The sequence below is a fragment of the Mycobacterium sp. NPDC049093 genome (assembly GCF_040704635.1).
Taxonomy (GTDB): domain Bacteria; phylum Actinomycetota; class Actinomycetes; order Mycobacteriales; family Mycobacteriaceae; genus Mycobacterium.
Map to the genome: position 1 here is coordinate 968268 of NZ_JBEZJS010000001.1, position 55597 is coordinate 1023864.

The following is a 55597-nucleotide window of genomic DNA, read 5'->3' on the forward strand; positions in this document are numbered from 1 at the left end:
ACTCCAACGGCCAGGTGATCTCGATCCGTCGCGCCGACGGTGAGGAGCTCCTCACCATCGTCGCCCAGGACGACGAGTGGAATGTCGACCTGCAGCCGGGCGGCTCCGTGCAGAGCGCGTTCCTCGGTTCGCGACGGGACACCCCGGTGTGGATCAATGCCCTCGACGGTCAGATCGAGCGCGACGACGACGGCACGTACGTCATCCGCATCGACTGACGTTCGACGGTCTTTGCGCTCGTAGTGAGCGCAACCGTGGTGCTGTTACACCCCATCGCCGATGGTGACGGGGTGTCCTCTCTGCGCGTAGTGAAGCTCGGTGCCCACATCGGGGCCCGCATCGACGGAATCGACGTCAACGGCAACCTCGACGTCGCCACGGTGTCCGCGATCAACGATGCCCTTCTTGAACACAAGGTCATCTTCTTCCGCGGCCAACACCACCTCGACGACGACGGCCAGTGGGCGTTCGCGCGGTTGCTCGGCACCCCGACCCGGGCGCATCCGACGGTCACCTCGCGCGGCGACCGGATCCTGCCCATCGACTCGCGGTATGACAAAGCGAACAGCTGGCACACCGATGTGACGTTCGTCGACCGCATCCCGAAGGCCTCGCTGCTGCGGGCGGTCACGCTCCCGGAGTACGGCGGCACCACGACGTGGGCGTCGACCGAGGTCGCCTACGACCGTCTGCCCGAGCCGTTGCGTGCGCTGGTCGAGAACCTGTGGGCCGTGCACACCAACCAGTACGACTACACGGCCGGTGATCAGGCCGACCACGAGGGCCAGGCCGTTATTGCAGACGACCACCGCAAGTACCGCGAAGAGTTCGAGTCCTCGTACTACGAGACCGAGCATCCGGTGGTGCGGGTCCACCCCGAGACGGGCAGACGTGTGCTGTTGCTCGGGCACTTCATCAAACAGTTCGTGGGGCTCAGTCCCACCGAGTCGGCGACCCTCTTCCAACTGCTCCAGAACCGGGTCATCAAGTTGGAGAACACGATTCGATGGAACTGGGAGTTGGGGGACCTGGCGATCTGGGACAATCGGGCCACGCAGCACTACGCCGTGGCCGACTACGACGACCAGTTCCGCCGGCTCAGCCGGATCACCCTGGCCGGCGACATCCCCGTCGATGTCCACGGACGGCACAGCCGGGTGATCGCCGGCGACGCGTCGCGCTACTCCGAGGTCATCACGCCGGTCGCCCTGGCCGGATGACCGGGCCGGCCGGTCAGAGTCGGTCCATCTCCCGCGCCATCAGGCTGTTCTCCAGATAGCTGTAGTGCGACGGGTAATACGGGCGGGCGCGGTGCGCCCGCCAGCGGTCTGTCACCGAGGACACCGCATGCGACATCATCGTGATGACGTTGTGGTGCGCTTGTGTGCCCGCTGCCGCGGCGGTGCTGAACAGCACCTGCTGTTCGGTGATGAGCACCGGCGCGTGCGTGTGTCGGCGCGTCGTGATGTCTGTCGAGGCTTCGCGTCGGACGGCGGAAACCGGATGGAAAACGCTCATGTCGAAACTTCCTCTGAACCGAGCGCCTTACTCTCCAACGCTCTCATGAAAGAAACGTACGACTGACCGCAGTCATTCCTCACGCGTAGTCCACTACCTCAATAAGGGGCATCTGCGGCCGAACGTCCTTTTACAGAGCGGGTTCTCGCGGCGCAGGTATGGACAGGTCGGATGATTTGTAAAGCCCACCACGCGGGTTGCCATCGGACGGTGGCGCAAAGGGGACCTTCCCTGCGCAACTATCCTCGCGCACAGGACAATTCGACGACCCGTCGGCTCCTGTGGCTCACCCACCCGCCCCTGCGAGGCCGCGAACCACGCTGAGATGAGCTGCGCGCGCCGTCCCAGGCGGCACGCAGTCCGGCCGTGCGACTCCATCGAGTCGCCGAACCGTGCCCCGGTAAATCCCGCCCTAATCGCAGTGACGGCGATAGCGTGGGAACTCGTCGTTTCACACCTGGATAGGAGACTGGGCGATGAGATCCGAATCCGCGCCGGGTATCGCCGGAGTAATCCGGTTCCCGCACCGGCTGCTGGCCGCCGTCGTGGCGTTGTCGGTCGGACTGATCGGGGCCGCGATGCTGGCGCCGGCCCGAGCCGCCGCCGAGGGCGAGACCTACGTCGTCGCTACCGACATCACCTTCGCGCCGTTCGAATTCCAGGACGAGCAAGGAAAATTCGTCGGGATCGACATCGATCTCCTGAACGAGATCGCGGCGAACCAGAAGTTCAACGTGACCATCAAGCCGCTCGGCTTCGATGCCGCGCTGCAGGCCGTCCAGGCCAACCAGGCCGACGGCGTGATCGCGGGCATGTCGATCACCGACGAGCGCAAGAAAGTTTTCGACTTCTCCGACCCTTACTTCGAGTCCGGCGTGCAGATGGCGGTGCTGGAGGACAACCAGGACATCAAGTCCTACGCGGACCTCAAGGGCAAACGGGTCGCGGTGAAGAACGGCACCGAGGGTGCGGCGTTCGCCGAGTCGATCAAGGACAAGTACGGCTTCCAGATCGTCTCATTCGCGGATTCGTCGTCGATGTTCGAGGAGGTCAAGACGGGTAACTCCGTCGCGGTCTTCGAGGACTATCCGGTACTCAACTACAACATCCAACGGGGCAACGGGTTCAAGACCGTCACGCAAAAGGAGAAGGGTTCCAGTTACGGCTTCGCGGTCAACAAGGGTCGCAACGCCGAGTTGCTGGCGAAGTTCAACGCGGGCCTGAAGGAACTCAAGGACTCCGGCCGGTACGACCAGATCATCGAGAAATACCTCGGCGAAGGGGCCGGCGAGGCCGACAACTCGTTCATCGGACTGCTCAAGAGCACATTCCCGTTCCTGATGACCGGCCTGAAGATGACGCTGATCCTCACGGTGGTGTCGATCGCCATCGCGCTGGTGCTCGGTATCGTCTTCGGGCTGTTCCGGGTGTCGCGGTCGATCGTGCTGCGGGCAATCGGTACCACCTACGTCGATATTTTCCGAGGCACTCCGCTGCTGGTACAGGCGTTCTTCATCTACTTCGGTGTCCCGCCGGCACTGGGAATCCAGATGACCGCACTGACCGCGGGCATCATCACGCTCTCGCTCAATGCCGGGGCGTACATGACCGAGATCGTCCGCGGCGGGATCCAGTCGGTGGACAAGGGGCAGATGGAGGCGGCCCGCAGCCTGGGCATCGGCTATCTACCGACGATGCGCAAAGTGATTCTCCCGCAGGCTATTCGGACCATGATCCCGTCGTACGTCAATCAGTTCGTCATCACCCTCAAAGACACCTCGATCCTGTCGGTGATCGGCATCGCCGAACTGACCCAGACCGGGCGACTGATCATCGCCCGCAACCTTCAGTCGTTCACCATGTGGCTGATCATCGGCATCATTTACTTCATCGTCATCATGGCGCTCACCAAATTCTCTGACAGGATCGAGAGTCGGCTTGTAGGAGGCAGAGGGAAATGACCCAGCTGGTACCGGAAGCGGCGGCGGCCGAACCCGAGGGCACTGTCAAGATCCGCATCGAGGGCCTCAAGAAGTCATTCGGCGACCTGGTGGTGCTCGACGGGATCGACACCACGATCAGCAAGGGCGAGGTGGTCTGCGTCATCGGACCGTCCGGATCGGGAAAATCCACCTTTCTGCGGTGCCTCAACAAGCTCGAGGACATCACCGCAGGAAAGGTCACGGTCGACGATTTCGATCTCACCGACCGCAGGGTGGACCTCGACAAGGTCCGTCAGCACATCGGCATGGTCTTCCAGCACTTCAACCTCTTCCCGCACATGACCGTGATCGACAACGTCACGCTGGCGCCGCTGTTGACCGGGAAGATGGACAAGGCCACGGCGGAGAAGCGGGCCATCGAGCTCCTGACTCAGGTCGGGCTGGCGGAGAAGGCCCATGTCAAACCCGCCACGTTGTCGGGTGGCCAGAAGCAGCGCGTCGCGATCGCCCGCGCCCTGGCGATGAACCCGTCGATCATGTTGTTCGACGAGGCCACCAGCGCGCTGGACCCCGAGATGGTCGGCGACGTGCTGCAGGTGCTGCGTGATCTGGCCGAGGGCGGCATGACGATGGTGGTGGTGACCCACGAGATGGGTTTCGCCCGCGAGGTGGCCTCCCGGGTGATCTTCATGGCCGACGGCAACATCGTCGAGGACGATTCGCCGGCCGAGGTGTTCGACAACCCGAAACATCCTCGGCTGCAGGAGTTCTTGTCGAAGGTGCTGTAGTTCAGCCCACGAACAACCCGTCGACCAGCGCCCGGGCCACCACGCCGGCGTCGCGCCGGGCCGCGGCCGGATCGTCGGCGGTCGCGATCAGCAGGGCGGCCTCGTCCAGCGCCCCGACGATCATCGACGCCAGGGTCTCGACGGGAAGGTCGGGGAGTTCACCGGCCTCGACGGCGCTACGGATGCCGTCGCGGAGGGCTCCGAGGTAATTGCGGTTGTCGATCTCGCGCATCTGAGCGAATCCCAGCGCGGCGGGCGCCTGCAACACGCTGATCCGGGCCACGGTGGGGTCGAGGCAGCCGTCGAGGAACTCCTCGATGCCTGTCTCGAGTTGGCCGCGGCTGGTGGCCTGGGCCAGCGCTGCCGGGAGCACCCGCTGTGCCAACTGGCCTTCGACGTCCTCGTAGACCGCTCGGAACACCGCCTCCTTGGTGGGGAAGTGGTAGTACAGGGCGTTTCGGGTCACGGCGGCGACCCGCGCGATGTCCCCGGTGGAGACGGCCGCGTAGCCCCGCTCGACGAACAGTGATCGCGCCGCGGCGACGAGCGCCGAGCGGGTGGCCTCGCTGCGTTGTTCGCGGCCGTCGCGTGCGTCTTCACTCACGGGGAAATTTTAACAAGCTGTATGTATTGATGTTCTGCCAATGATGTGTTTGCATACAGTCTGTATTGATTTATGTCCCGATGCTCGCGGCGAGAGGGCAGGTAGATGATCACACTCAGCTCCCGGCGGACGGTCCCGTTGCCCTGCGGCCCGGTCGGCGTGCGCGAATGCGGTGACGGCCGTCCGGTCGTCCTGCTGCACGGACTCGTCGCCAACGGATTGGTCTGGCGTCACGTGGCTGACGGCCTCGGCAACGGAATCCGTTGCATCGCACCCGATCTGGCGCTCGGCTCGCACATCCCGGCGTTGCCCGACGCCGATCTCACCCTACCCGGGCTGGCCCGCACCGTCGTCGACCTGCTCGACGCGCTGGAGATCCCGCAGGCGGTGCTCGTCGGCAACGGCTACGGCGGCGACATCGCCCAGGTGGTCGCCGCGTGTCACCCGCAGCGGGTCGAGGCCCTGGTGCTCGTCGCCACCAACGCTTTCGACTCCGACCCGTGGCCGGTCAAACTGCTGTCCCGGCTCGCCTCGCTGCCCGGTGCCGGACTGTTGCAGTCGACGTTGATCGGTCTGAAGTCCGTGCAGCGTCTCCGGATCACCTACGGCGGTGCGACCAAGCGCCCCATCCCGGCCGACATCATGGCTTCCTACCTGCGGCCGTTGCGCAGTGATCCGTTGGTGCGAAACGATTTCCGGCGTTTCCTCAGTGGGTTGTCGCCGGCATACCTGGCGGAGTACTCACCCCGGCTGGCCGACTACGACCGACCCGCGCTCGTGGTCTGGCCACGCGAGGAACGTTATTTCCCCGCAGAAGGAGCTGCGCGTCTGGCGCAGACGCTGCCGCAGGCCGCACTCAAATTCATCGACGACTCCTATGCCTGGGTGCCAGAGGACAATCCGGCGCCACTGGTGGGTCTGCTCGACGAATTCCTCCGGCGCCTCGACCGCCCGGCGGAATCCGATCAGCCCGCCTCGACCACGTTGGACTGACCCGATTTGCTCACCTCGGGTTCCCCGCTGCGGTAGGTGACCCGGTTGTCGAATCCTGACACCCCGATGGTTTCGACGGATTCGACGGTGATGACGTTCTCGACGCCGGACACGGTCACCGCGATGCAGTGGCCGAGGATCTCGATCTCGTTCTCGATGCCGCTCACGATCACGGTGTTTTCCCGGCACTCGACGGTCCGGTGCTCCTTGATGCCCGAGACGATCACCGTTTCTCCCGCCGGAACCTCAGTGGGTGCAACGGATCCGGGCACTGGCACTCCGTTGATTGTTGTCTGCCGGATTGTCGTCGACTGGCTGTCGGTGACCGTGTCGGTGTCGGCTGCGTCTGTGGTGCGTGTGTCGGTATTGCTGAACATCACAGTGGCCGCGATACCGCCGGCGACCAGGATCACCGTCAGTGCGCCGAACAGGATGAAGAACGGCGTGGCGCCCGAAGTGCGTCGCGGTTGCGGCGGAGCGGGGTAGGGCTCGTAGCCCGGCCACGGAGCCGGGGGTCCCGGGGGCGGTGGCGGGAATGCGTTGGTCCACGGCTGGGTCGGCGGTGGACCGGAAGGGCCCGCGGCTTTACCGATGCCCAACTCGGATGCTTGGGCGGCGTCAGCCAACGGGCGCTCGAGCTCCCGAATGCGAGCCTCGGGGTCGTCCTTCGGATCCATGCGCAGATGCTCGCACATCTGACCGCCGATGCGGACGGAAAGACCGGCTGCAACCAGGTCGATATGTTTGCTTACCGTGCTGGGGGCGAATGTGCTTCCAGGGTGCTGAGCAGGTGGTATCGCCGTGGGCAAAGGTATTGACACATAACCGGTCTGACCGCGTCGGTGAGAGTGAGGCGCTGTCGGTCCCCGCGCGTACGCTTGGTCCCACAGGTGGTTTGCTGCGTAAGAAAAGGATTCTCAGTGCCTCAGACAGGACGATGGACCGGGGATCCGGTCTGGTTGGCCGACGTGCTCCGCGCCGAAGGTATCGACCTCGTCGAGTACCCGGGCTGGCGCACCCGGGGGCACGGTGATTTCAAGGACATCCGCGGGGTGATGGTGCATCACACCGGGTCGGACACTGCCACCGCTGCATCGATTGCCAGTGGGCGCCCAGACCTGCCCGGGCCGTTGTCGCAGTTGCACATCGCGCGCGACGGAACGGTGACGGTTGTGGCACTAGGGGTGGCCTGGCACGCCGGTGTCGGCATGTATCCGTGGTTGCCGACGAACATGGGCAACTGGCACATGATCGGTATCGAGTGCGCCAACAGCGGTACCAGCCCCACGGCGCCGCATCGCAAAAACTGGCCTGATGCACAGTATTTCGCTCTGGTGCGGTGCTGCGCCGCGATCAACCGCCGGTTGGCGCAGAGCGCAGAACGCACCATAGGGCACAAGGAATACGCCGGCCGCGCGCAAGGCAAATGGGATCCGGGCGCCATCGACATGGACATCCTGCGCACCGACATCCAGGCGCAGATCGGCGATGTCGGCAAGCCGGCGCCGACACCTCGACCGCCTGTGCCCGTGGGGCAGTACACCGATGTGCTGCTGTATCGGCCCATGGAGGGTCCGGAGGTCGCCGCATTGCAGCGCCGGCTCAAGTCCGCCTACGCGGCATATGCGGGGGATCTCGAGGTCGACGGTGTCTTCGGACCGCAGACCGAGGCTGCGGTCAAGGAGTTCCAACGGCGCACCCGCGGGCTGAAGGTCGACGGCATCGTCGGCCCGGCCACCGCGGCCGCACTGCGGCTCTGACGCCTGCCGCGCAAACTTTCGCACCCTGCGTTCCCGACGAAGGTGTTGCCTTAGGCTAACCAAACTTCTATGGTTAACCGAATACTTCTCCTTCAAATTAAGGAACCGCTGATGAAGCGCCTGATCTGCCTGGTAGCCAGCGCTGTTGTCGTGCCCTTTTCAGTGGCGACAGCGCCCCTCGCCAGCGCCGAGGACTTCGCCATCACGGCGCCCGTCCCCACGCTGGAGGAACTCAATGCCCAGATCCAGCTACTCGTAGCGAGCCAGGCGCCGGATCACGTCAAGGCCGCACAACTAGAGGGCGGATCACGGGCGGTGATCGTGCCGAAGATGGTCTACCGGATCGGCATCTTTCGCGCCCCGAAAGGCTCGGCGGTGGTGACCGGGCCCGAAACCCACGACGGCAACAGTCACACCGCGGTGATCAACGGCAGCCGCGTCGGTCAGCCCACCCTGCAGATCCCCGCCGAATGGCGCTATATCGACGGGCAATGGAAGCTGGCGAGCAAGTCGATGTGCAACGGCATCTCGACCCTGGGCCTGCCCATTCCGTGCAATTTCCAGTGATCCGGCGATGATCGAGGTCCGCGGGCTGACCAAGGCGTTCGGGAACACGCCGGCGCTGACCGATGTCAGCGCTTCCTTCCCGGCCGGTACGGTCACCGGTCTGCTCGGCCTCAACGGTGCCGGAAAAACCACGCTGCTCCGTGTGATCGCAGGCATGGAGCGGGCCGACAGCGGCACAGTGACGTTGTGCGGGAATCCAATTGACGACTGCGCCGAACCCACGCGGATGCTGGGTGTGCACTTCGACCCGATGGCGATGGATCCGCGACACAGCGCCCAGCGCCATCTGTCGTGGCTGGCGGCGCTGGGCGACGTCGCCCGCGGACATATCGACGACGTGCTGGAGCAGGTTGGGCTGGCCGAACTCCGGCACCGACGCATCGCGCAACTGTCGATGGGCGCACGGCAGCGGCTCGCCATCGCCAGCGCCCTGTTGGCCGAACCGCAGGCGCTGATCTTCGACGAGCCCGTCAATGGCCTGGACGTCCCCGGCATCGTGTGGCTGCGGGAGTTGTTGCGGCAGTTGGCTGCCGAAGGGCGGACCGTGGTGGTGGCCAGCCATCTGCTCGGCGAGGTGGCGTTGACCGCGGACCGGCTGCTGGTGATGGACCGGGGCCGGGTGGCCGCTGTAGGCAGCCTTGACGAGGTCCTGCCTGTCGGTGCCGATCCGCGGCAGCACCTCGAGGCCCTGCTCCTGCGGATGGCCGCGGCGTGAGCGGGGCGGTGCTGCGCAGCATGCGCGCCGAGCTGATCCGCACCGGCGGACGCGGGCCGCTGTGGAGCGTCCTGGTCCCGGCCGCGGTGGTCCTTCCCACCGTGATCACGTTCCTGATCGCCTATGTCGCAGAGCGATTCGCCCGAATCCCGGGCCAGAGCTATGTCCAGCAGGTGTCGACCACGAACGCGGCGTACTGGGTGATCACGGTGACCGTCGTGCTGGCTGCGTTGGCGGCAGCCCACGGCCAGGCCCACGAATTCCGCTACGGAGCACACCAATACGTGCGGTTCGCACTGCCACGTGCATCGGCGGCCCTCGCCGGCAAGTGGTTGTTCTACGGACTGCTCGGGGCCTTGGTGGCGGCAGCCATGGTGGTGCTGGTGCTCGTCGCACTGCCCTGGGTGTCGGGGTCGGTCTACGGGCAGGTCTCGTTGACCGATCCGCACGGTGTGCGTCTGCTGTGGACGGTGCCCGTCTACGCGTTCTTCGCGGCGGGTCTCGGGCTCGGCGTGGGTGCGGTGATCAGAACACCGGCCGCAGCCGTCGGAGTGATCCTGTTGTGGGTGTACGTCATCGAAACTGCCGTCGGCTACCTGCCCGGCGGCTATTCGCTGCAACGGTTCATGCCGTTTCTCAACGGGGTCTTCTCCACCGGGCAGGACATCGTCCTGAACCCGCCATGGGGACCCGACCTGGCCCTGGCGTACACGTGCGCCTTGTTTTCCGTTGTCCCGCTGTGCAGTACGTGGTGCATGGCCCGCAGAGGAGGAATCACGAGATGACCGGCAAGAACGATCTGCCGCTGGCGCAACGGTCCGACGCCGATCTGCCCGGGCACTGGCTGCTGGCCCGGCTCGGCAAGAGGGTGCTCCGCCCCGGAGGGCTGGAGCTGACCACCCGACTGCTCGCTGCCGCCCGAATCAGCGGCGCCGACGTCGTCGAACTCGGGCCCGGGCTGGGCCGGACCGCCACCGACATCGCCGCATGCGGGCCCCGCTCGTACGTCGGCGTCGACGACAGCTCGACCACGTCGGCCCCGCTGCAGAAAGTGGTGGCCGACACCGGCGGCCGATTGGTGGCTGCCGACGCCGCCAGCACCGGACTGGACGCCGGCTCGGCGGATGTGGTTGTCGGCGAGGCCATGCTGACCATGCAGGGCGACAAGGCGAAGCAGGCCATCGTCGACGAGGCCTTCCGGGTCCTGCGCCCCGGTGGGCGCTACGCCATCCACGAACTGGGCCTGATGCCCGACAAACTCGCCGACGAGATCAAGGACGACATCCGCCGCCAGATGGCCCGCGCCATCAAGGTCAACGCCCGGCCGCTGACCGTGGCCGAATGGACCGAGCTGCTGACCGGCGCGGGATTCGAGGTGGTCACTGTCGAACGTGCCCCGATGGCGCTGCTGGAACCGCGCCGGGTGATCGCCGACGAAGGCCTGTTCGGAGCGTTGCGCATCGTCGGCAACGTGCTGACGCACCCGGCCGCCCGCAAGCGGGTCCTCCACATGCGCAAGACCTTCAACCGCTACCGCGATCATCTGACCGCGGTAGCGATCGTCGCCACGGTGCCTGCCGCAGAATCGAAATGACTCCCGCCGCCGTGCCGAATGGGCGGCCCGCCGCCGTGCCCGATAGGCGGCCCGCCGCCGTGCATGATGTGGTCATGCCCCGGCACGGTCAACGCATCGAATCGGATCGGGCAGTCGGCCAGCAGCGGCAGCGGGTTCTCGACTTACTGCGCGCCGCAGACAGCCCGGTGGACGCCCGACAGATCTCCGAGACACTGCAGATCCACGTCACCACCGCCCGGTTTCACCTGAGCACCCTCGAAGACCAGGGCGTCATCCGCCGCGGCGGGGCGACATCCGGGGGTGGGCGCGTCGGACGACCGCGGCTGACCTATGAGATCGCCCCACGACTCGACTACGCCGACATCGTCGCGCTGTTCGCCGCGCACCTCGGCGGTACCCCCGCCGAACGGGAAGCTCGGGCACTGCGCATCGGTGCCGATCTGGCCCGTCGAGTACGCGTGGCGCGCCGGCGCAGTGAGACGTCGATCGCCGACCTGGTGGTGGCCACCCTGGGTGAGCTGGGATTTCAGGTCCGCTCGGTGCTCACCTCGTTCGGTGAGGTGGCCGTGGAGATCTGCACCTGCCCGCTGGCCGAGGTCGCGGTGGATTCCCCCGAGGTCGTGCGTGGCATCCAGCAGGGCCTGATCCAGGAAGTGATCGACTTGAACGCCGAGGTCATCGGCGGTCGGTACGCGGCGTCGGTGCGGCCCGACGCCCGGCACGGGTCGTGCGAAGTGAGCCTCGTCCTTCGGCCGGTGTCGGGGTAGTTGCTGCCGACAGCGAACTGCCGATTCGGCATGACTCATCTTTCACAGCAGTAACACATATCGGCCGTCACTGCAGGCTGCCCGGTGTTGACGCTCTGGAAAGTTTGCTGGCGTGTCGCAGTGTGATCTACCGCTCACTTTTGCCGGCGATGGTAAGAATTGCTATTGACGGTCCCGCTGCTCGTGAAATGCGCCACGTCTAACCCAGCCTGCGAAGTCCCTGGTAACAGGGTTTTAATCAAATGCGACCAAAAGGTAACGAGTCGATAACGAAGAATTTCCTAAGCACATTCTGAGAGAGAATTGGCCTGTGCGACTTATTCGCTGTGAAGTCGTCCGGGACCTGTCGGTTTCGTCGCTAGACTCAAATGCAACCGCGCCACTCCCGGCGCAGATCAACCTGGAATCTAGAGCCGGTGACATCCTTGCCGGCGGAGGTGCCGATAACGATGGCAAACAACTTCCTGCGCGCGCTGGTCGCAGCGCTGCGCGCTGGCCACGATAATCGCGCCACCGACGATTCGACTGCTCGCAGCGTCGCATTCGACGGTGCACTGGACGACATCGACGTGGCCGGTCTGGCCGCGGTCGGACGCGGGCCGATCGGCGACATCGCCATCGATCCCGAGCGTGACACCGTGGTGGTCACCAACACCGGCGCGCAGAGCCTGACCGTGATCAACCCTCACACCATGGGTGTTGTGGGTTCGGTCCGCCTCGCCGGAGACCCGTTCGCCGTCGTCGTCGCGGATGACCGCGCCTACGTCAGCGTCGCCACCCCCGGGCACGACGCGATCGTGGCGGTCGACACGATCACCGGTGCGGTGCTCAACGAGTACCCGCTGGCCTTCAGCGTCACCGCCCTGTCCATCAGCCCTGACGGCAAGCGGGTGTTCGCCGGCCGCGCGGGCCACGAGCGCATCGACATCGCGGTCATCGACACCACCGCCGAGCGCGTCGGCACCATCGACATCGCCACCGGTGCGGGTGTCAACCTCGACGCCCTGCAGATCGACTCGACCGGCAAGCGCCTGTACGTCGCCACCTCGGACTTCCGCGGCAGCCGGTTGGTCGTCGTCAACACCGAGACCGCTCAGGCGCAGGCCACGGTCTGGATCGGTGCTCCGATCCGTGACATCGCGATCGGCGACGGCGTTGCCTACGTGCTCACCTCCGACCTGGCGCATCGCGGTGTGGTGCACACCGTGGACCTGTCCGCGGGGACCGTGGTGGACGCTGTCGAGATCGGCGGGGCACCGACCCAGCTGGTGCTGAACCCTGATGCCACCCGCGCGTACGTGGTCGACTACGACCGTGTCATCGTCTGGTGCACGTTGACCAGCGAGATTCAAGGCAGCATCGACGTGCACGAACAGCCTGCGGCGGTTGCCTTGCAGGACAACGGCACCCGGCTCTACATCGCCGACTACGCCGGCCAGGTCAACGTCTTCGACGTCGCCGAATCGCTGTACTCGCAGCTGGTGTCGACGGATGCAGTCGAGATGCACCAACTGCCCGCGCTGGCGCCGGCCGGCGTCTGATTCAACGCCACCTGTAGCGGGTGCGCGGCCGCCCGGCCTTGCCGTACTCCGTGGCGCGGGTGACGGTACCTTCGTCGGCCAGGCGCTCGAGATAGCGCCACGCCGTCACCCGTGACACTCCGACCCGCTTGGCCGCCTCGTCGGCGGTCAGGCCGTCGGGTTCGTCGCGCACAGCCGCGGCAATCCCTTCTGTGGTCTGCGGCGCCGCACCCTTTGCCGAAGATCGGGCAGATTCGCTTGAGGCAACACGCAATTCGGCCAAAGCCCGGTCGACCTCGGCCTGGCTGGCGGCATCGGTTCCCGACGGCAGCGCCGAACGGTATCGGCCGTAGCGCTCCAGCCGATCGCGAAAGGCCGCGAAGGTGAACGGTTTGAGCAGGTACGCCAGGGCGCCATGGGCCACTGCGGCGCGGACCATCTCCAGATCACGCTCGGAGGTGATCGCGATGATGTCGGGTGCCGGTCGCAACCCGGAAAGCCCGGATGCCAACGAGATTCCGCTGGCGTCAGGCAATCCGAGATCCAGCAGAACCAGGTCCACCGGATGCTCGGAGGCCGCGGCTCCGGCTGCCGCGCGCATCGCGTCGCGGGCGGTGTGCGCCACCGCTGCCACCGAAAACCCTTCCAGGCGGCCGAGATAGGTCTGGTGGGCCTCGGCGATCAACGGATCGTCCTCGACGATGAGCACATTGATCATGGGCTGTACCCTCGGCTGTTCGCGCAAGCGCTCATCGCGGCACCGTTGCCGTGACCACGGAGCCGTACGTGACGTCGGTGTGCAGCGTCCCGCCGTGCCGTTTGACCGTCTGCGCCACCAGAGCCAGGCCCAGGCCGTGGCCGGAGGCATCGGATTTCGTCGAATATCCGCGCTGCATAGCCCTTTCGAAGGTGTCCGGATCCATCCCGGGTCCGCTGTCGGCGACCCGGATCAACAACTCGCGATCGTCCTGGCTCACCGTGACCTCGATCCACGGATCCTCACGGTCACACGCATCCATGGCATTGTCGATCAGGTTACCCAGCACCGTCACCATCTCTTGTCCGGAGAGCACGGTGTCGGCGGACAACTGGGTGTCCTCCGTGACGGTCAGTGCGATCCCACGTTCGTCCGCCTGGGCCGTCTTGCCGAGAAGTAGTGCCACCAGAGCCGGTTCACCCACGGCCTGCGACAACCGGTCCACCAGGCGTTGGGACAACTCCAACTCGCTGGTGGCGAACCGGACGGCGTCCTCGGGCCGGCCCATCTCCACCATGGTGACCACCGTGTGCAGCTTGTTCGCCGACTCGTGCGCCTGTGCCCGCAACGAGTCGGTCAGGACCTGCAGCGAGCTGAGTTCACCCAGGGCACCCTGTAGTTCGGTGCGATCACGGATCGTGACGACCTCGGATCCGGAACCGGCGACGCGGGCCCGGTTGACCACGAGCACCCGGTCCCCGGTGACATGCAACTCGTCGCGCACCCCAGGGGCGGTGCTGCGCAGAAATTCCGGCAGGTCCTGTGTCCGCACCGGCCCAGGCCCGAGCCCCAGCAGTCGGCGGGCCTCGTCGTTCACCAGCGCCACACCGTCACGATCGAGCACGATGAGCCCCTCGGACACCGAATGCAGGATCGCGTCGTGGTGGTCGTACATGACCCGCAACTCGTCGGGTCGCAGCCCCCGCGTCTGACGCAGCAGCCTGCGCCGGATGGCCCACACCCCGACCAGCGAAATCCCCAGCGCGGCAGCGGTTACCGCAACGATCACCGGGATCTGCGCACGCCAGCGCTGCCCCAGGGTCTGCTGGGTGATACCCGCCGACACCAGACCCACGATGCGGCCGTCGCGACCACGCACCGGTGCGATCGCGCGCACCGACGGGCCCAGCGTCCCGGTGTAGACCTCGCTGAAGGTGTCGCCGCGCAGCGCCGGCTCGACCGTGCCCAGGTAATGGCCGCCGATCTGGCTGGGATCGGTGTGGGTGAACCGGATGCCGTCCGGCGTCATGATCGTGATGAACGCGATGCCCGTCGCGGTACGCACCGCCTCGGTTACCGGCTGCAAAACCTGTGTCGCAGTGCCGGATTCGATGGCCGCGGCAGTCGACGGCGAATCGGCCAGGGCCGTGGCGATACCGATCACCTGTTGCCGGGCCGCATCCTCACCATCGCGGCGGGCATCGAGGAGGGCCAGCGCCGTGCCTGCCAGCACCACCACTGCGACCACGAGGACCTGCAGGGCGATGGCCTGCCCCGCCAATGAGCGCGGCCAGACCCGCCCCGACAGTCGTCGCCACCAACGCGTCACCGCACCTCCGATTGTGAAGGCAACAATCTTCCCAAATAGTGGCGCGGATATCCGCTGGTAGCGAGTTCGCGCCGGCAATTCTGCGACCTTCGCGACCGTCAATTCGGGGCTGCTGTTCGCGGGCGCGGAGTCGTAGAATCTGACCATGAGCAGGGGTCGAGGGTAGATCCAAGGGAGACCTGCGATGAGCGTGATTCATCGCTTGACGACCATCATCATGGCCGCGGTTGCGTCACTGGCAGTGGTGACGGCGATTTCCCCGGCGGTCGGTAACGCGACCGAGTGCGGGGTGGGCACCGTCTTCGACCCACCGTCGAACACCTGCGTGGCGGCGCCGTTGCCGCCGCCTCCGCCACCCCCGCCGCCGGCGTGGAACGGCGATATCACGCCCTACTTCTCGGTCGGCATCTGCGCACCGATCCCATTCGTCTCGCTCTGCACAGGCATCTGAGCAATCGATCGTCGATCCGGTCCCCGAAGCCGCTCGCGTAGGGGGCCGGATCGCTGCGTGAACGTAATGAACTAAAACGTGACGTGGCTCACCCTATGGTCGAAGGTGCTTGTTACAGCGCATTCGAAGTCAACTGGAGGTGGCACCGATGACCGTGTCCGTAGACCCGCAATCAGAGCCGGCGTCCCCGCAGCGTCGCGACCGCACCCACTGGCTCTACATTGCGGTGATCGCGGCCGTCGTCGTCGGCGTGGTGGTCGGTCTCGTCGCACCCGAGGTCGGTAAGAGCGTCGGTGTTCTCGGCACCATGTTCGTCAGCCTGATCAAGATGATGATCGGCCCCATCATCTTCTGCACGATCGTGTTGGGCATCGGCTCGGTGCGCAAGGCCGCCACCGTCGGGAAGGTCGGAGGTCTGGCCTTCGGCTACTTCCTGGTGATGTCCACGATCGCGTTGACCATCGGGCTGGTGGTCGGCAACCTGATCCACCCGGGCAGCGGCATGCACCTGTCGGAGAGCTCGGCAGGCAAGGGCGCCGAGCTCGCGGAGAAAGCGCACGAGGCCGGTGGGTTGATGGACTTCGTCCAGGGCATCATCCCCGAGACGCTGTTCTCCTCACTGACGGCCGGAAGCGTGCTGCAGGCCCTGTTCGTGGCGCTGCTGGTCGGATTCGCGCTGCAGGGCATGGGCAGCGCCGGCGAGCCGATCCTGCGCGGCATCGAGCACCTGCAGAAGCTCGTGTTCAAGGTGCTGATCATGATCCTGTGGCTCGCGCCGATCGGTGCCTTCGGCGCGATCGCCAACGTCGTCGGGCAGACCGGCTGGACCGCCGTCACCCAGCTGCTGACCCTGATGCTGGGCTTCTACGTGACCTGCGTGCTGTTCGTCTTCGGCGTGCTCGGTGTATTACTGCGTGCCGTGTCGGGCGTGTCCATCTTCAAGCTGGTGCGATACCTCGCCCGCGAATACCTGCTGATCTTCTCGACGTCGTCGTCGGAGTCGGCGCTGCCGCGGCTCATCGCCAAGATGGAACACCTGGGCGTCGACCGCAGCACCGTCGGTGTCGTTGTGCCGACCGGATATTCGTTCAACCTCGACGGCACCGCGATCTACCTGACCATGGCGGCGCTGTTCATCGCCGACGCACTGAGCGCCCCGATGTCCGTCGGGCAGCAGATCGGCCTGCTGGTGTTCATGATCGTCGCGTCGAAGGGAGCCGCCGGGGTGACCGGCGCCGGATTGGCCACGCTGGCCGGCGGCCTGCAGGCCCATCGCCCCGATCTGCTCGACGGGGTCGGACTGATCGTCGGCATCGACCGGTTCATGTCCGAAGCCCGCGCCGTGACCAACTTCTCCGGCAATGCCGTGGCCACCCTGCTCGTCGGCTCGTGGACGCACACCGTGGACAAGACCAAGGTCGACGCGGTGCTGCGCGGGGACGACCCGTTCGACGAGCTCACCATGGTCGACGACCACTCCACAGCCGTCGCCGAACCCGCGCGCGTCTAGGCCCACGACAAAAGGCCCGGCCGGGACATCCGGCCGGGCCTTTCGCGTTGAACCGGTGCCGAGCCTGGCCCGTAACAACGGGCAGGACATCACCGAAAAGGTGTATGCGAGAAGAAAGAAGACACGACCATGCGAGCATCAATCATCATGCTCGCCGCGTCGGGGGCGGCAGTAAGTACGATTCTGGCGCCGGCAGTGCCGGCACATGCCGATTCCGCGGTCGAGACCATCGGACTGCTGGAAGCCGAAGGCTTCTACGTCAACATCGACCGGCTGGGTAGCGCCCCACTCGATCAGTGCACCGTCACGAGCATCCGCAACCCGCAGACCCAGACCAGGCTGATCCGGGTCGAACGGTTCGGCAAGAACGGCGCGAAGGATTTCGACCTTGTACCCCTGGTGGTGCGCCGAACCATCACGGTGTCACTGGACTGTTCCAGGTGAGCGTCAGCGCTGGCAGTTGAGCGACACCGACACGGTCCGGCTGGTGACCGACGGCACGAGGATCCGATCACCGCCCAGTCCCGGCCCGACGTAGGGCACCAACTGGCTGACCTGCTGTGGGTTGCGCACGCTGGTGACCGTGCACTGGTCCAGTGGCGCGGTCCCGATCTTGTCGATGGTGACGGTGTAGCCCTCCGACTGCAGGCGGTTGATCGTCTCCTGGGCCGTCTCCTCGGCCGAGGCCACCGCGGACGACGCGCCCGTCACGCCCAACACAGCCAGCCCGACTGCCGCCAGCAGCGACTTCGTGCGCATCGGACCCGTCCTTCCGTCGTTGTCCGTCCATCTTCCCCTAAGTACATCGTTCGGGAAATTCGAATCGTTCCCGCCGGCACCGATGAAAGACCGCATACCATCGCGCCCGTGAAGAGCACGATGCAGAACTGGCCGTTGACGATCACCGCGATCCTGCGGCACGCCTGCGGGGTCAACGGCGACCGGACCGTGACCACCGCATGCGGCGAGGGCCGCTATCGCACGATCAACTACCGCGAGCTGGGCGGACAGGCGGCCCAACTGGCGCATGCCCTGCGTGGGCTCGGGATCGACGGGGACCAGCGCGTCGGCACCTTCATGTGGAACAACACCGAGCACCTTGCCGCCTACCTCGCCGTGCCCGCGATGGGCGCTGTCCTGCACACCCTGAACATCCGGTTGTCGGCCGAGCAGATCGCCTACATCGCCAACGAGGCGGCCGATCAGGTCGTCATCGCCGACGCCTCCGTGGTGCCCCTGCTCGCCCCCGTGCTGCCACTACTGGAGACCGTGCACACCGTGGTCGTGGTGGGTGAGGGCGACGTGGAGGCGTTGAAGGGCGTGACGGTCGTGCGCTGGGACGATCTGCTGGCCGGGCAGCCAGAAGAATTCGACTGGCCGGAGATCGACGAAAACTCCGCGGCGGCAATGTGTTACACGAGCGGCACGACCGGAAATCCGAAAGGCGTGGTGTACAGCCACCGGTCGAGCTACCTGCATGCGCTGAACACCTGCACCGCCAATGCGCTCGACGTCAGCTGCGGTGACACCGTGCTGCCCATCGTCCCGATGTTCCACGCCAACGCGTGGGGCCTGCCGTATGCGGCGCTGATGGCCGGCGCCAACGTGGTGATGCCCGACAGGTTCATGGACGGTGCCTCGCTGATCAACCTGATCGAAACGCAGCGCCCGACGCTGGCCGGGGCCGTGCCCACCATCTGGAACGACGTCATGCACTGTCTGGAAAAGAATCCCGGACATGACATTTCGTCGCTGCGGCTGGTCGCCTGCGGTGGTTCGGCCGTGCCGCTCTCCCTGATGAAGACCTTCCAGGAGACCTACGGCGTGCACATCCAGCAGGCGTGGGGGATGACCGAGACCTCGCCACTGGCCACGGTGGCCAAGCCGCTGCCCGGGGTGTCCGAGGAGCGGCAGTGGGAGATGCGGGTCAGCCAGGGCAGGCCGATGTGCGGTGTGGAGGTGCGCGTCGTCGACGACGAGGGTGCCGCGCTGCCCAGCGACGGTTCCGCAGTCGGCGAACTGGAGGTACGCGGCCCGTGGATCACCGGGGCCTACTACCTGGGCCGTGACGCCGAGAAGTTCGACACCGGCTGGCTGCGCACCGGAGACGTCGGCGTGATCGATCCGCAGGGCTACGTGACGCTGACCGACCGCGCCAAGGACGTCATCAAGTCCGGCGGCGAGTGGATCTCCTCGGTGGAGTTGGAGAACCATCTCATCGCCCACCCCGCGGTGCTCGAGGCGGCCGTGGTCGGGGTGCCCGACGAGCGCTGGCAGGAACGCCCGCTGGCCGTCGTGGTCTTGAACGAGGGCGCTTCAGCGGAAGCGGCTGAACTGCGGGAGTTCCTGGCGGACAAGGTGGTTCGCTGGTGGCTGCCCGAGCGGTGGACGTTCATCGAGCAGGTGCCACGCACCAGCGTCGGCAAGTACGACAAGAAGACGATCCGGGCCCGGCACGCCGACGGAGCGTACGAGGTGGTCACGCTCTAGTTCGCCGTTGGTCCGCCGTCCCCGCCATCGTCACGGCCCGCCGTTGTCCGTCCACGCCATCGTCACGCTGGAGTGGCTCTCGCGCCCGAGCGTCACGCTGGAGTGACCACACGCGCTGGGCCGCGTTCGCTTTGTCGCACCAGAGCAGCTATCGACGTCGACTGCCACTCCAGCGTGACAACGGGTGGCAGGCGGCGGGGCAGGACCCGCTAGGCCCGCACGGCGATGGTCGACAGCAGGTCGGCGAGCCGGTCCGGTCGGTCGACCATCGAGAACGTGCGGGCGCCGTCGATGACCTCGAGGCGGGCCCCCGGGATGATCTTGGCGAGGCGTTCACCGTCGCCGAGTTCGAAGAACACGTCGTCGGCCGACCATGCGATGAGCGTCGGCTTGTCGAATTCGGGCAGCCGTGCGGCCACCTCGATGGTGACCTCGGTGCGCAACGAGCGGGTGAACTGCCGGAGGTCCTCGGCGATCGCCGGATTCGACAGCGCGGTACGCACCCACTCGTGGGTGAGCGCGTCGATGTTCGAGTGCGCCAGCCCGGCGTATGCCCGCTTGCGCACGGCCGGGATCCGCACGGCCTGGGTGCCGACCCTGAACAGTGCCTTGGATTTCGCCGCCGCGATGAGTGGTTTGAGGATCGGCGGCGGAAAGTGTTCGAACGCATCGCAACTCGTCAGCACGAGGGCGCCGATCCGCTCCGGATGATGCACGGCGACCAGTTGGGTGACCACGCCGCCGGTGTCATTGCCGACCAGCACGACGTCGTCTAGATCCAGTGCGGCCAGGGTGTCGGCTACGATGTTCGCCACGCCGCGGATGCTCCGGTCGGCGCCCGGCCGCAGCGGTTCGGGATGCGCGCCGAGCGGCCAGGTCGGGACGATACAGCGGAGGCCCTGCGAGGCGAGGCGTGCGCTCACCTGCCGCCACAACTGACCGCCCATCATGTACCCGTGTACGAAGACGACCGGCCTACCGTCCTTGGGGCCGAATTCCTCGTAATGGATGGTTCCGGCGTTAATCTCAATGGTCGACATGGATGACTCCCAGCTCGATACACATTTACAAACAGCGTGTCCGTAACTTACCAACAGGGTGTATGGAAAACAAGAGACGTACCCAGGAAGAGCGCTCCGCGGCGACCCGCGAGGCGCTGATCGCTGCCGCCAGGAGACTGTGGGGCGAACGTGGGTATGCCGAGGTGGGCACGCCGGAGATCGCCACTGCCGCCGGGGTTACCCGTGGCGCGATGTACCACCAATTCGCCGACAAGGCAGCGCTTTTCCTCGCGGTGGTGGAGGTGGTGGAGCAGGATGTGATGGGCCGGCTGGCAGCCGAGGTGGCCGCATCGGGTGCGACGACGCCGGCCGATGCGATCCGGGCCGCAGTCGACGGCTGGCTGGAGGTATCCGGTGATCCTGAGGTGCGGCAGTTGGTCTTGCTCGACGCCCCGAGTGTGCTCGGTTGGGCGGGCTTCCGCGACGTCGCCCAGCGCTACAGCCTCGGGATGACCGAGCAGCTCCTCGCCGAGGCGATCAAGGCGGGCCAGCTTGCGAAACAGCCGGTGCGGGCGCTGGCTCATGTGCTGATCGGTGCGCTCGACGAGGCGGCCATGGCCATCGCCACCGCTGAGGATCCGAAGAAGGCCCGCCGCGAGATCAGGCAGGTGTTACGCCGCCTGGTCGATGCGATGTTGTCGGGCTAGTTTTCCCCGCGCTGCCGGCTTTGTCACGCCAGAGTGGCTGTCGGCTTCGGGAGCCACTCTGGCGTGACAGAGGGGAGTCGGGCCGCTCTGAATTGTCACGCTAGCGTGACGCTCGAGCTCGAGAGCCACTCCAGCGTGACAAACCGCGACCGGCGCGGAGACCCGGCGCGGGGAAGCGCCCGGGGAAGGGTTAGCGCTCGGCGCGCTGGTAGGCCGTCACGACGGCCGCGCCGCCGAGGCCGATGTTGTGCTGCAGGGCGGCGGTGACGCCGTCGACCTGACGCTTGTCCGCAGTGCCGCGCAACTGCCAGGTCAGCTCGGAGCACTGGGCCAGGCCGGTCGCGCCCAGTGGGTGGCCCTTGGAGATCAGCCCGCCGGACGGGTTGACCACCCAGCGACCGCCGTAGGTGGTGTCGTTGTTGTCGATCAGCCGCGGGGCCTCGCCCTCACCGCACAGGCCCAGGGCTTCGTACAGGAGCAGCTCGTTGGCGGAGAAGCAGTCGTGCAGCTCGATGACCTGGAAGTCCTCGGGTCCGAGGCCGGACTGTGCGTAGACCTGTTGGGCCGCTTGAACGTTCATGTCGTAGCCGATGATGTTGGCGGCGCTGCCATCGAACGTCGAGGCGAAGTCGGTGGTCATCGCCTGCCCGACGATCTCGACGGCCTGCGAGGCCAGTCCGTGCTTGTCGACGAACGCCTCACTGGCCACGATCGCCGCACCCGACCCGTCAGAGGTGGGGGAGCACTGAAGCTTGGTCAGCGGATCGGAGATCATCTTGGCGCCCAGGATGTCGTCGAGGGTGTATTCGTCCTGGAACTGTGCATACGGGTTGTTCACCGAATGCTTGTGGTTCTTGTAGCCGATCTTCGCGAAATGCTCGGCCGTGGTGCCGTACTTTTTCATGTGCTCGCGGCCGGCCGCGCCGAACATCCACGGTGCGACGGGGAAGGCGAACTCGTCGATCTCGGCCAGCGCCTTGACGTGCTTGCCCAGCGGAGACTCGCGGTCCTGTGCACCCGCCTGAAGTGAACCGGGCTGCATCTTCTCGAAGCCCAGCGCCATGGTGCAATCGGCCAGGCCACCGCGAATCGCCTGTGCGGCAAGGTAAAGCGCGGTCGAGCCAGTGGAACAGTTGTTGTTGACGTTGACGATCGGGATGCCGGTCATGCCGAGCTCGTAGAGCGCGCGCTGGCCCGAGGTGGAGTCACCCGAGCAGTACCCGACGTAGCCCTGCTGCACCTGGTCGTAGGAGATGCCGGCATCCTCGAGCGCCTTCGTGCCCGACTCGCGCGCCATGTCGGGGTAATCCCAACCTTCACGCCGGCCGGGCTTCTCGAACTTCGTCATCCCCACACCGACGACAAACACTTTGTTAGCCATGCAACGGAACATACTTCATGGCGAAACGCGGTCAACCGTCTTCAACTGGAGTTGCCGCAGCCGCACCACCAGCGCCGCGCCGGCCAGCACAGAGAACAACCCGAGCTGCCACCAGTTCGCCGGGTTGCCGCCGTCGCGGTCCAGGAAATGATTGACCGCGTGCAGGGTGTTGGCCACCAGGAAACCCGTCAGCACCACGGCGATCACATCGCGCCACCACAGCGCGAACAGCATCGTCACCGCGATCCCGATCTGGAAGACGCCGGCATCGTGCAGGAAGTGGACGTGGTTGGGCCAGTTCGCCCACTGGGCGAACGACGCCGGGTCGATGCGCATCCACACCCCGGTCACCAGCATGCTCAACGCCGCGAGGACCACGACGACCTGAATGAATTTCATCTGCATATCCATCAGACGGCACAGCCCGCCGGGATGTGACAGTCACGTTTGGCCGGGCTGTCTCGTCCACGGAACATGACCTACCTCGCGGACCATTCCCTGCTGCTGACCGTGCCGGCATTTCTCCCCGCGGTCCTGGTGGTGCTCGTCGTCTCGTACGTCGCGCGGCGGGAACGTACTTCCGCTGACGACGAGGGTGGTGTAGACCAGTAGAACGTGTTCTAGTTTCGCCGAGGAGGGGTCTTGACGCTCAAAGTCGTGCAGTGGGCAACCGGTGGCGTCGGCGTGGCCGCCATCAAGGGCGTGCTGGAACACCCTGACCTGAAGTTGGTCGGTTGTTGGGTGCACTCGGACGCCAAGAACGGCAAGGACGTCGGCGAGCTCATCGGCACCGATCCGATCGGGGTCACCGCGACCAACAGCGCCGAAGAGATCCTGGCACTCGACGCGGACGCGGTGATCTACTCGCCGCTGATCCCCAACCCCGACGAGGTCGCCGCGCTGCTGCGTTCGGGCAAGAACGTGATCACCCCGGTCGGCTGGCTGTACCCGAGCGAGAAGCAGGCCGCACCGATGCGGGCCGCGGCACTGGAAGGCAATGCCACGCTGCACGGCACCGGCATCGCGCCCGGCGGGATCAGCGAGAAGTTCCCGCTGGTGTTCTCCGCGATGGCGACCGGAGTGAACTTCGTTCGCGCCGAAGAGTTCTCCGACCTGCGCACCTATGACGCGCCCGACGTGGTGCGCCATGTCATGGGATTCGGCGGTACCCCCGACACTGCTCTGAGCGGGCCGATGCAGAAGATGCTCGACGGCGGCTTCATCCAGGCCGTCAAGATGGTCGTCGACCACATCGGGTTCAAGATCGATCCACGGATCCGCGCCACGCAGGAGATCGCCGTGGCCACCGCACCCATCGACTCGCCGATCGGCGTGATCGAACCCGGCCAGGTGGCCGGCCGCAAGTTCCACTGGGAGGCCCTCGTCGACGGCGAACCCGTCGTGCGGGTCACCGTGAACTGGCTGATGGGGGAGGAAAACCTCGACCCCGCATGGAATTTCGGTCCGGCCGGACAGCGCTACGAGATGGAGGTCCGCGGCAACCCGGACTTCACGGTCATCATCAAGGGGTTCCAGTCCGAGGCCGGTGAGGAGGGCCCCGAGTCCGGGGTCGTCGCGACTGCCGCGCACTGCGTCAACTCGGTGCCTGCGGTGTGTGCCGCCAAACCTGGTTTGGTGACCTACCCGGATCTGCCGCTGATCAGCGGGAAGGCCGCGCCCACGCTCGCCGGCTGAAGCTCAGGGCCGCACCAGGATCCGGATCGGATTGCCCTCCTGGCGCTCCAGCTTGTCGATGCCGAGGGCAATATCCTCCAGCGACACGATCTCGCTGATCGAGCGGGATAGGTCGAGGCGGCCGAGTGACACCAGCGTCGCCAACGTGGAGATGTCGACGTTCTGATAGCCCAGGTGGCCGAGCACCTGTTTCTGGGTCAGGCCGAACAACGACGTCGGACCGATTGTCGGCTCCTGGGCACTCATCCCGACCGCGACCAGTCGACCGCCGACGGTCAGTTGGCTCAGCGCCTGCTCGAACGTCGACTTGAGTCCCACGGCGTCGAACGCCACGTCCAGACCCCGGCCGCCGGTGACGTCGGCGATCTTCTCGCCCAGCCGCTCGTCGGCGGCGTCGAACGCGTAATCGGCGCCGAGTTCCAGCGCGCGCTCCAGCACCTCGGGCTTGATGTCGATGGCCACCACCGGCACCGCGCCCACCAACCGCGCCAGCTGCGCGATGTGCGTACCGACACCACCCAGTCCCCACACCCCGACTGACTCGCCGATCCCGACCTTGCCGGTGCGCACCACCGCGCCATACGGCGTCGACACCGCGTCGGCGAGGATCGCGGCCTGCTCCAGCGGCACGTTGTCCGGAACCCGCGTCAGCCCGACCGCCTGCGCCAGCGTGTATTCGGCCCACGCCCCGTCATAAGCGAAGGCCATCAACCGGATTCGCATGCAATTGGCGATATCGCCGCGCCCGCAGTTCGGACATTCCATGCAGGGCCGGCCCGCCGCCACGATGACGCGGTCGCCCTCGGCCCAACCGGTCACGCCGGGGCCGAGGCGGGCGATGGTGCCCGACGCCTCGTGGCCCTGCGTCACCACCGGGGCCTGCGCGGGGAAGGTGCCGTTGATCAGGCTCAGGTCGGAATGGCAGATCCCGCAGAACGCCACCTTGACCAGAACCTCGCCCGGCCCCGGTTCCGGGATCGGAACATCCTCCACCACAACTCTTTTGGTGTCGGCGTAGAAGCGCTCGGCCCGCATGGTCGGCCCAAGATCGGATGTCATGGCGTCCCCTTCTTCTGCCCGGCTACTATCGGAAATCATGGCACTTCATCGGGTGGGCTGAGGGCATGTGCCGATTGTTCGGTCTGCACGCCGGGCGCCGGCTCGTGCCGGCCACCTTCTGGCTGCTGGACGCGCCAGACAACCTTGCCGAGCAGAGCAGGCGCAACCCCGACGGGACCGGCCTGGGCGTATTCGGGGCCGACGGCATCGCAACCCTGCACAAGGAGCCCGTCGCGGCCTGGCGGGATTCCGAATTCACCACGGAGGCACACGATGTCACCGCTACGACGTTCATCGCGCACGTCCGTTACGCATCGACCGGGGCGCTCGACGTGGCCAATACCCATCCCTTTCTCCAGGATGGCCGGATCTTCGCGCACAACGGCGTCGTCGAGGGCTTGCCGGCCCTCGACGAGCGGTTGAAAGAACTCGGTGCCGCAGACCTGGTCAAGGGCCAGACCGACTCCGAACGCGTCTTCGCGCTCATCACCGCGGCCGTCCGGGCGAATGACGGTGACGTCGGCGCGGGCGTCGTCGAGGCCATCGGGTGGCTGGCCGACAACGTGCCGATCTACGCCGTCAATCTCCTGCTCAGCACGGCCACCGACATGTGGGCCCTGCGCTACCCGGACACCCACGACCTGTACGTGCTCGACCGCAGACACCCGGACAAAAGGCGCCTGCGCCTGCGCAGCCGGCGGATCCGCGCCGAATCCGAGCAACTGACCTCCCAGCCGTCAGTGGTGTTCGCCAGCGAACCGATGGACGGCGAGGACTGGCAGCTCATCACCCCCGGTGAGCTGGTGCACGTCGACGCGGACCTCAAGATCAACCGTCAGCAGGCATTTCCGGGCCCGCCGCGCCACCTGCTGCACCGCGACGACCTGTCCGCGAAGGCGGCCGCGTCGCAGCACGCGTAGCTGCCCCTCGAGGAGCCCTGGCACACTCGACTGTCGTGACTTCCAAACGCGCACTGGTCCTCGCCGGTGGCGGTATCGCAGGCATCGCCTGGGAAACCGGCATCCTGCAGGGCATCGCCGACGAATCCCCCGAAACAGCCGATGCGCTGCTGGCCGCCGACGTGCTGGTCGGAACGTCGGCGGGTTCGACGGTGTCCGCGCAGATCGGCAGCGGGCTGCCTCTGGAGGCGCTTTTCGAGCGCCAGGTCGGCGCCGAATCGGCCGAACTCGATCCCGGCGTGAGCATCGAGACAGTCACCGACCTGTTCGTCAAGGCGGTGTTGACCCCCAACACCACCAAGGCGCAGAAGCTGCAGCAGATCGGCGCCGTGGCACTGAGCGCCGCGACGGTGGATCCGGCGGTGCGGCGCAAGGTCATCGAAGCGCGTCTGCCGTCGCATGACTGGCCCTCTCGGGTGCTGCGGATCTCGGCCGTCGACATCGACACCGGCGAACTGGTGACGCTGGACCGGGACTCGGGTGTGTCGCTGGTCGACGCGGTGGAGGCCAGTTGCGCGGTGCCCGCGGTGTGGCCGATCGTGTCGATCGCCGGCCGCCGGTTCATGGACGGCGGCATCGGCAGTGCGGTCAACATGGTGCTGGCCGCCGACTGCGACACCGTGGTGGCCCTGGTGCCGCAGGGCCGCTCGACACCTTCGCCCTTCGGGACCGGCGCCGCGCAGGAGATTGACGGCTTCGACGGCCGGTCGCTCGGCATCTTCGCCGACGACGAGTCCCTGGTCGCCTTCGGGGAGAACCCGCTGGACCCCGCCTGTCGGGTGCCCTCGGCGCAGGCTGGACGGACACAGGGACGGCGGGTGGCGGCTGAGGTCGCGAAGTTCCTGAAAGGCTGACTCAGACGTCGAGCGCGCGGGCGGCCAGCTGCCGGCCGATGTCGATGACCTCGGCGGCGCGGTGGAAGTCGAGGCTACGACAGACCGTGCGTGGCACCTCGATCAGCAGATCGGGCGGATAGGCCGCGAGCGTGTGGCGTGCCAGCGCGGCCTGCGCGATATCGATGGTGCGGTTCATCACCTCGAAGCTGCCCAGCCGGGGAACCTCGGGCACATCGGGTTCCTCGGGCTCGTCCGGCTCGGTACCGGCTTCCGCCTGTTCCCCTTCCGGTTCAGCCGATGCGCTCGAGCGACTCGGCACCACGGTGTCCATCAATGCCGTGGTGCTTCGCAGCATCCTGTTGAGCCATTCAGTGGTGGACCGGGACTTGGAGCCGGAATCTGGCTCAGGGTCGGGCTCCGCGCCCGCGGACTCGCTGCCGGCGAGGCTGACCGCGATGGTGAGATCGGCGTTGACAGCGGCGATCGGTGCCATCGGTAGCGGGTCGAGGATGCCGCCGTCACCGAGCAGACGACCGTCGAGAACGTGCGGGGCGATCACCCCCGGGATGGCGATCGATGCCCGGATCGCCTCGTCGACCGGGCCTCTCTGCAGCCAAACCGATTTGCCGGCGATCAGATCGGTCGCGACCGATGTATAGGGGATGGGTAGGTCTTCGATGGTCACCTCGCCGAGGATGTCGCGCACGGCGTCGAGGATCTTTCCGGCGCGCAGGATGCCGGCCGCGCTGATCGACGGGTCGAGCAGCCGCAACACCGCTCGCTGTGTCAGAGTCCGTGCCCAGTCGGCGAAATCGTCGAGCTTGCCGGCCGCGTGCAGCCCGCCCACCAGCGCACCCATCGATGACCCGGACACCCCGACGACCTCGTAACCGCGGTCGGACAGTTCGTTGATCACTCCGATGTGCGCATAGCCACGAGCTCCGCCACTACCGAGGGCCAGAGCAACACGCATACCTCCATTCTGAAGCACCTGAGAGGCATGGTCACCAACCCGACCCGGATCGGCGGCCCCGCTACCAAGAGTCTTAGAACATGGTTTGAGACGAGTTCTGGATGCGGCGTGCGCAGGCGATGCCAATTAACATCGATACGAGGACATTTCGGCCCGGCCGCCTGTGCCGTCCGTGTGGTAGGCGGCGATCTACGGCTGCCATGGTTGCACAGTCAGGCATTCAAAAATGTGCAGATCGGCACTGCTGGGCCAGCCCCCGGATGCCTACCGTTCTGGCATCAGGTCAACCGACAACAGGAGAAGGCGTGACGACGATCGAACACACCGCGGCCGACCCCGCCCAGCTGGCCACCCCCGGAAATCCGTTTGACGACGCGCGTGCTCAGTTACACGACGCTGTCACGATCCTCGGCTACGACACCGGGACGTACGAGCTGCTGGCCAACCCGCGGCGTGAGCTCACCGTGGCCGTACCGCTGCATCGGGACTCCGGTGAGATGGAGCTCCTCATCGGACATCGGGTGCAACACAACGTCTCTCGCGGACCGGCGAAAGGCGGATTGCGCTATTCCCCCGATGTGACACTCGACGAAGTCCGGGCCCTGGCGATGTGGATGACGTGGAAGTGTGCGCTGCTCGATGTGCCCTACGGCGGCGCGAAAGGCGGTATCCGCATCGATCCGCGTCAGTACAGCCGCTCGGAACTGGAGCGGGTCACCCGTCGCTACACCAGTGAGATCAGTCCGCTGATCGGGCCGGATCATGACATCCCCGCGCCCGATGTCGGCACCGACGAGCAGACCATGGCCTGGATGATGGACACCTATTCCGTCCAGAAGGGGCACACCGTGCTCGGTGTCAGCACCGGAAAGCCGGTGAGCCTCGGCGGTTCTCTGGGCCGCGCCACGGCGACGTCGCGCGGGGTCGTTCATGTCGCGCTGGCTGCGCTGCGGTCCCGAGGCATCCGCGTCGACGACGCCACCGCCGCGGTACAGGGCTTCGGGAAGGTCGGCCGGCACGCAGCGCGTTTCCTGGCGGATGCGGGGATGCGCGTGGTCGCCGTATCCGACCAGTACGGCGCCGTCAGAGCGGATTCCGGCCTCGACATCGGGACCTTGGCGAGTCATGTCGACGCCACCGGTTCGGTGATCGGCTTTGCGGATGCGGATGCGACCAGCAACGAGGATCTGCTCGGCGCCGACGTCGACCTGCTGGTTCCGGCGGCGATCGAAGGGGTGATCCACGCGGGTAACGCAGCGCAGATCAAGGCCTCCATCGTGGTCGAAGGCGCCAACGGCCCGACGACACCCGAGGCCGACCGCCTACTCAATGAGGCTGGAACACTGGTGGTTCCGGATATCCTGGCCAACGCCGGCGGCGTCATCGTGTCGTATTTTGAGTGGGTGCAAGCCAATCAGGCCTATTGGTGGGGTGCCGACGAAGTCGAGGCCCGGCTGGCCGAACGCATGCTGACCGCTTGGGAGCACGTCAGCGCCCATGCCGAGAAACTGCGCCTACCGCTGCGAGCGGCTGCGACCTGCCTGGCCGTCGAACGCGTTGCCGAGGCCGGACAACTCCGCGGCCTCTACCCGTAGCGGCAATCACGGTGCAGTTGGCACGTAGTCGAGAGCCGCGCCCGCGGGCACCGGCGGCTCGATACGGGTCGACTCGAGATACCGCTCGACAATGTCGTTCAGGTGGTAGGCAGCCCAGGTATGTAGGTGGGGCAGCGGGATCGGCTCGCGCTCATGTGGGTCGGTCAACAGATTCGTCAACCGTGGGGTTGCGAGCGGCGTGGGGGGATCGAATATGTGAGTCTGTGCCACGAGGCTCAGTTTGAAGTTCCGCCACTTCGCGCCGTACAGCGTCGGTCCCATCCAGTACGGGAAACCATCGCGGTTGGAGTGCGGTTGCTGTCCGGTGAGCCAATCGATTTGGTCGACGCCGTCGACGATCCGGTCCGTCGGCTCCGAGGTGCCGGCGGCCCTCACAATGGTGGTGAACCAGTCGCAGACATGCATGATGTCGTCGCTCGCTGTGCCTGCAGGGATCTGACCAGGCCAGCGTGCGATGCACGGGGTGCGTAGGTTCCCTTCTCCGCCTGCGAAATACGATCCTCGCCAGTAGCCTGGGCTCCCTCGCCACAGCAGAGCATCCTCGGGACCATTGTCACCGGCGAAGACCACCAGGGTGTTGTCGTCGACGCCGAGTTCACCGAGTAGATCCAGCAGGCGGCCGAAATCGGAATCGAGCTCGACCAGGGCGTCCGCCCACTCACCGTGACCGGACACACCCTCGAACTCCTTCCGGGGAATCACCGGCAGGTGCATCAACGAGTGATTGAAGTACACAAAGAACGGTTGCCCGTCGTCGACGTCATGACGGATGAACGCTTCGGCACGGTCCAGGTATGTAAGGTCGCAGTCTCGGCGCACATCAAGAGTCAACTGTTCGCCCTCCGTGACGTCGGCGTCACCCGCGGTGATCTCGAGCATCCGACTGACCATGTCCCGCTCGGGGTCGTAGAGCGGGTCGGTCGGCCAGAGCGCCTCGTCATAGGTGCGAGGCGGCCCGACCCATTCCTGAAACCCCTTGTCCGTGGGCCAACGTCCCGGACCTTCGCCGACGTGCCATTTGCCGTAGGCGGCGCAGGCGTAGCCGGCATCGCTCAACACGTCACCGAGCGTGCGTTCCCAGGCGACCAACCCCCAGCCGCCCGCTTTTCCCAGCGGCACGGAATGGGTTCCGGACCGTATCGCGTGGCGACCGGTGAGTAACGCCGACCGCGTCGGCGTGCACTGAGACTCGGGGGCGTAGTTCGTCAAACGGAAGCCCTGTTGGGCGAACGCGTCTATGCGTGGCGTCGTGGCACCGCGGAACGGTCCGCCGCTGAAACAGCTCAGCTCACCGAAACCGAGGTTGTCGACGTGGAAGAACACAACATTTGGCGGCATCGAACTCTCCTATCCGGCGTCGTCGACGGTGTCGTGGTAGCGGCCCTGCGCTTCGACGTCCTGCCACCATGGCCAGCGCTTCGCCATCTGGTGCAGGTCATCGCGCAAGCCCACGTAGCGGACCTCCACGCCGACGAGTTCGGTTTCCAGGTCCCGTAATCCGTCCAAGATCGTGGATGTCAGCCACGGCAACCGGGACAGATCGAGCACGATGACATCCGGCCGCGGATCGCACGCGTCGACCTCTGCGACAACCTCATCGATGTTGGCCCGCAAATTGGCTGTGTACAGGCCGAGCTCGAACCGAAGAGTCAGAGGCTCCCCGGAGATCTGTACCACGTGCGCTCGATTGGCCTCCCGCAGTACGAAATACAGGGTGAGCAACACGCCGACGGCGACGGCAGGCAGGAGTCCGACGGTCAGGCCGAACACTCCGACGATCGCGGCCAGGCTGAACTCCAGCTTGTCGAACCGGTATAACCGCTGCAGGGCGCCGATATCGATGAGACCCAGCACGGCGACCAGCACCATCGCTCCGAGCGTGGCCTGCGGCAGCTCCGAGAGCACCGGTGCCAGGAATACTGCGACCAGCACGGCCAGCCCGGCCGTCACCAGGCCACAGACCTGTGACCTGGCGCCGGTGCGTAGGTTCATCCCGGTCTGGGAGAACCCACCGGCCGGCGGCAGCGTGTGGAAGAACGAACTCACCAGGGCAGCAATACCGTTGGCGGACAGTTCGCGGTCGGCATCGATCTGTGGTTCGTCAGGGCGGCGGACACCGCGGGCAACCGCGACGGTTTCCAGGAAGGCCATCATGGCGATGGCCAGCGCGCCGGGGATCAGGTGCCCGATGTGGTCGAGCGCGGGCAGCGCCGGCATCGGGATACCGTGCGGTACCTCGGGGATCAATGCCACGCCCATCGACGGCAGGCCGCCGAACGCGGCCAGCGCGATTCCGAGGGCCACCACGATCAGTGGACCGGGTACCAGCGGCGCGAACTTCCCGATCAACAGCAGCACGGTGATGGTGACGACGGCCAGCAGCACTGTGGGCAGGTTCGCCTGCCCGATCTGGCGCAGCGCCGACCACAGGATGTGGAAGAAGCCGGTGGCGTGCGGATTATCTTCCACACCAATGAGTTTGGGTATCTGGGCGGCGGCAACCGTCAGGCCGACGCCGGCCTTGAGTCCCAGTAGCGTCGCCTCGTTGACGTTCTCGATGATCGCGCCGAGTCGCAACACCCGCGCGGCCAGCAGGAACACGCCGACCAACAGTGTCAGCGTGATCAAATGCGACGGCGCGTCCGGCGAACCGGCCGCGATCCCCGCGCCGATCATGGTCGACGCGCTCAGCGTGGCGATGGTCGACGTGGTGGTGACGCTCGTGGTCCGCGACCCGCCGATGAACGCGTACACCACCAACGGCAACATGCACGTGTACAGGCCGAACTGCACCGGCATGTGGGCCACGGTGGCGTAGGCCATGGCCTGCGGAATGATCACGGCTCCGGCGGCCAGTCCGGCCACCACGTCGGCGCGCAGCCATTCGCGCTGATACGGAAGGATTCCCGGCACGCGCACATCCGCAGTATCGCCCACGGTGGACTCATTCGTGGGAGGGTTGAACCCGTGGGTGCGCCAACCTTCGCTCGGAAACTGGGCCGTCCCAAGCCCCGTGACGTCATCGCGGGCCTGGTAACAGGTCTGTTCTCCATTCCGGAAGGCATGGCCTACGCCAGCATCGGCGGTTTCAACCCCGTCACCGGCATCTACGCGGGTGTCATGCCCGGCATCGTCGGGTCACTGTTCGCCCGCACGGTGCTGATGGTGACGACGTTGACCAGCGCGATCGCCCTGACGTCGCGCAGCGTCCTCAAAGAGGCCGGGCTCGACCCAGCAGACCCGGCAAATGTCGCTGCACTGGCCCTCGTGGTCGGCGTCGTGATGCTGCTATTCGGTCTCCTGCGATTCGGCTCGATCATGAACTTCGTCTCCAACGCCGTGATGACGGGCTTCTCCACCGGAATTGCCCTTCAGATCATCGCCGGCGTCCTCGGCGACTCGACGGGGTACAAGCCGCAGAGCGGCAACACCATCGGCAAGTTCATCGACTCGCTCGCGCACATCGGCCTATGGCACCCGGCGGCGCTTGGCGTAGCGCTGGGCACCGTGGCGGTGTGGGCAGTGTTCCACTTCATCAAGCCGCTCGAATCCTTCGCGACGTTGCTCGCGCTCGTGGTGGTCACCGCGGTGGTGGCCGTCGCGCACATCGACGTCGAAACCGTCGGCGACATCGCGTCGATCGCGAATGCGCTTCCGCCCGTGACCGTTCCGAACTTCGCCGCCATGCCAGAACTGATCGTCGGCGGCGTGGCAGTGGCGCTCGTCGCGCTGGCCCAGGCCGCCGGAATCTCGGCGGCAGTGCCCAACCCGGACGGCAGCCGCACCAACATGAACGGGGACTTCCTGGCCCAGGGCGCGGCGAACGTGGCGGGCGGCATGTTCGGCGCGCTGCCTGCCGGCGGCTCACTCTCGCGCACCGGGGTGGCGACGTCGGCGGGCGCCCAGACCCGGTGGGCCGGCATCTTCGCCGGGTTGTGGCTTGCGGTGCTGGTGCTGGTCGCCGGTTCGGCCGCCGAGATCATCCCGATGCCGGTGATCGGCGGGCTGATCCTGGTGATCGGCGCCGAACTGGTGGTCGGCCGGCTGCCCGACATCAAGCTGGTGCTGCGGGTCGCGCCACTGTCCGCGGTGGCGATGCTGGTGACATTCGCGGCCACCACACAGCTGCCACTGCACACCGCGATCCTGATCGGCGTGATCACCTCGCTGGTGCTCTACTGCGCCAAAGCCGCCGAGAGCGCGCAGCTGATGGCGCTGACCCCGGACCCGGACGGTGGCTGGCAGCAGGCACCGGTCCCCGAGCAGTGCGCGAGCAACGACGTCACCGTGCTGCACTACGCCGGGGTCGGGCTCTTCGCCGAGGTGGCCCGCATCGACGAAACCTGGCCGCGCGCCGAGGGCACCACCAATGCCGTCGTGGTGCTCAGCCTGCGATCGCTGCCCGATGTGCCGTCGTCGGTGACGATCAAGGCACTGCGTCGGTGGGCAGGCCAGCTGACCGCCAACAACGGCAGGCTGATCATCGCCGGCGTCAACCCAGGGACCGCGGAGGTATTGCTGCGCGGTGGGCTGGACGACCTCCTTGGCACCGACGGCGTCGTTCCGGCATCCGACCGGATCTTCGGGGCGCTCGACATCGCCGTCGAGCGCGGCCGGGCCTGGGTGGCTGCCCAGGGTGGTCCGGGGGATTTACCGCAGCGTGATTCGAACTGACGGCGCTTAGCTGCAGAGCTCGTCGGCCGCTGCCTGCGCCGCGACGATCACCGCGGCCTGACGGCCCGGCTCCAGCTCGGGCCACGCCACGTTGTAGGTGCCGGGACCAGGTGCGGCTCCCGGAGCCTGCAGGCTTGCCAGGTAGGGCTCGATCTGTGCCTTGAGGTCCCCGCCCTTGCCCTCCATCCAGATCTTGGCGGCGTGACAGGCCTGGAAATACTCCTCTTCGGTGGACTGGGCGTCGGCGCCGACCGCCGTCGTGACCCCGCCCGGGGACGTCGCGATCTCGCCGGGCTTGACCTTCGGGGCCGCTGCCTCGGTGGTTGCGGTGGCTTGCGACGACGGTGCCGCCGACTCCCCGGACTTGTCCTTGTCGGCCTCTGTCGAGCATCCGATGAGCAGGCTCAGACCGGCGGCTGCGACGGTTCCGGCGGTCAAGCGGGTGGTCCACGTGTAACGGCGCATCCCGCCAATCTATGCAACACTGGCGGCCATGACGGAAGGGACCGGATTCCAGGAGTGTTGTCGGGCTCGCTAGCGCGCCCGTCTGCCCTGTTCCGCCGTCATTCTTGGAGTTTCTCTGATGCTGTCCACGCTCGCGCCCGTTCCTGCCGTCTCGGCGCCCACCCGCCTGCGATTGCCCGACCTGCTGCACACCACCGACCGCGCCGCCGACGATGTGCTGTCCGGCCGCTACGACCGGCTGCTGCGCGGGCTGCCGAAGGACGACCGCTGGTACACCCGCTTGTCCGGTGACGACGAAGTCGAAGTCTGGCTGATCAGCTGGGTGCCCGACAAGTCGACCGAAATGCACGACCACGGTGGCTCACTGGGGGCATTGACCGTGGTGTCCGGTGCGCTGCGCGAAACCCGCTGGGACGGTGAGCTGCTCCGGAAACGACGTCTCACGGCCGGCGATCAGGCGGCGTTCCCGCTGGGTTGGGTGCATGACGTGGTGCATGCGCCTGCGGCGATCTCCGGACCGACGCTGAGCGTGCACGCCTACTCGCCGCCGCTCACAGCGATGTCCTACTACGAGGTGACGCCGCAAAACACGTTGCGCCGCAACCGTACCGAGCTCACCGACGCCCCGGAGTGACTGCCATGAGCCGCATCGACACCGTGCTGGAGCAGGCCCGTACCCGCCTGCACCGGCTGCCCGCCGCCGACCTTCCCGAGGCGCTCGACGCCGGTGCCATCCTGGTCGACATCCGTCCGGCCGCCCAGCGTGCCGCCGAGGGTTCGGTACCCGGGGCGCTGATCATCGAACGCAACGTGCTCGAGTGGCGCTGCGACCCGACCAGTGACGCGCGGATCCCGGAGGCCGTCGACGACGACGTCTACTGGGTGATCCTGTGCTCGGAGGGCTACACGTCAAGCCTGGCCGCGGCCGCGCTCGTCGACCTCGGACTGCATCGTTCGACCGACCTCATCGGCGGCTATCACGCATTGGTCGCCGCCGGCCAGGTGTAAACGCCCGGCGCTCAGGCATTCTCGTTGCTGCTCAGCATGGGCCGCAATTTTGCGGTCATCTCCGGTGTCCACCCCGGGGGCTGCAGGATCGCCGCCCAGGCGTCGGCCACATTCTGGACGTACACGTGCCCGTGCCCGTCGGGAACGTCGACCGCCACTGCCATGTCCGCCGAGACCTGAAGGAACGTCACCACCGGAATCCATTCCATCCGGCGGGACACGTCGTACCCGCGGGGTTCACGCAGCCAGTCCGGCTTGGCGAACAGCAGGTCGGGCGTCCACCACGAGATCGGGTCGGACGCGTGTTGCAGGTACACCGCGCGCGGATGACCCCACGGTGCGTCGGGCCGGTTCAGATTCTCGGCCTTCGCCACGAACCGGGCGTTCTCGCCGTTGTCGTAGATCGGCAACCACTCCGGTGATCCGGCGTCGCGGTCACGGGTCAGCGTCGTCCAGATCGTGTTCTTGAACGTCGGGCCGGAGAACAACGCGCCGTCGGTGCGGGCTACGAGATTGTTCAGCGAGAGGAACGGTGCCTCACCACCGAACGATCCCAGGCTCTCCCCGAACACCACCAGCTTGGGGCGCTTGTTCTCGGGCATCGCCCGAACCAGGGCGTCGACCGCCTCGAACAACGCCTGCCCGGCCTGCCGCGCGTTCTCCTGGTCGACCAGGAACGACAACCAACTCGGCAGGAACGAGTACTGCATCGACACGATCGCGGTGTTGCCGTTGTACATGTACTCCAGGGCAGAGGCCTCGGCCTCGTTGATCCAGCCCGTGCCCGTCGTGGTCGCCACCGCGACCACGGCGCGGTCCAGGCCGCCGGTGCGCTGCAACTCTCGGGCCGCCAGGGCCGCGGTGGCCTTGATGCCGTCAGCGGAATGCAGACCCGCATAGGCGCGGATCGGTTCGATCGCGGGTTTGCCGGTGAACCGCGAAAGCTGTTGCACCGTAGGGCCGGCCGAGACGAATACCCGGCCCTGATGGCCGAGCGACTCCCAGTCCGCCAGCGACTGCGGGCCACCTGAACGCAGGGGCGACATCGGGGCGGGAAAGTCGGGATCACTCTCGTCGTTGACGGCCGCGAACGTCCGGTTGATGGTGTCCATCGCCACCCGGGCCACGACACCGTTCAGGAGCGCGATGGTGAGCGCCAGCAGAAACGCCACCACGACGACGGCCGAAACCCGCGGCGGCAGAAAGCGATCCAGCTTGAGGTCCAGGAAACGCACGAGCTTACGGATCAATTGCCCGATCTCGACGAATGCGAACAGGACCACCAGCGACAGCACCGCGGTCAGCGGATGATCCCAGAACTTCAGCCGGGGCACCCCCATGAAGTCGCGGACCTCGTCCTGCCAGACGTGGAAGTACACGATCATCAGGATCTGCCCGACGACGCCGACGGCGAGCAAGGCCAGCCAGGCCCACTTGGGGGCCTTCGGGCTGGTTTCCTTGGATCGCATGTAGCGGACCAGCCACACCCCGAAGACGCCGAGGCCGTAGCCGGTTGCGCCGGCGCCGCCGCTGACCAGACCTTGGAACAGCGGCCCGCGGGGCAGCAGCGACGGGGTGAGCGAGAACCAGACGAACACCAGGCCCACCGCGGTGCCGAAGAACGTGTAGTGGCGCAGCCACCACACAGGCTTATCTGCGTCCCCTGACTGGACTTCGGGTGCGTCGGCCTCGGGTTCGGCGGTCTCGGTCACCCGTCGACTTTAGCGATGGGTGAAGTTGGCGGCGCGCTTCTCCGAGAACGCTGCCATGCCTTCCTTCTGGTCTGCGGTGGCGAAGGCCGAGTGGAACAGCCTGCGCTCGTAGAGCAGTCCCTCGGCCAGGGAGGACTCGAAGGCCCGGTTGACCGCTTCCTTGGCCATCCGCGACGCCGACAGCGACATGCCGGCGATGGTCGCTGCCACGGCCAGGGCCTCGTCGATCAGCGAGTCCGCGGGCACCAGGCGCGACACCAGGCCGGCGCGTTCGGCTTCCACGGCGTCGATGGTGCGGCCGGTCAGGATCAGGTCCATCGCCTTGGCCTTGCCGATCGCCCGCGTGAGCCGCTGCGAACCACCCATGCCCGGCAGCACGCCCAGCTTGATCTCGGGCTGACCGAACTTCGCCGAATCCGCGGCGATCAGGATGTCGCACATCATCGCCAGCTCGCAGCCGCCGCCCAGCGCGTAGCCGGCGACCGCGGCGATCGTCGGGGTGCGGGTGTCGGCGAACTTCGACCACAGCTCGAAGAAGTCTGCCGAGTACACGTCGGCGAACGACAGCTCGGCCATCTCCTTGATGTCGGCGCCCGCCGCGAACGCCTTCTCGTTGCCGGTGACGATGATGGCGCCGACGCTGGGATCGCGATCGAGTTCGGCTGCGGCCGTGGTTACTTCGGTCATCACCTGGGTGTTGAGCGCGTTGAGCGCCTTCGGCCGGTTCAGCGTGATGGTCGCGACCCGGTCGGTGCGGGTCACCAGGATCGTCTCGAACTCACTCATTGGTTGTCCTCCTGGAAGGTCAGATCGGGATCGGCCGGAACGAAGTACGCGTCGACGTCGGCGGCGGTGACCGCCTCGATCGAGGCAGGGGACCATTGCGGGTTGCGGTCCTTGTCGACGAGCTGAGCGCGGATGCCCTCGACGAAGTCATGCGATTTCACCGATGCGCACGAGGTTCGGTACTCCTGCTGCAGCACGTCCTCCAGTGTCGCCAGCTTGGCGGCCCGGCGCACCGCTTCCAGCGTCACCGACAGCGCGATGGGGGAGCGGGTGGCGATGAGTTTCGCGGCATCTTCGGCGGCGGTGCCGTGCGTCTGCAGTGCGGCGATGATGTCGGCCACGGTGGCGCCGGCGTAGCACTCGTCGATCCAGCTGCGCTGCTCGACCAGCTGGCTGGCGGGCGGTTCCACGGCGTAGTCGGCGAGGGCCTTCGCCACGCCATCGCTGACCACGGCTGCGGTGAACTCGGCCACCTGGTCGTGCGGCACATAGTGATCGGCGAAGCCCATGGCGATCGCGTCGGCCCCGGAGAACGGGGCTCCGGTGAGCGCGGCGTGCAGTCCGAGTCCTCCGGGGGCGCGGGAGAGCAGGTAGGTGCCGCCCACATCGGGGATGAAGCCGATGCCGACCTCGGGCATCGCCATCTTGGTGGTGTCAGTGGCGACGCGGACGTTGCCATGGGAGGCGACGCCAACGCCACCGCCCATCACGATGCCGTCCATCACCGCCACATACGGCTTCGGGTAACGGCCGATATAGGCGTTGAGCAGGTATTCGTCGTACCAGAACTTTCGTGCGGCCTCGCCGCCCTCGCGGGCGCTGTGATAGAGCGCCACCACGTCACCGCCCGCGCACAGGCCGCGTTCGCCGGCGCCGGTCAGCACAACGGTGTGAACCGCATCGTCGTTCTCCCACGCATGCAGCGCCTCGGAGATGCCCGCGACCATCGCATCGTTGAGCGAGTTGATCGCCTTGGGCCGGTTCAGCGTGAGGATCCCGACGCCGTTGCGGACACTTACTAGGAGGTCCTCGTTTTCTGTCACGAGATGCAATCTAGTTCGGCCCCCCAGTTGTGGTGCGCTACGGGTAGGGTTTGCCCCAAGATCAAACCTGTCAGTTTCCTGGGAGTCATTTCGTCTCCACGGGAACCCGCCCGGAACATTGATCGTTGAGCTACTAGTTCGTACTCGAACACATCTCATCAGAGAGGACCCGACGGTGCGCGAAACCAGCAACCCGGTATTCCGCAGCCTGCCCAAGACGCAGGGCGGATACGCACAATTCGGTACCGGAGCCAGCGGCTTCGGTGCACAGCAGGTGCATGCGCAGCCCTACGCGCAGGAGTACCTGGAGCAGCCGCAGACCGGCGTTTCCCGCCCGCTGACCATCGATGACGTCGTCACCAAGACCGGCATCACGCTGGCCGTCGTGTCGGCTGTCGCGGTGGTGTCGTACTTCCTCGTGGCCGGAAACACGGCCCTGATGATGCCGTTCACCCTGATCGGCGGCCTCGGCGGTCTGGTGATGGTCTTGATCGCCACCTTCGGCCGCAAGCAGGACAACCCGGCCATCGTGCTGACCTACGCCGCGCTGGAGGGCCTGTTCCTCGGTGCAGCGTCGTTCCTGTTCGCCAACCTGGTCTCCAACGGTGGGCCCACCATGATCTTCCAGGCCGTGGTGGCCTCGATCGGTGTGTTCATCGGCATGCTCGTGGTCTACAAGACCGGTGCCATCCGCGTGACGCCCAAGTTCACCCGGATGATCGTCGCCGCGATGTTCGGTGTTCTTGCGCTGATTCTGGTGAACTTCGCGCTCGCGATGTTCGGTGTCGGCGGCGGTGAAGGCCTGGGCCTGCGTTCCGGCGGTGGCCTGTCCATCGCGTTCTCGCTGTTCGTCATCGCCCTGGCGGCGTTCAGCTTCCTGATCGACTTCGACGCGGCCGACCAGATGATCCGCGCCGGTGCTCCGGAGAAGGCCGCATGGGGCATCGCCCTTGGCCTGACCGTCACCCTGGTCTGGCTGTACATCGAGATCCTCCGGTTGCTGTCGTACTTCAACAACGACTAGCAACCCTGCCCCGAGAAAGGCGTCCGCGATTGCGGGCGCCTTTTTCTTTTGCGTGGGTAGGCGCTGACTCTGCGTTGAGGGCGTTGGCTTCTCGCACTTTTGCGCCGTGGACGCAGAGTCGATACGTGGGTTATCCCCACAGCGAGGTTCATGCACAAGGTCGGGCCATGGCGTGGCCTGGGCTGAGCCGGCTGTCAGCAGCTCAAACCAGCCTGGCGTCATGGACATCGGCAACGAACCCTTCGTCGGCAGCGAGGCTCTGGCAGGCGGCGAACTGAACCGCCATGAATTGCGCCGCTACTACCGGTCGCTGATGCCAAACGTGTACCTGGACAAACGGATCGCTCCGAATCTGCGCCGCCGAACGCAAGCAGCATGGCTGTGGTCACATCGAGCAGCGGTGGTCGCGGGTCTCTCGGCATCTGCCTGGCATCGGGCCAAGTGGGTCGACGACGACGTTCCAGTCGAGTTGATCTGGTCGAATGCGCGGGCGCCGAAACGGGTGATCACCCGTGCCGACCTGCTGCTGCCGGGGGAGTCGCAACGGCTCGACGGGCTGAATGTGACCACACCGGAGCGGACGGCCTTCGACATCGGCCGGCGCGGGCCCCTGAGGGAGGCGGTGGCTCGGCTCGACGCGCTGGGCAATGCGACGGGGCTGAAAGCAGCTGATGTGTTGGCACTGGCGGATTGTCATGCCCATGTGCGTGGTCTACGTCAGCTCGAGACGGCTCTTGAACTCTATGACCCTGGGGCACAGTCCCCGAAAGAAACCTGGCTTCGACTCATGGTCATCGATGAGGGATATCCGCGACCGCGGACACAGGTGCCGGTACCAGGCCGGAATGGCCAGCCGCGGTACTACCTGGACATGGGTTGGGAGGAGTACATGCTCGCGGTCGAATACGACGGCGTGCAGCATGCCGATGCGCTGGGCTACGACATCGTCCGTCATGAATACATCAGCCAGGCTGGCTGGACCACGATTCGAGTGGCAGCAGGCCATCGTCGGCCGGAAATCATGTGGCGCCTGCAACGCGCTTGGGATCAGGTTGCGCCGCCATTGGCTCTGCGGTGAGGGCGCGAGCTACTCGCACTTTTGCGCCCTCAGCGCAGAGCCAAAGCTGAAAACTAGGAGAGGCGCTCCACAACCATCGCCATACCCTGGCCGCCACCGACACACATCGACTCGATGCCGAAGGTCTTGTCGTGGGTGGCCAGGTTGTTCAGCAGCGTGGCGGTGATGCGGGCACCGGTCATGCCGAACGGGTGGCCCAGCGCGATCGCGCCGCCCGAGACGTTCAGCTTGTCCTCGTCGATGCCGAGCTCACGAGCCGAACCGAGCACCTGCACGGCGAACGCCTCGTTGATCTCGACCAGGTCGATGTCGGAGATCTTCTTGCCGGCCTTGGCCAGCGCCTTCTTGATGGCCTCGATCGGGCCGAGGCCCATGATCTCCGGCGACAGGCCGGACACCCCGGTGGAGACGATGCGGGCTAGCGGGGTCAGGCCCAGCTCCTTGGCCTTGGTGTCGCTCATGATGACGACTGCGGCGGCGCCGTCGTTCAGCGGACACGCATTGCCCGCGGTGATGGTGCCGTTGGGCCGGAAGACCGGCTTGAGCTGGCTGATCTTCTCGTAGGTGGTGCCGGCGCGCGGGCCGTCATCGGTGGAAACCACGGTGCCGTCGGGGAGCGTCACGGGAACGATCTCCCGCTCGAAGAAGCCGCTCTTGATGGCCTCCTCCGCGCGGTTCTGCGAACGCACGCCCCAGTGATCCTGGTCCTCACGGCTGATGCCGGTGAAGGTGGCGACGTTCTCGGCGGTCTGGCCCATGGCGATGTAGACGTCGGGGATCAGGCCGTCTTCGCGCGGGTCATGCCACTTGATGTCGCCCTCGGCCTGCGTGAGCGTGCGGGCCTGGGCCTCTTCGAACAGTGCGTTCTTCGAGTTCGGGGCGCCGTCGGCGGCACCGACGCCGAAGCGCGACACCGTCTCCACACCCGCGGAGATGAACACGTCACCCTCGCCGGCCTTGATGGCGTGGAAGGCCATCCGGGTGGTCTGCAGCGACGACGAGCAGTACCGGTTGACGGTGGTGCCAGGCAGGAAGTCGTAACCGAGCTCGACGGCCACGGCGCGAGCGATGTTGTAGCCGGCCTCACCGGCGGGCTGGGCGCAGCCCATCATCAGGTCGTCGATGTCGCGGGGGTCCAGCGAGGGCACCTTGTCCAGGACGGCCTTCACCATCTGAGCGGCGAGGTCGTCGGGGCGCATGGTGGCCAGCGACCCCTTGACGGCGCGGCCGATAGGCGAGCGGGCGGTGGCAACGATGACGGCTTCAGGCATGACGGCTCCTGCTAATCGAATGGCTTAGAAACTCAGTTGAAACTAGCCCGCGGGCACCACGATGGGTGCGGGCACCCCGGTTGAGCGGCGCCAAAGCCTGCTGACACTGCCCAGGCGGGTCAGCAGTGTCCTCGTGTCGGCGGCTCCCGATTCCAGTGCCTCGTCGCCGTCCCAGTCGCCGAGAGCCGTGCATACCGCCGGCAGCAACTGCTTGGCGGCCAGTGCGTACCCAGCTGCCGACGGATGGAACATGTCGTCGGAGAACAGCAGGTCAGGGGCCTTGTGGAAGTCCCGGGACAGAAGGTCCGAGAACGGCACGGGTGTGCCGCCGGCCGCTCGGACGGCGCCGGCCTGGGCGCGGGCCAGGCGCAGGCCGAGGTTGCGGGCGACGGTGCGCAACGGTTGCGGGATGGCGGTGATCACCCCGAAGTCGGGACAGGTGCCGACCACGACGACGGCTCCTGCCGCCTGCAGCCGGCGCACCGCGTCGCCGACCCGGCGGGCCGACGGACCGATGCCGTTGGGTTTGGTGATGTCGTTGGCGCCGATCATGATCACGGCGGCATCCGGCGGTGGGCCCGCCACGAACATGGCATCGATCTGGCCGGACAGCCCCTTCGAGGTGGCGCCGACGATTGCCTTGGTGCTCAAGCGGATCCGCTTGTCGAACTGCTTCGCCACGCCGCGGGCGATCAGCACCCCGGGTACCTCGTCGGCCACCCGGCAGCCGTATCCGGTGGCGGTGGAGTCACCGAAGATCATCAGGTGCAGGTCGAAGGGGACTCCGCGTTCCCACTTCTCGACGGGCCCGCCGCCGGGGAGGTACACGCCGTCGGCGCGGGGTGGGACGTCCCAGGACTTGGGAATGACCTGACGCGCCTTGTTGGCCTGCCCGCTCAACAGGTTGCGTGCTCCGATATAGGCCGATCCCGTAGAAGCCAGCGTCGCCGCAGCGGCGAGGGCGATGGTCGACCGACGCGGTGTGCCCACGAGATCAGTTTAGGCGGACGAGACAGGTTGTCCGCGTGGCGGCGCAGCGTGGCGATCACAGTGCTGTATCAAGTCCGGTATCAATTCAGTTTATTTGACTGTTGAACTGTTTACGGATGTCAAGCTAAGTTACCCGGGTTGTCTGAGTGACGAAGCTCACCTAGCACTACAAAGACGTAGGAAGTGGTGACGATGACTGCACCGAGCAAGGTATCCAGGTCGCATCATGCTGGCATAAGCCCAGCTAGGACCCACCGCGGGCGTAGGTTCCCGGTCAGTGACGGCGCGCCCGTCGAGGTGGTCGAGGACGGACCGAGCCTGGCCGGCCGATTGGCTTCGCTGGCGGCCACGCTGACAATCAAGCCGACCTTGGCGATTGGTAGCCATGTACCGCATCTGCCGTGGCCATTCGGGCTCGTCAATTTCGCCGCCCGACTGATCCGGCCGGTGCCCGGGACCATCAAGGCCACCATCGCGCTGCCCCACTGCACCGCGCAGCTGGTGCGGGCCGACGGCGTACTTCCCGCCGACGGAAAGCGCAGCGTCATCCTGTACCTGCACGGCGGTGCGTTCCTCGCCTGCGGGGCCAACACGCACTCGGGGATCGTCACGGCACTGTCGGAATACGCCGACAGCCCGGTGCTCGTGGTCGATTACCGGATGGTCCCCAAGCACTCGGTGGGCACCGCGATCGAGGACTGTTACGACGCCTATCAGTGGCTGCGGCTACGCGGATACGAGCCGGACCAGATCGTCCTGGCCGGCGACTCGGCGGGCGGCTACCTGTCGCTGGCGCTGGCCGAGCGCCTGGTCGACGAGGGTGAGATGCCTGCCGCGTTGGTGACCATGTCGCCGCTGTTCGAGATCGACAACGAGTCACGGGCCAACCACCCGAACATCCACACCGACGCGATGTTCCCCGCCAAGGCGTTCGACGCCCTCGTGGAGCTCATCGAGCGCGCCGCCGGGCGCAAGGGCGAGGAAGTCTACGAACCCCTCGACCACATCGAGCCCGGTCTGCCGCGCACGCTGATCCACGCGTCTGGCTCGGAGGCTCTGCTCAGCGACGCGCGAAAGGCCGCGCACATGCTGGCCGCCGCAGGGGTTCCCGTCGAGCTGCGGATCTGGCCCGGTCAGATGCACGTTTTCCAGCTCGCGTCGCCGATGGTGTCCGAAGCGAAGCGCTCGTTGCGTCAAATCGGCGAATACATTCGAGAGGCCACCTGGTAAGCGTTTCGCGGGCCTGAGACCATTGACGTATGCGCATCGCCAGGCACATCAGTGAGCTCATCGGCAATACCCCGCTGGTACAGCTGAACTCAGTTGTCCCCGAAGGCTCGGGCAAGGTCCTGGCCAAGATCGAGTACCTGAACCCCGGCGGCAGCTCCAAGGACCGCATCGCGGCCAAGATGATCGACGCCGCCGAGGCCAGCGGCGAGCTCAAGCCCGGCGGCACCATCGTCGAACCGACGTCGGGCAACACCGGCGTCGGCCTGGCTCTGGTGGCCCAGACCCGCGGCTACAAGTGCATCTTCGTCTGCCCCGACAAGGTCAGCGAGGACAAGCAGAATGTGTTGCGCGCCTATGGCGCCGAGGTCGTGGTGTGCCCGACGGCGGTGCCGCCGGACCATCCGGACAGCTACTACAGCGTCTCCAACCGCCTCGTCGAGGAGATCGACGGCGCCTGGAAGCCCGACCAGTACTCCAACCCGATGGGGCCGGAGAGCCACTACGAGACGACCGGTCCGGAGATCTGGGCCGACACCGACGGCACCGTGACGCACTTCGTGGCCGGGGTCGGTACCGGCGGCACGATCACCGGCACGGGCCGCTACCTCAAAGAGGTGTCGGACGGCAAGGTTCAGGTGATCGGTGCCGATCCGGAAGGCTCGGTGTACTCCGGCGGGACCGGGCGGCCGTACCTGGTGGAAGGCGTGGGTGAGGACTTCTGGCCGTCCGCCTACGATCCGTCGGTCCCCGACGGGATCATCGCCGTCTCCGACAACGACTCGTTCGACATGACCCGACGGCTGGCCCGCGAAGAGGCGCTGCTGGTCGGTGGATCCTGCGGCATGGCAGTCGTCGCCGCACTCGAGGTGGCCCGCACGGCCGGCCCCGACTCGGTCGTCGTGGTGCTCCTGCCCGACGGCGGACGCGGTTACCTCTCAAAGATTTTCAACGACGCGTGGATGTCTTCGTACGGATTCCTCCGCAACCGGCTCGACGGTTCGATCGAGCAGTCGACGGTCGGCGATGTCCTTCGCGGCAAATCCGGGGCGCTGCCCGACCTGGTGCACACGCACCCCTCGGAGACGGTGCGCGACGCGATCGGCATCCTGCGCGAATACGGCGTCTCGCAGATGCCGGTGGTCGGTGCCGAACCTCCTGTGATGGCGGGCGAGGTGGCCGGCAGCGTGTCCGAGCGGGAACTGCTGTCCGCGGTGTTCGAGGGCCGGGCGAAGCTGGCCGACGCAGTGGCCGACCACATGGGCCCGCCGTTGCCGTTGATCGGTGCGGGGGAGTTGGTCTCCACGGCGGCGAAATCTCTGCGGGACTGCGACGCGGTGATGGTCGTCGAGGAGGGCAAGCCCGTCGGCGTGCTCACTCGCCACGATCTGCTCGGGTTCCTCTCCGAGGGCGGCGGCCGACACTAGTCGTCGATCCAGCGTATTCAGCGAATTGCCAGGGTAAGGTTGCCTCGCTCTTGTCCAGCAACCTGTTCCAGGAAGGCGTCAATGACTGAATACCCGCCCCCACCTCCTGGTGGCTATCCGCCTCCGCCTCCTGGTGGCTATCCGCCACCTCCCCAGGGCGGTTTCCCGCCGCCTGGAGGCCCCCAAGGCGTTCCGCCGGACAACAATCTGGTCTGGGCGATACTTGCGACTGTCTTCTGCTGTCTTCCGCTGGGCATCGTCGCCATTGTGAAATCGGTGTCGGTGTCGGGACTCTGGGCACAGGGCCAGTACCAAGCCGCACAGCAGGCCGCCGACGACGCCAAGAAGTTCGCCATGTGGGGCGCCATCGCCGGCGTCGCCTTTAGCGTGGTCTGGCTCATCTTCCTGGTAGCGACGGGTGCGTTCTCGGCATCAGTGTCGTCGTACTGATCTCGATCTGTGTCTCAACTCCACGTTGCACCCCGCCTCGGTGCGCCACTCGGTGTGGCCGCCGCGGCGGGGTGCGCGTGTCTGGCCGTGTGGGTAGCTGATCCCACGACACCCGGTGGACTGCTACCGACATGTCCCACAAAGCTATTGCTGGGCATCGACTGCCCGGGCTGCGGCAGTCTCAGGATGATCTACTCAATGCTTCATGGGGATCTTCTTGCAGCGCTTCGGTTTAACGCTGTCGGGGTGATCGCTCTCGGGTTGATTGTGTGGGCCTACCTGGCGTGGACATACGGCCGTCTCCGCGGACGGCAGATCGCCAGTTGGCAACATCACCGGTGGTCGGCGATGGTGGCGCTGGTGGTGACCGTGGTGTGGTTCATTATTCGCAATTTGCCATTTGAACCGTTTACTGCGCTGCGTGTCTGACTAATCCGGTATGCCGCCACGACGGCCCACTGTGCCCGGCGAATACGCTCGTGTTGTCCTGTCAAAGGGCGTTGACGGTGCGTAATCTGCCTGTGGAGCAGTCTGTCTGTATAGGTGCTGGCAGAACGTAGCGTCCGCCCGCGGCGCGCTATCCGAGATGAGGAGAGCTTTCGACGTGACCGATCAACCGCCCCCGCCCGGGAATTACCCGCCGCCGCCGGAGGGGGGCTATCCGCCTCCGCCCCAGCACGGCGGTTTCGCGCCGCCGCCTCCGCCGCAGGGTGGTAGTTATCCACCGCCGCCTCCCCCGCAGGGCGGTGGCTACCCGCCCCCGCCGCCGCCTCATCAGGGTGGCTATCCGCCTCCGCCGCAAAGCGGTGGCTACCCGCCGCCGCCCCCGCAGGGCGGTGGTTATCCACCGCCTCCCGGCGGCTACCCGCCTCCTGGCGGTTACCCATCCCCGGGCGGTTACCCGCCGCCCGGTTACGGTGCTCCCGGCTACCCGCCTGCGGGCGGGCCTGGATTCGGCGGCGCGCCGTACAGCATCGGTGACGCCTTCTCGTGGGCCTGGAACAAGTTCCTCAAGCATCCGGCTGAACTGATCGTGCCGACGCTGCTGTACGGCCTGATTGCAGGCGTCGTCTACGGCATCTTCTACGGCATCGCCTATGCGATCGCGCCGGACTCGACCAGTAGGTACGAGTCCTATCAGGACGGCTTCAGCTACTCGGCGTCGAGCGACTTGGGGACCGGGGGCAGCATCGTCATGTTCATCGGCTCGATCGTGCTGTTGGTGGTCGGTGGCTGGATCGCAGCGGGGTATACCGCCGGAATGCTCGACATCGCCAATGGCCAACCGGTGACGATCGGTTCGTTCTTCAAGCCGCGCAACGTCGGCAACGTCATCCTCGCGACGGTGATCGTCGGTGTGATCTCGTTCCTGGCCAACTTGGTGCTGTTCGCGCCCACGTTCCTGATCGGCGCGTGGATCTTTGTGTTCATGCTGTTGTCGTTCGTCGTATCGGTGGTCCTTGCCACCCTGTTTCTGTTCACCACGGTCGCGGCGGTGGACCGCAATCTCAGCGGCGTCGATGCGGTCAAGGCGAGCTTCGACCTCGCGAAGGCCAATTTCGGCACGGTGCTGCTGACGGCACTCGTCATGGGAGTCATCGCCTTCATCGGCATGATTCCCTGTGGGCTCGGCCTCATCGTGGCGGTGCCGTTGATCCTCCTCATCGAGGTGTACGCCTGGCGTCGGCTCAGCGGTGGCCCGGTGGCACCCCTGACCCCATAGGCAGAACCGACCTCAGCGCCCGCGGCGCGTACGGCAGAAATGCCTGCGCCGTGGGCGCTGTGTTCCGTGACATCATTTCAGCTAGCCTGCCGCCGCCGGATCCACAGCGGAGTTCGGTGTATTCGAGAAAGTCGGGGCCCAATGTCGACACCAAATCAGCCCGGAGACATGTACTCCGGAGACATGTACGGAACGCCGCCCCCGGCGGTGCCGCCGCAATTCCCGCCGCCGCAGGGCGTTCCGCAGTTCGGCGGTTATCCGACTCAAGGCCCACCCGCAGGCTATCCGCCACAGGGTTTCCCGGCCGGCTACCCCGGGCAGCAGCAGCCCTACGGCGGCTATTCCGCCGACCCGTCGGCGCCGTTCGGTCGCGACCCGCAGACCGGGGAGCCGCTGTCAGACAAATCGGCCGTCACCGCCGGTCTGTTGCAGCTGTTTTTCGGCGGCTTCGGTGTCGGGCGTTTCTACATCGGCTCCACCACTATCGGCGCGATCCAACTGGGGCTGACGATCCTCGGCATACTCACGGCGATTCTTTTCGTCGGGGTCTTCCTCCTCGCCGGCGTCGGGATCTGGGCTCTGGTGGATGCGGTCATGATGTTCAGCCGGTCAGTTCCTGACCAGTACGGACGAAAGCTGCGAAACTGAGCGGCCGCGATAGGCTCGACACGTTATGAGTGAACAGCGCAGGTGGCACGGTCTGGCCACAAAAGCCATCCACGCCGGTTACCGACCCGACCCGGGCACCGGAGCCGTCAACACCCCGATCTACGCCAGTTCGACCTTCGCCCAGGACGGCGTCGGCGGGCTGCGCGGCGGATTCGAGTACGCCCGCACCGGCAACCCGACCCGGCAGGCTCTGGAAGCGGCGCTGGCGGCCGTCGAGGAAGCCGCCTACGGGCGGGCCTTCGCCTCGGGTATGGCCGCCACGGACTGTGCGCTGCGCGCGGTGCTGCGGCCCGGCGACCACGTGGTGATTCCCGACGATGCCTACGGCGGCACGTTCCGCCTCATCGACAAGGTGTTCTCGCAGTGGAACGTCACTCACACCCCGGTCCCGCTCAGCGATCTGGACGCCGTGCGTTCGGCCCTCACCCCGCGGACCCGGCTGATCTGGGTCGAGACGCCCACTAACCCGCTGCTGAGCGTCGCCGACATCCCGGGGATCGTCCAGATCGCGTCGTCCTCCGGAGTCAAGGTGTTGGTGGACAACACGTTTGCCTCGCCTGCGCTGCAGCAGCCGCTGTTGCTCGGCGCCGACATCGTGCTCCATTCGACCACCAAGTACATCGGTGGGCACTCGGATGTGGTGGGCGGTGCGCTGCTGACCAACGACGAGGAACTCGACGCGGCATTCGCATTCCTGCAGAACGGCGCCGGTGCGGTGCCGGGGCCTTTCGACGCGTACCTGACCATGCGCGGGCTCAAGACGCTGGTGCTGCGCATGCGTCAGCACAGTGAAAACGCTGCGCTGATAGCCGAATTCCTCGACGGGCACCCCGCTGTCGAGACCGTGCTCTACCCAGGTCTGGCCAGTCACCCGAACCACGATGTGGCGGCGCGGCAGATGTCGGGCTTCGGCGGCATGGTGAGCCTGCAGCTCCGGGGTGGGCCCCGGGCGGCACGTGAATTGTGCTCGCGTACTGAGCTTTTCATTCTCGCCGAGTCGCTCGGCGGGGTGGAGTCGTTGATCGAGTACCCAGGGGCCATGACGCATGCGTCGACCGCAGGCTCGCAGCTCGAGGTGCCTGACAACCTCGTGCGGCTGTCGGTGGGTATCGAGCATGCCGCCGACCTACTGGCCGACCTGGAGCAGGCCCTCGGTAAGTAGCGCCGCGCTAGACCATCAGGGCCGGACGTAACGCCGACGTCGTCACTGCCAGATTCATCTCCGGCAGTGCCGACGCGGTCTCGTCCACCCAGATGCCCGTTGCGATTTCGGTGGACCGGGCATGCACCCAGCGCCAGCCCCGGTCGTTGAGGCTCAGAATCGCGCCCAGGCCGTCGACCGCATGCAACAGGCAGATGATCGCGGCGATCGCGGGTACCGGGTTGTGCCCGTCGAACAACGCCGCCAGCAGCGCTGCCCGGGCCTGGCTGACCCGCTCCCGGCTGGTCAGCGGCCAGCAGTACACCGACTTGCCCGGAAAGCCCTTACCGGGCATGCGGACTCGGCGGACCAGCCCGATCCGTTCGAGATGCTGTTCCAGGTTGGCTTGGGAGTGCCTGCTGAGCTTGGCCAGTGCGGTCTCGGCCGGAAGCGGCCGGCGTTGCAGTAGTTCGAACGCCGGATCGCCGACCGGATCGGCGGGCCAGTCACCGGCCAATGCGATCAGGCGGCCGGCCTCGATCGGTTCGCCTGCCATGGCAGGACGGATCCGGCAGGCATACGCCAGATCCAGCAGGACTGCCGCGCTGAGTACTTTCTCCCTGCGATGCCGATCAAGTGCGGGCTGCGCGGCTGCGTTGTCCAGCAACAGCAAGAACAGGTCTTCGGCGATTTGCGCCATTTCCCCGACTGTACTGTTTCCCCGTGTTCCCCCCGCCCCTCGACCCGTCAGTCGTGATAGGGCTCGGCGCTGACCAGGGTGACCTTGACGGTGTTGCCGTTCGGCACGGTGTAGGTGCGCGACTCGCCGACCTTGGCATCGAGCAGTGCACTGCCCAGCGGTGAGTTGGGGGAGTACACCTCGAGCTTGCCGTCGCTGATGCCCTCCTGGCGGGTGGCGATCAGGAACGTCTCGGTGTCCTTCTTGTCGTCGTCGTAGTACACCTTGACGACCGAACCGGGCAGCGCGACACCGGACTGCTTGGGTGCCTCACCGACCTTGGCGTTGTTGAGCAGCTCCTGCAGCTGGCGGATGCGGGCCTCCTGCTGGCCCTGCTCCTCGCGGGCGGCGTGGTAGCCACCGTTCTCGCGCAGGTCGCCCTCTTCGCGACGGTCGTTGATCTCGGCGGCGATCACCGGCCGGTTGGCGATCAGCTGATCCAGCTCCGCCTTCAACCGGTCGAATGCGTCCTGAGTGAGCCAGGTGACCTGTGTATCGGTCATGTTCTTGTGCTCCTTCTGTCTTGCTTGCCCTCGCGGCGCTCTTGCGCCTTCCTCGCGTACGAAGTCCGTCGTTTCCGGGCCGGGGCATGCGCATGTATTGCCGCGGACGTAAGCACCTAACTGAGTGCTAATGCAGCAATACACGGCCCCAGCGAGGAACCGTGTATCGCACAATCGTACCACCGAGTAGCCGACGAATCTTCACGTAATGGCTGTTCGACGTTTGTTGCGAGCGTCAAATTCAGGGCGCTACCAGGTAGGACGGCACATCCGTCCCGCAACCGTAGACGTCGCCCATCACGGGGGGTCGACTCGATTTCACTTCGGCAGTCACCTGCACCACCCGCTGATCGGACGGACCCACCAGGATTTCGCGTCGCCCGGTTTCGCTCCCGTCGATCGAACGGGCCCGGACGATGCAGACCACAGGCGTCGACGGGTCAGGCCGGGTCACCCCGATCGTCACCGAAACGGTCTGGTTGTCGATCAGTTCGTAGGCCGAGAGCTCGCCTTTCACCTCGCCCGTGCCCAACCGCTGGAAGGCCACGACCGCCAGGATCACACCGGCCACGACCACCACGCCGACCAGCGCGAACGTGATCCATCGCCGCGTCCGGCGGGACAATTGGCGGGATCCGTAGCGGGCGGCGGGGCGTTCGATCATCAGAACTGGAACTATAGGGCCAGACGAATCCGTCACCGCAGCCCAGGGAGCGGGCTGAAGGTTTGGGTACAGGGATTAGGTAAGAGGACGCCGTAGTTAGATGAAAGCGAAATGAGCGAACTGCGGTTGATGGCGGTGCATGCCCACCCGGACGACGAGTCCAGCAAGGGTGCGGCTACCACCGCGCGCTATGCAGCCGAAGGTGTGCGCGTCATGGTCGTGACGCTCACCGGCGGCGAGCGCGGAGACATACTCAATCCGGCGATGGACCTCCCCGAGGTACACGGCCGGATCACCGAGGTGCGCCGTGACGAGATGGCCAAGGCCGCCGAGATCCTCGGCGTCGAACACCACTGGCTGGGATTCGTCGACTCGGGCCTGCCCGAGGGCGATCCGTTGCCGCCGCTGCCGGACGACTGTTTCGCGCGTGTGCCGCTGGCCGAGCCGGTCAGCCGCCTGGTCCGGGTGATCCGGGAGTTCCAACCGCACGTGCTGACCACCTATGACGAGAACGGTGGCTACCCCCATCCAGACCACATCCGCTGCCACGAGGTCTCGGTGGCGGCCTATGAGGCGGCCGCCGACTACCGGCTGTACCCGGAGGCCGGGGCTCCGTGGAACGTCTCGAAGCTGTATTACAACCACGGCTTCCTGCGTGAGCGCATGCAGCTGCTGCAGGACGAGTTCGCCAAGTATGGTCGGCAGGGTCCCTTCGGCAAATGGCTGGAACACTGGGACCCGGACCACGACCCGTTCGCCAACCGGGTGACCACCCGTGTTGAATGCTCGGAGTACTTCAGTCAGCGCGACGACGCGCTGCGCGCGCACGCGACCCAGATCGACCCGAAAGGCGATTTCTTCCATGCGCCGATCGAGTGGCAGCAGCGGCTCTGGCCGACTGAGGAGTTCGAGTTGGCGCGGTCGCGTGTGCCGGTGAATCTGCCGGAAGACGACCTGTTCACCGGGATTGAGAAATGATCGACACTTTGACCGCAGTGATCACACTGCTCGCCGACGAGCCGCGAAATACCGGGCCGGAGTTCGGTAAGGCAACTCCGCTCGGCTTGCTCGTCACGGTCGCGCTGCTGATCGGCACCTTCGCGCTGGTGTGGTCGATGAACCGTCACCTGCGCAAGCTGCCCGAGTCCTTCGACCGGGAACATCCCGAGCCCGACCAGGCCGCCGACGAGGGCACTGCCGACGGTGCCGGTGACGGCGAGGCGGTCGAGAACATCGCCGATGACCATCAGAGTCAGCCCCGTGAGCCGGGTAGCGGGTAACACGCTCGGCGGGTCCACCAGCCCGTACCTTCGCCAGCACGCCGACAACCCGGTGCACTGGCGAGAATGGACGCCCGAGGCGCTCGCAGAAGCGGCCTCGCGGGACGTCCCCATCCTGCTGTCCATCGGATACGCGGCCTGCCACTGGTGCCATGTGATGGCGCATGAATCGTTCGAAGATGCAGATGTGGCCGCCGTGCTCAACGACGGGTTCGTCTGCATCAAGGTCGACCGCGAGGAACGTCCCGATCTGGACGCGGTCTACATGAACGCCACCGTCGCCTTGACCGGGCAGGGCGGCTGGCCCATGACCTGCTTCCTCACGCCGGACGGTCGGCCGTTCTTCTGCGGCACCTACTACCCGAAGCTCGGATTCCTGCAACTTTTGGACGCCGTCGCCGAAACCTGGCGGGACCGGCGCGACGAGGTCGAGCGCGCCTCCGATCAGATCGCCACCGAACTGCGCTCGATGTCGGCCGGCTTGCCCGGCGGTGGGTCGCCGGTCGGACCCGAATTGTGCAATCACGCGGTGGCCGCCGTGCTGAACGACGAGGACGTGGCGCACGGCGGCTTTGGCGGTGCGCCCAAGTTCCCGCCCTCGGCGTTGTTGGAAGGGTTGCTGCGCCACCACGAACGCACGGGTTCGTTGGCGGCGTTGGCGGCTGTCGAGCGTACGTGTGCGGCCATGGCCCACGGTGGCATCTACGACCAGCTGGCCGGGGGATTCGCCCGCTACAGTGTCGACCCGCACTGGGTGGTGCCGCACTTCGAGAAGATGCTGTACGACAATGCGCTGCTGTTGCGGGCCTATGCGCATCTGGCCCGGCGGACCGGGGATCCGTTGGCGCGCAGGGTGACTGCGGAGACGGCCGGGTTCCTCATCGCGGACCTGGGTGCCGGTGCCATGTTCACCTCCTCGCTGGACGCCGACGCCGGTGGGCGCGAAGGGCTGACCTACGTGTGGACACCGGCCGAACTGCGCTCCGTCCTGGGTGAGGACGACGGAGATTGGGCCGCTTCACTTTTCGGGGTCACCGCGCACGGCACGTTCGAGCACGGTGCTTCGGTGCTGCAACTGCACCGCGATCCCGACGACACTGCCCGCTTCGAGTCGGTGCGCGCGAAGCTGTCGGCGGCCCGCGCCCTGCGGCCCCAGCCGGCCCGCGACGACAAGGTGGTGACCGCCTGGAACGGCCTGGCCATCACCGCGCTGGCGGAAGCCTCGGTGGCGCTCGAAAGTCCCGAACTGCTTTCTGCGGCAGTCGAATGTGGACGCCGGCTGCTGGAGCTGCACGTGGTGGACGGGCGGCTACGCCGGGCCAGTCTGGGTGGCAGGGTCGGCGAGAGTGCGGCGATCCTGGAGGATCACGCGGCGCTGGCCACCGCATTGCTGACGCTGTACCAGCTCACCGGGTTCGGGCTGAACGAGGCCGTGCGGCTCTTGGATGTCGCGCTCGAACATTTCGCGGACCCCGATCAGCCGGGCCGCTGGTTCGACACCGCCGACGACGCCGAGCAACTCATGGTGCGTCCCGCCGACCCGATCGACGGCGCCACACCGTCGGGCGCGTCGCTGATCGCCGAGGCCCTGCAGGCGGCGGGATACCTGACCGGCTCGCAGCGCTATGTCGATGCGGCGCAGGCGACTTTGTCGTCGGCCACGCCGATCCTGGCCCGCGCGGCCCGCTCGGGCGGGCATTGGCTGGCGGTGGCCGAAGCCCAGGTACGCGGGCCGATCCAGATCGCGGTGGCCGGGGATCCGTCGTCGCCTCTGCTGGAGGCTGCGCGCCGGTTGGCGCCCGGTGGGGCGCTGGTTGTCGGCGGTGCTGTCGATTCTTCGGAGCTGCTCAAGGGACGCGACCGGGTGGACGGCGCCGACGCCGCGTACGTGTGCCGCGGGACGGTCTGTGACCTGCCCGTCACGGCGGTCGGCGACCTGGCTGTCTCGCTGGGCGGTCAACCGCCGGACGGCGGAAGTGGCGCCGTGT

The 55597-nt window shown here is 66.4% G+C and carries 59 protein-coding genes (2 of these 59 only partly in view); 37 read left to right on the forward strand and 22 right to left on the reverse strand.

Annotated features, from left to right (window positions below):
* Both AB0876_RS04770 and AB0876_RS04775 read left to right on the forward strand, forming a co-directional pair.
* Window positions 1-218: the 3' portion of a hypothetical protein gene (locus AB0876_RS04770; protein WP_236734649.1), read on the forward strand. The gene continues 97 nt to the left of window position 1, outside the view; 218 of the gene's 315 nt are visible here — the last part of the coding sequence; its start codon lies beyond the left edge, outside the window; the stop codon is at window positions 216-218.
* A gap of 72 nt (window positions 219-290) precedes the next feature.
* Window positions 291-1220 (forward strand): TauD/TfdA dioxygenase family protein, encoded by a 930-nt coding sequence (locus AB0876_RS04775; protein ID WP_526041474.1) that lies wholly within the window; start codon window positions 291-293, stop codon window positions 1218-1220.
* A 13-nt stretch (window positions 1221-1233) separates the two neighbouring features.
* Here AB0876_RS04775 and AB0876_RS04780 read toward each other — a convergent pair whose 3' ends face one another.
* On the reverse strand, window positions 1234-1518 hold the full coding sequence (locus AB0876_RS04780; protein WP_491839734.1) for a hypothetical protein: 285 nt from the start codon (window positions 1516-1518) through the stop codon (window positions 1234-1236).
* A 476-nt stretch (window positions 1519-1994) separates the two neighbouring features.
* Here AB0876_RS04780 and AB0876_RS04785 point away from each other — a divergent pair, with 476 nt between their 5' ends.
* Window positions 1995-3479: an amino acid ABC transporter substrate-binding protein/permease gene (locus tag AB0876_RS04785; RefSeq protein ID WP_491839733.1), complete on the forward strand. Its 1485-nt coding sequence runs from the start codon at window positions 1995-1997 to the stop codon at window positions 3477-3479.
* The gene (locus AB0876_RS04790) at window positions 3476-4249 is read left to right on the forward strand and encodes an amino acid ABC transporter ATP-binding protein (RefSeq protein ID WP_526041363.1); all 774 of its coding nucleotides are present in this window, start codon (window positions 3476-3478) and stop codon (window positions 4247-4249) included. The genes AB0876_RS04785 and AB0876_RS04790 overlap by 4 nt, the downstream gene beginning before the upstream one ends.
* A 1-nt stretch (window position 4250) precedes the next feature.
* Here AB0876_RS04790 and AB0876_RS04795 read toward each other — a convergent pair whose 3' ends face one another.
* Window positions 4251-4853 carry a TetR/AcrR family transcriptional regulator gene (locus AB0876_RS04795; protein ID WP_526041364.1) on the reverse strand — a complete coding sequence of 201 codons (603 nt, stop codon included), beginning with the start codon at window positions 4851-4853 and terminating at the stop codon, window positions 4251-4253.
* A gap of 105 nt (window positions 4854-4958) precedes the next feature.
* Here AB0876_RS04795 and AB0876_RS04800 point away from each other — a divergent pair, with 105 nt between their 5' ends.
* A complete protein-coding gene (locus tag AB0876_RS04800) occupies window positions 4959-5846 on the forward strand; it encodes an alpha/beta fold hydrolase (RefSeq protein WP_526041365.1) in 888 nt (295 codons plus the stop codon).
* Here AB0876_RS04800 and AB0876_RS04805 read toward each other — a convergent pair.
* Entirely contained in the window at window positions 5819-6523 is a 705-nt protein-coding gene (locus AB0876_RS04805) for a DUF3060 domain-containing protein (RefSeq protein WP_491839729.1), read from the reverse strand. The genes AB0876_RS04800 and AB0876_RS04805 overlap by 28 nt on opposite strands.
* A 243-nt stretch (window positions 6524-6766) precedes the next feature.
* Here AB0876_RS04805 and AB0876_RS04810 point away from each other — a divergent pair, with 243 nt between their 5' ends.
* The 7 genes from AB0876_RS04810 to AB0876_RS04840 all read left to right on the forward strand — a co-directional run bounded on the left by AB0876_RS04810 (window position 6767) and on the right by AB0876_RS04840 (window position 12772).
* Entirely contained in the window at window positions 6767-7606 is an 840-nt protein-coding gene (locus AB0876_RS04810; protein ID WP_526041366.1) for a peptidoglycan recognition protein family protein, read from the forward strand.
* A 111-nt stretch (window positions 7607-7717) separates the two neighbouring features.
* Complete coding sequence (locus AB0876_RS04815) at window positions 7718-8173, forward strand: MTB12 C-terminal domain-containing protein (RefSeq protein ID WP_526041367.1); 456 nt, start codon at window positions 7718-7720, stop codon at window positions 8171-8173.
* A gap of 7 nt (window positions 8174-8180) precedes the next feature.
* Window positions 8181-8888 (forward strand): ABC transporter ATP-binding protein, encoded by a 708-nt coding sequence (locus AB0876_RS04820; RefSeq protein ID WP_526041368.1) that lies wholly within the window; start codon window positions 8181-8183, stop codon window positions 8886-8888.
* Window positions 8885-9673: an ABC transporter permease gene (locus AB0876_RS04825; RefSeq protein WP_526041369.1), complete on the forward strand. Its 789-nt coding sequence runs from the start codon at window positions 8885-8887 to the stop codon at window positions 9671-9673. Before AB0876_RS04820 ends, AB0876_RS04825 begins: the two co-directional genes overlap by 4 nt.
* Entirely contained in the window at window positions 9670-10482 is an 813-nt protein-coding gene (locus AB0876_RS04830; RefSeq protein WP_526041370.1) for a methyltransferase domain-containing protein, read from the forward strand. Before AB0876_RS04825 ends, AB0876_RS04830 begins: the two co-directional genes overlap by 4 nt.
* A gap of 74 nt (window positions 10483-10556) precedes the next feature.
* The gene (locus AB0876_RS04835) at window positions 10557-11231 is read left to right on the forward strand and encodes a helix-turn-helix transcriptional regulator (RefSeq protein ID WP_491839723.1); all 675 of its coding nucleotides are present in this window, start codon (window positions 10557-10559) and stop codon (window positions 11229-11231) included.
* 449 nt (window positions 11232-11680) lie between these two features.
* On the forward strand, window positions 11681-12772 hold the full coding sequence (locus AB0876_RS04840) for an MmpL3/TtfA transport complex stabilizer (protein ID WP_491839722.1): 1092 nt from the start codon (window positions 11681-11683) through the stop codon (window positions 12770-12772).
* 1 nt (window position 12773) lies between these two features.
* Here the strand turns inward: AB0876_RS04840 and AB0876_RS04845 are convergent, their stop codons facing one another.
* Together AB0876_RS04845 and AB0876_RS04850 are read right to left on the reverse strand one after the other, a co-directional pair.
* Window positions 12774-13469 carry a response regulator gene (locus tag AB0876_RS04845; protein ID WP_526041371.1) on the reverse strand — a complete coding sequence of 232 codons (696 nt, stop codon included), beginning with the start codon at window positions 13467-13469 and terminating at the stop codon, window positions 12774-12776.
* A gap of 31 nt (window positions 13470-13500) precedes the next feature.
* Entirely contained in the window at window positions 13501-15057 is a 1557-nt protein-coding gene (locus AB0876_RS04850) for an ATP-binding protein (protein ID WP_526041372.1), read from the reverse strand.
* A 184-nt stretch (window positions 15058-15241) separates the two neighbouring features.
* Between AB0876_RS04850 and AB0876_RS04855 the strand changes: the two genes are divergently transcribed.
* The 3 genes from AB0876_RS04855 to AB0876_RS04865 all read left to right on the forward strand — a co-directional run bounded on the left by AB0876_RS04855 (window position 15242) and on the right by AB0876_RS04865 (window position 17462).
* Window positions 15242-15508, forward strand: a complete 267-nt coding sequence (locus AB0876_RS04855; RefSeq protein ID WP_491839719.1) for a hypothetical protein — start codon at window positions 15242-15244, stop codon at window positions 15506-15508.
* A 148-nt stretch (window positions 15509-15656) separates the two neighbouring features.
* Entirely contained in the window at window positions 15657-17018 is a 1362-nt protein-coding gene (locus tag AB0876_RS04860; protein ID WP_526041373.1) for a dicarboxylate/amino acid:cation symporter, read from the forward strand.
* A gap of 129 nt (window positions 17019-17147) precedes the next feature.
* Window positions 17148-17462, forward strand: a complete 315-nt coding sequence (locus tag AB0876_RS04865) for a hypothetical protein (protein ID WP_526041374.1) — start codon at window positions 17148-17150, stop codon at window positions 17460-17462.
* A gap of 3 nt (window positions 17463-17465) precedes the next feature.
* Here the strand turns inward: AB0876_RS04865 and AB0876_RS04870 are convergent, their stop codons facing one another.
* A complete protein-coding gene (locus AB0876_RS04870; protein WP_088305606.1) occupies window positions 17466-17777 on the reverse strand; it encodes a hypothetical protein in 312 nt (103 codons plus the stop codon).
* 108 nt (window positions 17778-17885) lie between these two features.
* Between AB0876_RS04870 and AB0876_RS04875 the strand changes: the two genes are divergently transcribed.
* Window positions 17886-19508, forward strand: coding sequence for a long-chain fatty acid--CoA ligase (locus AB0876_RS04875; RefSeq protein WP_491839716.1), 1623 nt, complete (start codon window positions 17886-17888; stop codon window positions 19506-19508).
* Window positions 19509-19717: 209 nt separating this feature from the next.
* On the opposite strand, the gene AB0876_RS04880 is transcribed toward AB0876_RS04875, so the two are convergent.
* On the reverse strand, window positions 19718-20548 hold the full coding sequence (locus AB0876_RS04880; RefSeq protein ID WP_526041375.1) for an alpha/beta fold hydrolase: 831 nt from the start codon (window positions 20546-20548) through the stop codon (window positions 19718-19720).
* 62 nt (window positions 20549-20610) lie between these two features.
* Between AB0876_RS04880 and AB0876_RS04885 the strand changes: the two genes are divergently transcribed.
* The gene (locus AB0876_RS04885; RefSeq protein WP_526041376.1) at window positions 20611-21216 is read left to right on the forward strand and encodes a TetR/AcrR family transcriptional regulator; all 606 of its coding nucleotides are present in this window, start codon (window positions 20611-20613) and stop codon (window positions 21214-21216) included.
* Window positions 21217-21406: 190 nt separating this feature from the next.
* On the opposite strand, the gene AB0876_RS04890 is transcribed toward AB0876_RS04885, so the two are convergent.
* Together AB0876_RS04890 and AB0876_RS04895 are read right to left on the reverse strand one after the other, a co-directional pair.
* Window positions 21407-22597 (reverse strand): lipid-transfer protein, encoded by a 1191-nt coding sequence (locus AB0876_RS04890; protein ID WP_418010023.1) that lies wholly within the window; start codon window positions 22595-22597, stop codon window positions 21407-21409.
* A 15-nt stretch (window positions 22598-22612) separates the two neighbouring features.
* Window positions 22613-22996 (reverse strand): hypothetical protein, encoded by a 384-nt coding sequence (locus AB0876_RS04895; protein ID WP_491839379.1) that lies wholly within the window; start codon window positions 22994-22996, stop codon window positions 22613-22615.
* Window positions 22997-23071: 75 nt separating this feature from the next.
* On the opposite strand from AB0876_RS04895, the gene AB0876_RS04900 reads away from it, so the two are divergent.
* Window positions 23072-23209, forward strand: coding sequence for a hypothetical protein (locus AB0876_RS04900; protein ID WP_088305604.1), 138 nt, complete (start codon window positions 23072-23074; stop codon window positions 23207-23209).
* Window positions 23210-23239: 30 nt separating this feature from the next.
* Window positions 23240-24292, forward strand: a complete 1053-nt coding sequence (locus AB0876_RS04905; RefSeq protein WP_491839380.1) for an NAD(P)H-dependent amine dehydrogenase family protein — start codon at window positions 23240-23242, stop codon at window positions 24290-24292.
* A gap of 3 nt (window positions 24293-24295) precedes the next feature.
* Here the strand turns inward: AB0876_RS04905 and AB0876_RS04910 are convergent, their stop codons facing one another.
* Window positions 24296-25351, reverse strand: coding sequence for a zinc-binding dehydrogenase (locus AB0876_RS04910; RefSeq protein ID WP_491839381.1), 1056 nt, complete (start codon window positions 25349-25351; stop codon window positions 24296-24298).
* Window positions 25352-25416: 65 nt separating this feature from the next.
* On the opposite strand from AB0876_RS04910, the gene AB0876_RS04915 reads away from it, so the two are divergent.
* Window positions 25417-26271: a class II glutamine amidotransferase gene (locus tag AB0876_RS04915; RefSeq protein WP_491839382.1), complete on the forward strand. Its 855-nt coding sequence runs from the start codon at window positions 25417-25419 to the stop codon at window positions 26269-26271.
* Window positions 26272-26306: 35 nt separating this feature from the next.
* Entirely contained in the window at window positions 26307-27164 is an 858-nt protein-coding gene (locus tag AB0876_RS04920) for a patatin-like phospholipase family protein (RefSeq protein WP_491839383.1), read from the forward strand.
* 1 nt (window position 27165) lies between these two features.
* On the opposite strand, the gene AB0876_RS04925 is transcribed toward AB0876_RS04920, so the two are convergent.
* Window positions 27166-28119 carry a patatin-like phospholipase family protein gene (locus tag AB0876_RS04925; protein ID WP_491839384.1) on the reverse strand — a complete coding sequence of 318 codons (954 nt, stop codon included), beginning with the start codon at window positions 28117-28119 and terminating at the stop codon, window positions 27166-27168.
* A gap of 305 nt (window positions 28120-28424) precedes the next feature.
* On the opposite strand from AB0876_RS04925, the gene AB0876_RS04930 reads away from it, so the two are divergent.
* Window positions 28425-29714 (forward strand): Glu/Leu/Phe/Val family dehydrogenase, encoded by a 1290-nt coding sequence (locus AB0876_RS04930; protein ID WP_526041377.1) that lies wholly within the window; start codon window positions 28425-28427, stop codon window positions 29712-29714.
* Between the two features lie 6 nt (window positions 29715-29720).
* On the opposite strand, the gene AB0876_RS04935 is transcribed toward AB0876_RS04930, so the two are convergent.
* Window positions 29721-31073: a sulfatase-like hydrolase/transferase gene (locus tag AB0876_RS04935; protein ID WP_526041378.1), complete on the reverse strand. Its 1353-nt coding sequence runs from the start codon at window positions 31071-31073 to the stop codon at window positions 29721-29723.
* 9 nt (window positions 31074-31082) lie between these two features.
* Window positions 31083-32672, reverse strand: a complete 1590-nt coding sequence (locus tag AB0876_RS04940; RefSeq protein WP_526041379.1) for a SulP family inorganic anion transporter — start codon at window positions 32670-32672, stop codon at window positions 31083-31085.
* Between the two features lie 30 nt (window positions 32673-32702).
* On the opposite strand from AB0876_RS04940, the gene AB0876_RS04945 reads away from it, so the two are divergent.
* Window positions 32703-34409 (forward strand): SulP family inorganic anion transporter, encoded by a 1707-nt coding sequence (locus AB0876_RS04945; protein WP_526041380.1) that lies wholly within the window; start codon window positions 32703-32705, stop codon window positions 34407-34409.
* A 6-nt stretch (window positions 34410-34415) separates the two neighbouring features.
* Here AB0876_RS04945 and lpqV read toward each other — a convergent pair whose 3' ends face one another.
* Window positions 34416-34874, reverse strand: a complete 459-nt coding sequence (lpqV, locus tag AB0876_RS04950) for a lipoprotein LpqV (RefSeq protein ID WP_491839390.1) — start codon at window positions 34872-34874, stop codon at window positions 34416-34418.
* A 118-nt stretch (window positions 34875-34992) separates the two neighbouring features.
* On the opposite strand from lpqV, the gene AB0876_RS04955 reads away from it, so the two are divergent.
* Entirely contained in the window at window positions 34993-35508 is a 516-nt protein-coding gene (locus AB0876_RS04955) for a cysteine dioxygenase (RefSeq protein WP_055116783.1), read from the forward strand.
* 5 nt (window positions 35509-35513) lie between these two features.
* The gene (locus AB0876_RS04960; protein ID WP_491839391.1) at window positions 35514-35882 is read left to right on the forward strand and encodes a rhodanese-like domain-containing protein; all 369 of its coding nucleotides are present in this window, start codon (window positions 35514-35516) and stop codon (window positions 35880-35882) included.
* Between the two features lie 11 nt (window positions 35883-35893).
* Here the strand turns inward: AB0876_RS04960 and AB0876_RS04965 are convergent, their stop codons facing one another.
* From AB0876_RS04965 to AB0876_RS04975, 3 genes are read right to left on the reverse strand one after another with little or no spacing between them, the layout of a single operon-like run.
* Window positions 35894-37594: an alpha/beta hydrolase gene (locus AB0876_RS04965; RefSeq protein WP_526041381.1), complete on the reverse strand. Its 1701-nt coding sequence runs from the start codon at window positions 37592-37594 to the stop codon at window positions 35894-35896.
* Between the two features lie 9 nt (window positions 37595-37603).
* Window positions 37604-38380, reverse strand: coding sequence for an enoyl-CoA hydratase (locus AB0876_RS04970; RefSeq protein ID WP_491839393.1), 777 nt, complete (start codon window positions 38378-38380; stop codon window positions 37604-37606).
* A complete protein-coding gene (locus AB0876_RS04975) occupies window positions 38377-39423 on the reverse strand; it encodes a 3-hydroxyisobutyryl-CoA hydrolase (RefSeq protein ID WP_526041382.1) in 1047 nt (348 codons plus the stop codon). The genes AB0876_RS04970 and AB0876_RS04975 overlap by 4 nt, the downstream gene beginning before the upstream one ends.
* 175 nt (window positions 39424-39598) lie before the next feature.
* Between AB0876_RS04975 and AB0876_RS04980 the strand changes: the two genes are divergently transcribed.
* Entirely contained in the window at window positions 39599-40447 is an 849-nt protein-coding gene (locus AB0876_RS04980) for a Bax inhibitor-1/YccA family protein (RefSeq protein WP_418021668.1), read from the forward strand.
* Between the two features lie 226 nt (window positions 40448-40673).
* The gene (locus AB0876_RS04985) at window positions 40674-41525 is read left to right on the forward strand and encodes an endonuclease domain-containing protein (protein ID WP_526041475.1); all 852 of its coding nucleotides are present in this window, start codon (window positions 40674-40676) and stop codon (window positions 41523-41525) included.
* Window positions 41526-41578: 53 nt separating this feature from the next.
* Here the strand turns inward: AB0876_RS04985 and AB0876_RS04990 are convergent, their stop codons facing one another.
* Window positions 41579-42796 carry an acetyl-CoA C-acetyltransferase gene (locus AB0876_RS04990; protein ID WP_055116771.1) on the reverse strand — a complete coding sequence of 406 codons (1218 nt, stop codon included), beginning with the start codon at window positions 42794-42796 and terminating at the stop codon, window positions 41579-41581.
* A gap of 42 nt (window positions 42797-42838) precedes the next feature.
* Window positions 42839-43786 (reverse strand): SGNH/GDSL hydrolase family protein, encoded by a 948-nt coding sequence (locus tag AB0876_RS04995; protein WP_526041383.1) that lies wholly within the window; start codon window positions 43784-43786, stop codon window positions 42839-42841.
* A 192-nt stretch (window positions 43787-43978) separates the two neighbouring features.
* Between AB0876_RS04995 and AB0876_RS05000 the strand changes: the two genes are divergently transcribed.
* The 7 genes from AB0876_RS05000 to AB0876_RS05030 all read left to right on the forward strand — a co-directional run bounded on the left by AB0876_RS05000 (window position 43979) and on the right by AB0876_RS05030 (window position 50444).
* Window positions 43979-45016 carry an alpha/beta hydrolase gene (locus AB0876_RS05000; protein WP_491839396.1) on the forward strand — a complete coding sequence of 346 codons (1038 nt, stop codon included), beginning with the start codon at window positions 43979-43981 and terminating at the stop codon, window positions 45014-45016.
* A gap of 29 nt (window positions 45017-45045) precedes the next feature.
* Window positions 45046-46440: a cystathionine beta-synthase gene (locus AB0876_RS05005; RefSeq protein WP_491839397.1), complete on the forward strand. Its 1395-nt coding sequence runs from the start codon at window positions 45046-45048 to the stop codon at window positions 46438-46440.
* Window positions 46441-46521: 81 nt separating this feature from the next.
* On the forward strand, window positions 46522-46890 hold the full coding sequence (locus tag AB0876_RS05010) for a CD225/dispanin family protein (RefSeq protein ID WP_526041384.1): 369 nt from the start codon (window positions 46522-46524) through the stop codon (window positions 46888-46890).
* Window positions 46891-46899: 9 nt separating this feature from the next.
* A complete protein-coding gene (locus AB0876_RS05015; protein ID WP_526041385.1) occupies window positions 46900-47319 on the forward strand; it encodes a DUF2752 domain-containing protein in 420 nt (139 codons plus the stop codon).
* A 175-nt stretch (window positions 47320-47494) separates the two neighbouring features.
* Complete coding sequence (locus AB0876_RS05020; RefSeq protein ID WP_491839398.1) at window positions 47495-48613, forward strand: DUF2189 domain-containing protein; 1119 nt, start codon at window positions 47495-47497, stop codon at window positions 48611-48613.
* Window positions 48614-48754: 141 nt separating this feature from the next.
* On the forward strand, window positions 48755-49261 hold the full coding sequence (locus AB0876_RS05025) for an NINE protein (protein WP_491839399.1): 507 nt from the start codon (window positions 48755-48757) through the stop codon (window positions 49259-49261).
* Between the two features lie 25 nt (window positions 49262-49286).
* The gene (locus AB0876_RS05030) at window positions 49287-50444 is read left to right on the forward strand and encodes a cystathionine gamma-synthase (RefSeq protein ID WP_055116764.1); all 1158 of its coding nucleotides are present in this window, start codon (window positions 49287-49289) and stop codon (window positions 50442-50444) included.
* 7 nt (window positions 50445-50451) lie between these two features.
* On the opposite strand, the gene AB0876_RS05035 is transcribed toward AB0876_RS05030, so the two are convergent.
* The 3 genes from AB0876_RS05035 to AB0876_RS05045 all read right to left on the reverse strand — a co-directional run bounded on the left by AB0876_RS05035 (window position 50452) and on the right by AB0876_RS05045 (window position 52329).
* Window positions 50452-51123 (reverse strand): GPP34 family phosphoprotein, encoded by a 672-nt coding sequence (locus AB0876_RS05035; protein WP_526041386.1) that lies wholly within the window; start codon window positions 51121-51123, stop codon window positions 50452-50454.
* 47 nt (window positions 51124-51170) lie between these two features.
* Window positions 51171-51665: a transcription elongation factor GreA gene (greA, locus tag AB0876_RS05040; RefSeq protein WP_491839401.1), complete on the reverse strand. Its 495-nt coding sequence runs from the start codon at window positions 51663-51665 to the stop codon at window positions 51171-51173.
* 241 nt (window positions 51666-51906) lie between these two features.
* Complete coding sequence (locus AB0876_RS05045) at window positions 51907-52329, reverse strand: DUF4307 domain-containing protein (protein WP_055116761.1); 423 nt, start codon at window positions 52327-52329, stop codon at window positions 51907-51909.
* Window positions 52330-52440: 111 nt separating this feature from the next.
* Between AB0876_RS05045 and mca the strand changes: the two genes are divergently transcribed.
* The 3 genes in view from mca to AB0876_RS05060 are tightly spaced (each overlapping or abutting the next) and all read left to right on the forward strand, a layout consistent with a single transcriptional unit that may run on beyond the window.
* Window positions 52441-53307 (forward strand): mycothiol conjugate amidase Mca, encoded by an 867-nt coding sequence (gene mca, locus AB0876_RS05050; RefSeq protein ID WP_491839402.1) that lies wholly within the window; start codon window positions 52441-52443, stop codon window positions 53305-53307.
* Window positions 53304-53609, forward strand: a complete 306-nt coding sequence (locus tag AB0876_RS05055; protein ID WP_526041387.1) for a hypothetical protein — start codon at window positions 53304-53306, stop codon at window positions 53607-53609. The genes mca and AB0876_RS05055 overlap by 4 nt, the downstream gene beginning before the upstream one ends.
* A protein-coding gene (locus tag AB0876_RS05060; protein ID WP_526041388.1) for a thioredoxin domain-containing protein crosses the window boundary here: on the forward strand, window positions 53569-55597 show its 5' portion. 2 nt of this gene lie beyond the right edge of the window; 2029 of the gene's 2031 nt are visible here — the first part of the coding sequence; its start codon is at window positions 53569-53571; only part of the stop codon is in view: it crosses the right edge, with 1 base visible at window position 55597. The genes AB0876_RS05055 and AB0876_RS05060 overlap by 41 nt, the downstream gene beginning before the upstream one ends.

Bases quoted from the DNA above. Each gene is read 5' to 3' on its own strand.
- AB0876_RS04830 (WP_526041370.1), top strand. From the start codon at position 9,670: ATGACCGGCAAGAACGATCTGCCGCTGGCGCAACGGTCCGACGCCGAT.
- AB0876_RS04925 (WP_491839384.1), bottom strand. From the start codon at position 28,119: ATGCGTGTTGCTCTGGCCCTCGGTAGTGGCGGAGCTCGTGGCTATGCG.
- AB0876_RS04785 (WP_491839733.1), top strand. From the start codon at position 1,995: ATGAGATCCGAATCCGCGCCGGGTATCGCCGGAGTAATCCGGTTCCCG.
- AB0876_RS04820 (WP_526041368.1), top strand. From the start codon at position 8,181: ATGATCGAGGTCCGCGGGCTGACCAAGGCGTTCGGGAACACGCCGGCG.
- AB0876_RS05030 (WP_055116764.1), top strand. From the start codon at position 49,287: ATGAGTGAACAGCGCAGGTGGCACGGTCTGGCCACAAAAGCCATCCAC.
- AB0876_RS05055 (WP_526041387.1), top strand. From the start codon at position 53,304: ATGATCGACACTTTGACCGCAGTGATCACACTGCTCGCCGACGAGCCG.
- AB0876_RS05045 (WP_055116761.1), bottom strand. From the start codon at position 52,329: ATGATCGAACGCCCCGCCGCCCGCTACGGATCCCGCCAATTGTCCCGC.
- AB0876_RS04870 (WP_088305606.1), bottom strand. From the start codon at position 17,777: ATGCGCACGAAGTCGCTGCTGGCGGCAGTCGGGCTGGCTGTGTTGGGC.
- AB0876_RS04840 (WP_491839722.1), top strand. From the start codon at position 11,681: ATGGCAAACAACTTCCTGCGCGCGCTGGTCGCAGCGCTGCGCGCTGGC.
- AB0876_RS04915 (WP_491839382.1), top strand. From the start codon at position 25,417: ATGTGCCGATTGTTCGGTCTGCACGCCGGGCGCCGGCTCGTGCCGGCC.
- greA (WP_491839401.1), bottom strand. From the start codon at position 51,665: ATGACCGATACACAGGTCACCTGGCTCACTCAGGACGCATTCGACCGG.
- AB0876_RS04885 (WP_526041376.1), top strand. From the start codon at position 20,611: ATGGAAAACAAGAGACGTACCCAGGAAGAGCGCTCCGCGGCGACCCGC.
- AB0876_RS04990 (WP_055116771.1), bottom strand. From the start codon at position 42,796: ATGCCTGAAGCCGTCATCGTTGCCACCGCCCGCTCGCCTATCGGCCGC.
- mca (WP_491839402.1), top strand. From the start codon at position 52,441: ATGAGCGAACTGCGGTTGATGGCGGTGCATGCCCACCCGGACGACGAG.
- AB0876_RS04790 (WP_526041363.1), top strand. From the start codon at position 3,476: ATGACCCAGCTGGTACCGGAAGCGGCGGCGGCCGAACCCGAGGGCACT.
- AB0876_RS04955 (WP_055116783.1), top strand. From the start codon at position 34,993: ATGCTGTCCACGCTCGCGCCCGTTCCTGCCGTCTCGGCGCCCACCCGC.
- AB0876_RS04865 (WP_526041374.1), top strand. From the start codon at position 17,148: ATGCGAGCATCAATCATCATGCTCGCCGCGTCGGGGGCGGCAGTAAGT.
- AB0876_RS04970 (WP_491839393.1), bottom strand. From the start codon at position 38,380: ATGAGTGAGTTCGAGACGATCCTGGTGACCCGCACCGACCGGGTCGCG.
- AB0876_RS05010 (WP_526041384.1), top strand. From the start codon at position 46,522: ATGACTGAATACCCGCCCCCACCTCCTGGTGGCTATCCGCCTCCGCCT.
- AB0876_RS05005 (WP_491839397.1), top strand. From the start codon at position 45,046: ATGCGCATCGCCAGGCACATCAGTGAGCTCATCGGCAATACCCCGCTG.
- AB0876_RS04805 (WP_491839729.1), bottom strand. From the start codon at position 6,523: ATGGATCCGAAGGACGACCCCGAGGCTCGCATTCGGGAGCTCGAGCGC.
- AB0876_RS04860 (WP_526041373.1), top strand. From the start codon at position 15,657: ATGACCGTGTCCGTAGACCCGCAATCAGAGCCGGCGTCCCCGCAGCGT.
- AB0876_RS05035 (WP_526041386.1), bottom strand. From the start codon at position 51,123: ATGGCGCAAATCGCCGAAGACCTGTTCTTGCTGTTGCTGGACAACGCA.
- lpqV (WP_491839390.1), bottom strand. From the start codon at position 34,874: ATGCGCCGTTACACGTGGACCACCCGCTTGACCGCCGGAACCGTCGCA.
- AB0876_RS05000 (WP_491839396.1), top strand. From the start codon at position 43,979: ATGACTGCACCGAGCAAGGTATCCAGGTCGCATCATGCTGGCATAAGC.
- AB0876_RS04845 (WP_526041371.1), bottom strand. From the start codon at position 13,469: ATGATCAATGTGCTCATCGTCGAGGACGATCCGTTGATCGCCGAGGCC.
- AB0876_RS04895 (WP_491839379.1), bottom strand. From the start codon at position 22,996: ATGAAATTCATTCAGGTCGTCGTGGTCCTCGCGGCGTTGAGCATGCTG.
- AB0876_RS04880 (WP_526041375.1), bottom strand. From the start codon at position 20,548: ATGTCGACCATTGAGATTAACGCCGGAACCATCCATTACGAGGAATTC.
- AB0876_RS04835 (WP_491839723.1), top strand. From the start codon at position 10,557: ATGCCCCGGCACGGTCAACGCATCGAATCGGATCGGGCAGTCGGCCAG.
- AB0876_RS04935 (WP_526041378.1), bottom strand. From the start codon at position 31,073: ATGCCGCCAAATGTTGTGTTCTTCCACGTCGACAACCTCGGTTTCGGT.
- AB0876_RS04890 (WP_418010023.1), bottom strand. From the start codon at position 22,597: ATGGCTAACAAAGTGTTTGTCGTCGGTGTGGGGATGACGAAGTTCGAG.
- AB0876_RS04900 (WP_088305604.1), top strand. From the start codon at position 23,072: ATGACCTACCTCGCGGACCATTCCCTGCTGCTGACCGTGCCGGCATTT.
- AB0876_RS04960 (WP_491839391.1), top strand. From the start codon at position 35,514: ATGAGCCGCATCGACACCGTGCTGGAGCAGGCCCGTACCCGCCTGCAC.
- AB0876_RS04815 (WP_526041367.1), top strand. From the start codon at position 7,718: ATGAAGCGCCTGATCTGCCTGGTAGCCAGCGCTGTTGTCGTGCCCTTT.
- AB0876_RS05025 (WP_491839399.1), top strand. From the start codon at position 48,755: ATGTCGACACCAAATCAGCCCGGAGACATGTACTCCGGAGACATGTAC.
- AB0876_RS04910 (WP_491839381.1), bottom strand. From the start codon at position 25,351: ATGACATCCGATCTTGGGCCGACCATGCGGGCCGAGCGCTTCTACGCC.
- AB0876_RS04780 (WP_491839734.1), bottom strand. From the start codon at position 1,518: ATGAGCGTTTTCCATCCGGTTTCCGCCGTCCGACGCGAAGCCTCGACA.
- AB0876_RS04855 (WP_491839719.1), top strand. From the start codon at position 15,242: ATGAGCGTGATTCATCGCTTGACGACCATCATCATGGCCGCGGTTGCG.
- AB0876_RS04800 (WP_526041365.1), top strand. From the start codon at position 4,959: ATGATCACACTCAGCTCCCGGCGGACGGTCCCGTTGCCCTGCGGCCCG.